51 protein-coding genes (1 of these 51 only partly in view) are annotated in these 56,366 nt (G+C 68.8%); 24 read left to right on the top strand and 27 right to left on the bottom strand.

The features are described from left to right. Positions 1-69 precede the first annotated feature (69 nt). From C7416_RS17255 to C7416_RS17265, 3 genes are all read left to right on the top strand, one after another. Positions 70-918, top strand: coding sequence for an EamA family transporter (locus tag C7416_RS17255; RefSeq protein ID WP_111520046.1), 849 nt, complete (start codon positions 70-72; stop codon positions 916-918). A gap of 172 nt (positions 919-1,090) precedes the next feature. Continuing rightward, positions 1,091-1,915, top strand: a complete 825-nt coding sequence (locus C7416_RS17260; protein ID WP_111520047.1) for a class I SAM-dependent methyltransferase — start codon at positions 1,091-1,093, stop codon at positions 1,913-1,915. Between the two features lie 206 nt (positions 1,916-2,121). Beyond that, a complete protein-coding gene (locus C7416_RS17265) occupies positions 2,122-2,496 on the top strand; it encodes a hypothetical protein (RefSeq protein WP_111520048.1) in 375 nt (124 codons plus the stop codon). 76 nt (positions 2,497-2,572) lie between these two features. Here C7416_RS17265 and C7416_RS17270 read toward each other — a convergent pair whose 3' ends face one another. After that, complete coding sequence (locus C7416_RS17270; protein WP_111520049.1) at positions 2,573-2,983, bottom strand: type II toxin-antitoxin system VapC family toxin; 411 nt, start codon at positions 2,981-2,983, stop codon at positions 2,573-2,575. Continuing rightward, positions 2,983-3,219 carry a type II toxin-antitoxin system VapB family antitoxin gene (gene vapB, locus C7416_RS17275; RefSeq protein ID WP_025583220.1) on the bottom strand — a complete coding sequence of 79 codons (237 nt, stop codon included), beginning with the start codon at positions 3,217-3,219 and terminating at the stop codon, positions 2,983-2,985. Before vapB ends, C7416_RS17270 begins: the two co-directional genes overlap by 1 nt. A 137-nt stretch (positions 3,220-3,356) precedes the next feature. Here vapB and C7416_RS17280 point away from each other — a divergent pair, with 137 nt between their 5' ends. Beyond that, on the top strand, positions 3,357-4,217 hold the full coding sequence (locus C7416_RS17280; RefSeq protein ID WP_111520050.1) for a LysR family transcriptional regulator: 861 nt from the start codon (positions 3,357-3,359) through the stop codon (positions 4,215-4,217). 24 nt (positions 4,218-4,241) lie between these two features. Here C7416_RS17280 and C7416_RS17285 read toward each other — a convergent pair whose 3' ends face one another. After that, complete coding sequence (locus tag C7416_RS17285; RefSeq protein ID WP_111520051.1) at positions 4,242-4,487, bottom strand: hypothetical protein; 246 nt, start codon at positions 4,485-4,487, stop codon at positions 4,242-4,244. A gap of 229 nt (positions 4,488-4,716) precedes the next feature. On the opposite strand from C7416_RS17285, the gene C7416_RS17290 reads away from it, so the two are divergent. The 8 genes from C7416_RS17290 (at position 4,717) to C7416_RS17325 (ending at position 15,863) form a co-directional block, all read left to right on the top strand. Continuing rightward, a complete protein-coding gene (locus C7416_RS17290; RefSeq protein ID WP_111520052.1) occupies positions 4,717-5,874 on the top strand; it encodes an acyl-CoA dehydrogenase family protein in 1,158 nt (385 codons plus the stop codon). Between the two features lie 328 nt (positions 5,875-6,202). After that, complete coding sequence (locus C7416_RS17295) at positions 6,203-7,606, top strand: TolC family protein (RefSeq protein WP_111520053.1); 1,404 nt, start codon at positions 6,203-6,205, stop codon at positions 7,604-7,606. A 54-nt stretch (positions 7,607-7,660) separates the two neighbouring features. Beyond that, positions 7,661-8,854: an efflux RND transporter periplasmic adaptor subunit gene (locus C7416_RS17300; RefSeq protein WP_111520054.1), complete on the top strand. Its 1,194-nt coding sequence runs from the start codon at positions 7,661-7,663 to the stop codon at positions 8,852-8,854. A 13-nt stretch (positions 8,855-8,867) separates the two neighbouring features. Next, positions 8,868-11,990: an efflux RND transporter permease subunit gene (locus tag C7416_RS17305; protein WP_111520055.1), complete on the top strand. Its 3,123-nt coding sequence runs from the start codon at positions 8,868-8,870 to the stop codon at positions 11,988-11,990. A gap of 327 nt (positions 11,991-12,317) precedes the next feature. Beyond that, positions 12,318-12,932: a hypothetical protein gene (locus tag C7416_RS17310; protein ID WP_111520056.1), complete on the top strand. Its 615-nt coding sequence runs from the start codon at positions 12,318-12,320 to the stop codon at positions 12,930-12,932. A 117-nt stretch (positions 12,933-13,049) separates the two neighbouring features. Further along, positions 13,050-13,253: a CsbD family protein gene (locus C7416_RS17315; RefSeq protein WP_111520057.1), complete on the top strand. Its 204-nt coding sequence runs from the start codon at positions 13,050-13,052 to the stop codon at positions 13,251-13,253. Between the two features lie 220 nt (positions 13,254-13,473). Further along, positions 13,474-14,259, top strand: coding sequence for a GntR family transcriptional regulator (locus C7416_RS17320; protein ID WP_111520058.1), 786 nt, complete (start codon positions 13,474-13,476; stop codon positions 14,257-14,259). 59 nt (positions 14,260-14,318) lie between these two features. After that, on the top strand, positions 14,319-15,863 hold the full coding sequence (locus tag C7416_RS17325; RefSeq protein ID WP_111520235.1) for an acetolactate synthase large subunit: 1,545 nt from the start codon (positions 14,319-14,321) through the stop codon (positions 15,861-15,863). 13 nt (positions 15,864-15,876) lie between these two features. Here C7416_RS17325 and C7416_RS17330 read toward each other — a convergent pair whose 3' ends face one another. Next, complete coding sequence (locus C7416_RS17330) at positions 15,877-16,287, bottom strand: hypothetical protein (RefSeq protein ID WP_111520059.1); 411 nt, start codon at positions 16,285-16,287, stop codon at positions 15,877-15,879. A gap of 122 nt (positions 16,288-16,409) precedes the next feature. On the opposite strand from C7416_RS17330, the gene yddG reads away from it, so the two are divergent. Then, on the top strand, positions 16,410-17,354 hold the full coding sequence (gene yddG, locus C7416_RS17335; protein WP_111520060.1) for an aromatic amino acid DMT transporter YddG: 945 nt from the start codon (positions 16,410-16,412) through the stop codon (positions 17,352-17,354). A 9-nt stretch (positions 17,355-17,363) separates the two neighbouring features. Here the strand turns inward: yddG and C7416_RS17340 are convergent, their stop codons facing one another. The 8 genes from C7416_RS17340 to C7416_RS17375 all read right to left on the bottom strand — a co-directional run bounded on the left by C7416_RS17340 (position 17,364) and on the right by C7416_RS17375 (position 24,860). Beyond that, positions 17,364-17,747, bottom strand: coding sequence for a response regulator transcription factor (locus tag C7416_RS17340; RefSeq protein WP_111520061.1), 384 nt, complete (start codon positions 17,745-17,747; stop codon positions 17,364-17,366). A gap of 69 nt (positions 17,748-17,816) precedes the next feature. Next, positions 17,817-18,923 (bottom strand): porin, encoded by a 1,107-nt coding sequence (locus C7416_RS17345; RefSeq protein ID WP_111520062.1) that lies wholly within the window; start codon positions 18,921-18,923, stop codon positions 17,817-17,819. After that, a complete protein-coding gene (locus C7416_RS17350) occupies positions 18,910-19,188 on the bottom strand; it encodes a XapX domain-containing protein (protein WP_111520063.1) in 279 nt (92 codons plus the stop codon). The genes C7416_RS17345 and C7416_RS17350 overlap by 14 nt, the downstream gene beginning before the upstream one ends. A 28-nt stretch (positions 19,189-19,216) precedes the next feature. Then, positions 19,217-20,848 (bottom strand): MFS transporter, encoded by a 1,632-nt coding sequence (locus tag C7416_RS17355; RefSeq protein WP_111520064.1) that lies wholly within the window; start codon positions 20,846-20,848, stop codon positions 19,217-19,219. A gap of 5 nt (positions 20,849-20,853) precedes the next feature. Further along, the gene (locus C7416_RS17360) at positions 20,854-21,315 is read right to left on the bottom strand and encodes a DoxX family protein (protein WP_111520065.1); all 462 of its coding nucleotides are present in this window, start codon (positions 21,313-21,315) and stop codon (positions 20,854-20,856) included. A gap of 40 nt (positions 21,316-21,355) precedes the next feature. Then, complete coding sequence (locus C7416_RS17365) at positions 21,356-23,218, bottom strand: amidohydrolase (RefSeq protein ID WP_198035622.1); 1,863 nt, start codon at positions 23,216-23,218, stop codon at positions 21,356-21,358. Positions 23,219-23,297: 79 nt separating this feature from the next. Further along, on the bottom strand, positions 23,298-24,119 hold the full coding sequence (locus C7416_RS17370; protein WP_111520067.1) for an alpha/beta fold hydrolase: 822 nt from the start codon (positions 24,117-24,119) through the stop codon (positions 23,298-23,300). Between the two features lie 54 nt (positions 24,120-24,173). Continuing rightward, positions 24,174-24,860, bottom strand: coding sequence for a hydrolase (locus C7416_RS17375; RefSeq protein ID WP_111520068.1), 687 nt, complete (start codon positions 24,858-24,860; stop codon positions 24,174-24,176). 357 nt (positions 24,861-25,217) lie between these two features. Here C7416_RS17375 and C7416_RS17380 point away from each other — a divergent pair, with 357 nt between their 5' ends. Continuing rightward, positions 25,218-25,877 (top strand): response regulator transcription factor, encoded by a 660-nt coding sequence (locus tag C7416_RS17380; protein WP_111520069.1) that lies wholly within the window; start codon positions 25,218-25,220, stop codon positions 25,875-25,877. A gap of 39 nt (positions 25,878-25,916) precedes the next feature. Then, positions 25,917-31,121, top strand: a complete 5,205-nt coding sequence (locus C7416_RS17385; RefSeq protein ID WP_111520236.1) for a trifunctional serine/threonine-protein kinase/ATP-binding protein/sensor histidine kinase — start codon at positions 25,917-25,919, stop codon at positions 31,119-31,121. A 58-nt stretch (positions 31,122-31,179) separates the two neighbouring features. Here C7416_RS17385 and C7416_RS17390 read toward each other — a convergent pair whose 3' ends face one another. From C7416_RS17390 to C7416_RS17420, 7 genes are all read right to left on the bottom strand, one after another. Further along, a complete protein-coding gene (locus C7416_RS17390) occupies positions 31,180-31,764 on the bottom strand; it encodes a hypothetical protein (RefSeq protein WP_258401115.1) in 585 nt (194 codons plus the stop codon). A 101-nt stretch (positions 31,765-31,865) separates the two neighbouring features. Continuing rightward, positions 31,866-32,852, bottom strand: coding sequence for a 5'/3'-nucleotidase SurE (gene surE, locus C7416_RS17395; protein ID WP_111520070.1), 987 nt, complete (start codon positions 32,850-32,852; stop codon positions 31,866-31,868). Positions 32,853-32,925: 73 nt separating this feature from the next. Beyond that, entirely contained in the window at positions 32,926-33,951 is a 1,026-nt protein-coding gene (gene dmpG, locus C7416_RS17400; RefSeq protein ID WP_111520071.1) for a 4-hydroxy-2-oxovalerate aldolase, read from the bottom strand. A gap of 11 nt (positions 33,952-33,962) precedes the next feature. Beyond that, complete coding sequence (locus C7416_RS17405) at positions 33,963-34,868, bottom strand: acetaldehyde dehydrogenase (acetylating) (protein WP_111520072.1); 906 nt, start codon at positions 34,866-34,868, stop codon at positions 33,963-33,965. A gap of 27 nt (positions 34,869-34,895) precedes the next feature. Beyond that, a complete protein-coding gene (gene dmpE, locus C7416_RS17410; RefSeq protein ID WP_111520238.1) occupies positions 34,896-35,678 on the bottom strand; it encodes a 2-oxopent-4-enoate hydratase in 783 nt (260 codons plus the stop codon). Positions 35,679-35,734: 56 nt separating this feature from the next. Further along, positions 35,735-37,306 (bottom strand): DUF1302 domain-containing protein, encoded by a 1,572-nt coding sequence (locus tag C7416_RS17415; protein WP_111520073.1) that lies wholly within the window; start codon positions 37,304-37,306, stop codon positions 35,735-35,737. 148 nt (positions 37,307-37,454) lie between these two features. Further along, positions 37,455-38,243, bottom strand: coding sequence for an SDR family oxidoreductase (locus C7416_RS17420; RefSeq protein WP_111520074.1), 789 nt, complete (start codon positions 38,241-38,243; stop codon positions 37,455-37,457). Positions 38,244-38,371: 128 nt separating this feature from the next. Between C7416_RS17420 and C7416_RS17425 the strand changes: the two genes are divergently transcribed. The 5 genes from C7416_RS17425 (at position 38,372) to C7416_RS17445 (ending at position 41,470) form a co-directional block, all read left to right on the top strand. Continuing rightward, on the top strand, positions 38,372-39,274 hold the full coding sequence (locus C7416_RS17425) for an alpha/beta fold hydrolase (protein ID WP_111520239.1): 903 nt from the start codon (positions 38,372-38,374) through the stop codon (positions 39,272-39,274). A gap of 37 nt (positions 39,275-39,311) precedes the next feature. After that, complete coding sequence (locus C7416_RS17430) at positions 39,312-40,097, top strand: SDR family NAD(P)-dependent oxidoreductase (protein WP_111520075.1); 786 nt, start codon at positions 39,312-39,314, stop codon at positions 40,095-40,097. Between the two features lie 22 nt (positions 40,098-40,119). Next, on the top strand, positions 40,120-40,518 hold the full coding sequence (locus C7416_RS17435; protein WP_111520076.1) for a nuclear transport factor 2 family protein: 399 nt from the start codon (positions 40,120-40,122) through the stop codon (positions 40,516-40,518). A gap of 13 nt (positions 40,519-40,531) precedes the next feature. Further along, positions 40,532-41,167, top strand: a complete 636-nt coding sequence (locus tag C7416_RS17440; protein ID WP_111520077.1) for a TetR/AcrR family transcriptional regulator — start codon at positions 40,532-40,534, stop codon at positions 41,165-41,167. A gap of 87 nt (positions 41,168-41,254) precedes the next feature. Continuing rightward, positions 41,255-41,470 (top strand): hypothetical protein, encoded by a 216-nt coding sequence (locus tag C7416_RS17445; protein WP_111520078.1) that lies wholly within the window; start codon positions 41,255-41,257, stop codon positions 41,468-41,470. A 51-nt stretch (positions 41,471-41,521) separates the two neighbouring features. On the opposite strand, the gene C7416_RS17450 is transcribed toward C7416_RS17445, so the two are convergent. From C7416_RS17450 to C7416_RS17485, 8 genes are all read right to left on the bottom strand, one after another. Continuing rightward, positions 41,522-42,001 carry an SRPBCC domain-containing protein gene (locus C7416_RS17450; RefSeq protein ID WP_111520079.1) on the bottom strand — a complete coding sequence of 160 codons (480 nt, stop codon included), beginning with the start codon at positions 41,999-42,001 and terminating at the stop codon, positions 41,522-41,524. Between the two features lie 277 nt (positions 42,002-42,278). Then, complete coding sequence (locus C7416_RS17455; protein ID WP_111520080.1) at positions 42,279-43,439, bottom strand: MFS transporter; 1,161 nt, start codon at positions 43,437-43,439, stop codon at positions 42,279-42,281. A 13-nt stretch (positions 43,440-43,452) separates the two neighbouring features. After that, entirely contained in the window at positions 43,453-44,562 is a 1,110-nt protein-coding gene (locus C7416_RS17460; RefSeq protein WP_111520081.1) for an alkene reductase, read from the bottom strand. Between the two features lie 241 nt (positions 44,563-44,803). Continuing rightward, positions 44,804-45,979 (bottom strand): alpha/beta hydrolase family protein, encoded by a 1,176-nt coding sequence (locus tag C7416_RS17465; RefSeq protein ID WP_111520082.1) that lies wholly within the window; start codon positions 45,977-45,979, stop codon positions 44,804-44,806. Positions 45,980-46,073: 94 nt separating this feature from the next. Then, positions 46,074-47,057, bottom strand: a complete 984-nt coding sequence (locus C7416_RS17470) for a Bug family tripartite tricarboxylate transporter substrate binding protein (RefSeq protein WP_111520083.1) — start codon at positions 47,055-47,057, stop codon at positions 46,074-46,076. A gap of 12 nt (positions 47,058-47,069) precedes the next feature. Further along, entirely contained in the window at positions 47,070-48,782 is a 1,713-nt protein-coding gene (locus C7416_RS17475) for a CocE/NonD family hydrolase (RefSeq protein ID WP_111520084.1), read from the bottom strand. Positions 48,783-48,870: 88 nt separating this feature from the next. Continuing rightward, positions 48,871-50,184 carry a fumarylacetoacetase gene (gene fahA, locus C7416_RS17480; RefSeq protein ID WP_111520085.1) on the bottom strand — a complete coding sequence of 438 codons (1,314 nt, stop codon included), beginning with the start codon at positions 50,182-50,184 and terminating at the stop codon, positions 48,871-48,873. Between the two features lie 7 nt (positions 50,185-50,191). Next, positions 50,192-50,995, bottom strand: coding sequence for a cyclase family protein (locus C7416_RS17485; protein WP_111520086.1), 804 nt, complete (start codon positions 50,993-50,995; stop codon positions 50,192-50,194). Positions 50,996-51,249: 254 nt separating this feature from the next. Between C7416_RS17485 and C7416_RS17490 the strand changes: the two genes are divergently transcribed. The 4 genes from C7416_RS17490 to C7416_RS17505 form a co-directional block, all read left to right on the top strand. Continuing rightward, a complete protein-coding gene (locus tag C7416_RS17490) occupies positions 51,250-51,966 on the top strand; it encodes a TetR/AcrR family transcriptional regulator (RefSeq protein ID WP_181461255.1) in 717 nt (238 codons plus the stop codon). Between the two features lie 468 nt (positions 51,967-52,434). Further along, positions 52,435-53,709 (top strand): hypothetical protein, encoded by a 1,275-nt coding sequence (locus tag C7416_RS17495; protein ID WP_111520088.1) that lies wholly within the window; start codon positions 52,435-52,437, stop codon positions 53,707-53,709. A gap of 346 nt (positions 53,710-54,055) precedes the next feature. Continuing rightward, complete coding sequence (locus C7416_RS17500) at positions 54,056-55,000, top strand: hypothetical protein (RefSeq protein WP_111520089.1); 945 nt, start codon at positions 54,056-54,058, stop codon at positions 54,998-55,000. A gap of 50 nt (positions 55,001-55,050) precedes the next feature. Further along, a protein-coding gene (locus C7416_RS17505; RefSeq protein WP_111520090.1) for a hypothetical protein crosses the window boundary here: on the top strand, positions 55,051-56,366 show its 5' portion. Its footprint extends 76 nt past the window's final position; the window shows 1,316 of its 1,392 coding nt (coding positions 1-1,316); it begins with the start codon at positions 55,051-55,053; its stop codon lies beyond the right edge, outside the window.

The following is a 56,366-nucleotide window of genomic DNA, read 5'->3' on the forward strand; positions in this document are numbered from 1 at the left end:
GCGGCATGCCGGCGCGGCTAGAATGGCGCGATCCCGCGCTGCCTGCCGGCGCCGACTTCGCTGCCGCCCATGTCGCTCACCGTCTTCGCCGTCGTCCTGCTTGCTGCCTTCCTGCATGCCGCGTGGAATGCCGTGGTCAAGGGCGGCGGCGACAAGCTGCTGTCCACTGTGATGGTGGCGGTGACGGCTGGCCTGATGGCCGCGCTGGCGCTGCCGGCGCTGCCGCAGCCGGCGGCCGCGAGCTGGCCCTTTATCGCCGCGTCGGTGGGCGTGCACGTGGTGTACTTCGCGCTGGTGGCGCGCATCTACCGCAGCGCCGACATGAGCCTGACCTACCCGCTGATGCGCGGCTGCGCGCCGTTGCTGGTGGCGCTGGCAAGCGTGGGCTGGCTGGGCGAGCAGCTGTCGGCGCTGGCATGGGGCGGCATCGCCGTGATCAGCCTCGGCATCCTCGCCATGGCCGGCGGCGCGCGCGGCCTCCGTGGCGTTCAGGGCAGCCGCGAGGGCGTGTGGCTGGCGCTGCTGAACGCGCTGGTGATCGCCACCTATACGCTGATCGATGGCACCGGCGTGCGCCGCTCCGGCGCGCCGGTGGCGTATGCCTTCTGGATCTTCGTGCTGACCGCGGTGCCGCTGGCGGCGTGGGCACTGGCGACCCGCCGCACGGAACTGGCCGGCTACGTGCGGCGCAACCTGGTGTTCGCGCTGGTGGGCGGGGGCGGCACGCTGGCGTCCTACGGGCTGTCGCTGTGGGCGATGACGCGCGCGCCGGTGGCGCCAGTAGCTGCCTTGCGCGAATCTTCGATCCTGTTCGGCGCGCTGATCTCCGCGCTGCTGCTCAAGGAACGCGTCGGCGCCGCGAGACTGGGCGCGGCCTGCCTGATCGCCGCCGGCGTGGCGACGCTGCGCTTCGCCTGAACGGGTGAAGTCCGGCGGCCGGGGTGCTCGCCCGAGCGCCTGGCCGCTGATTGTGCGCGGCGCTGTCTATACTTGGCTTGACCGGGTTCTCAGGACGCTTCAGCGCTGCGTCCGCACACCAACATCACCAATACACGCCCGCCCGTCTGGACATCGTCGCCGAGGAGTAGGCATGGACCACACCGCAGATTCGTTTCGCGCCTTTGAGCTGGCTGGCTGGGAAGACCCGGAAGTCGTCAGCCGGTACCAGGAGCACCTGTCGCACGTGACCCGGCAGTCGGTCGAGGCCCTGCTGGACGCCGCGCATGTGGCCGGCGGACAGCGCGTGCTCGACGTCGCGTCCGGCTCCGGCTACGTCGCGGCCGGGGCGGTGCAGCGCGGGGCCGAGTCGATCGGCATCGATTTCGCGCAGGCGCAGGTGCAGTTGGCGCGCAAGCTGCATCCCGAGGTTCAGTACCAGCAGGCTGACGCTCAGGCATTGCCGTTCGACGATGGCAGCTTCGACGCCGTGGTCAACGGCTTTGGCCTGTGCCATATGTCCGACCCGGACGCGGCGCTGGCCGAGGCCTTCCGCGTGTTGCGCCCGGGCGGGCGCATCGCCTTCACGGTATGGGATACGCCCGAGCGCGCGGTCGGCTTCGGCGCGGTCTATGCCGCAATCCGCGCCTATGGCTCGATGGACGTCGATATCCCGGTCGGGCCGAACTTCTTCCTGTTCAGCGATCCCGGCCACTGCCGCAGCGCCTTGCAGCAGGCCGGCTTTGTCATGCCGACCTGCCGCAGCGTGCCGCAGGTCTGGCGCTTTTCCACGCCCGACCAGCTGTTCGACGCGCTGGCCCAGGGCACTGTGCGGGCCGCCGCCACGCTGCGCGCGCAGACCCCCAAGGCCCGCGATGAAATCCGCGCCGTGCTGCGCGGCACCGTTGCCGGCTATATGCGCGGCAGCGGCTTCGAGGTGCCGATGCCGGCGGTGCTCGCGGCGGCGGTCAAGCCCTGAGTCCAGGATGTTGGACGCCGGCCGACACCTGCGGGACTAGCGTCGGCCTGGTTCCACCACTCCATTCCCGGAATGTGCCGTAAACCCGGCGCTGGCCGGCATTAGCCGGCCTTGGCCCGGTGGCACGGTCATTGCGCAATGGACCGCGAGCGCGGCGCGCCGCTCGTTGTGCCACCTGCCAGCAATGGCTTCCCGGAGAAATCCCGATGAATACCCGATCCCCATGCCAGAACGGGCAGGCCGCGTCGCGCCCGTCCGCCATCCGACACCGTTCGCGCCAGGCCATGGCGCTGCTGCGTGTGCTGGGCCTATGCCTCAACAGCGTCGCCTGCGCGCAGTCCGAGGCGCCGCAGGCCGCCGCGGCGCCCGCCGTGCAGGCGGTGACACCGGAGCGCAAGTTTGCGCCCGGATACCTCGAGGCGGCGGCCACCGGCTATGACAATGGCCTGGCCTGGCAAGAGCCGGAAGGCATCGCACCGTTGCGGCCGCCACGCGAGGCGCGCAGCGTGCCGGCAGCGGCGATGACCGGTGCGGTGCCGGTCGCCATGCCGGCGGCAGTCCGGCCGCAGCCGGTGCGCTGAAGCTGGACCGGGGGCCGTCAGCGATCAGGAAGTGATATGGGATATCGGTGCTGCGCGAGCGTCGCCGGTGTTCCTGTCAGACGCCCTGGCCCCCGGTCCAGTCTTCCACGCGCAGGCCGGGATACGCGGCAAAGTCGCGGACGTTGCGCGTGACCATGGTCAGCCCTTCGGCAATGGCATGCGCCGCAATCAGCTTGTCCAGCGCATCGGCCTTGCGTTCGCGCGTGGCGGCACGGACCGGACCATAAGCGCGCGCCGCCGCCGCATTCAGCGGCAGCACCGGCACGCGGCCGATCAGCGCCTGCAAGGCGCGCCGGGCTTGCTGCGGATCCCGCGACACGGTGACGCCGAATTCCAGTTCGGCCAGGCTGATGGCGGACAACACCACGTCCCCCTCGAAGCACCGGGCAAGGCGCTCGGCAACCTGGGGCGGCTGGTTCTTCATCAGGTAGATGCACATATTGGTGTCGAACATATACCTGGCCATCAGAACCCCTCGCGCTCGGACTGGGTCTGGTCTTCGCGGCCCGGCGCCATGAAGTCGTCCGGGAAGGCGGCGAACACGTCGAGCAGCCCGGTCAGGCGCCGTCGCGCGGGTCGGATGCGCAACTCATCGCCGATCCGCTCGATTTCAAACTGCATGTCGGTGTCTGGATAGGCCAGCTCCGCCGGAATGCGCACCGCCTGGGAGTTGCCGTTGCGGAAGATACGGGTGAAAGGCATTGAGATTTCCATGTACATCCCTGTGGGTACAAAGCATAGCACCATGACAGCAGAAGTACATCCTTGTGTGTATGGGGCGATTCTCAATCAGCCCCTCTGTCTACAATGCGCCACGTCGTCCCGTATCCTTTGTCACCATGGACATCGAACTCGCCCGCACCTTCCTGCAAGTCGTGCGCGACGGCAGCCTGCTGGCCGCCGCCGACAAGCTGCATGTCACCCAGACCGCCGTCACCGCGCGCATCAAGAGCCTGGAGGCGCAGCTGAACTGCCGCCTGTTCGAACGCAACAAGGCCGGGGCGCGGCTGACGCCGGACGGGCAGCGTTTCCTCGGCTATGCCAGCCAGCTGGTGCAGACCTGGGAGGCGGCGTGCCGCGAGCTGCCGTTGCCGACGGGGCTGGCCAGCCTGTTCCGCTATGGCACCGAGATCAGCCTCGGCAACCCGCTGGTGCTGCTATGGGCGACGCGTTTGCGCCAGCGCATGCCGGCGCAGGCGGTGCGCGCGGAGGTGGGCGAGGGGGCGGAGCTGCAGCGCAGGCTGCAGTCGGGCGCGCTCGATGCCGCGCTGGTGTACCAGCCGGAATACGCGCCGGGCATGCACGTGGAAGCGCTGATGGAAGAAAAGCTGGTGCTGATCCGCTCGACGCAGCGCGACGGCGGCTATGTTTATGTCGACTGGGGCCCGGAGTTCCGCCGCCAGCATGACAGCGCGCTGCCGGAGCATGCGCGCGCGTCGCTGTACTTCAACCTGGGGCCGCTGGCGTTGCAGTACATCTTGCAGTACGGCGGCAGCGGCTATTTTCGTACCCGTGTGGCGCAGAGCTACCTGGACAACGGGGCGCTGGCGCGTGTCGCCGGCGCGCCGGAGTTTTCGTATCCGGTGTTCCTGGTGTGCGCCGAGGCGCCCGCAGGACCGGCGCGTGAAGCTGTTGATATCCTGCGCGAGATCGTGCGGGAAGAATCCGACTGGTCGCAGCGCTGGGACTTCCCGCAATAGGGCTCAGGCGTTGGCGCCCGGCTGTCAGATCCGCACCGGCACCAGCCGGGCCGACGGCGCGGGCACGGCCACTAACCGCCATTGCCGCACGCGCCGCGTCCGGCCGCCGCCACCGCGGCGTGGCGGGCGCGGTTCCAGGCCGGCAAAGCGCCCGTGCAACTGCGCGCGCGCAAACAAGGGCTCCGGCACCCGCGTGCCGATCAGCCAGGTGACGCTGCCCCCCAATGCCATCAGTGCCAGCGCCAGTCCAATCCAGAGGATGGCTTCCATGTTCCCGCTCCATCGAATCGTTATCTGTGGTTCCAGTATTGGCACAAAGCGTGCCGGCGGGTAAATGAAAGTTATTTGAACTTCATATCAATGAAATTGCATTGAATCGGCTTTCCAGTGCTGCAGAAGGCTGTTCCGCAGGGTAAGAAAAATCATCCGTTCCGACGAATCTCATCGACGTCGCGCGACCGACACTGGCCTGGTCGATCAAAAACCCCTGGAGACCCTGATGCAACGCCTGATCTTCGAAGCCGAACACGACGCCTTCCGCGAATCCGCCCGCCGCTTCTACCAGCGCGAGGTCGGCCCGCACGGCGAGCGCTGGCGCGAACAGGGCTGCGTGGACCGCGAGGTGTTCCGCAAGGCCGGCGAGCAGGGCTACCTACTGATGTGGGCCGACGAGCAATACGGCGGCGCCGGCGTGCAGGACTTCCGCTACGAGCAGATCCTGATCGAGGAAAACGCGCGCCACGGCGACTCGGGCTTCTTCGGCACGCTGCACTCGCGCCTGGTAGCGCCCTACATCGGCCGCATCGGCAATGAAGAGCAGCGCCAGCGCCTGCTGCCGGCGGCGGCGCGCGGCGAGTCGATCTTCGCCGTGGCCATGACCGAGCCGCAGACCGGTTCCGACCTGGCCGGCATCCGCACCCGCGCCGAGGACCATGGCGACCACTGGGTGCTGAACGGCGCCAAGACCTATATCTCGAACGGCCAGCTGGCCGACGTGGTGGTCGTGGTGGCCCGCACCGACCCGGAGCGCAGCCATGGCCTGACGCTCTTCATCGTCGAACGCGGCATGCCCGGCTTCGAGCGCGGGCGCAAGCTGCGCAAGCTGGGCCTGCACTCGCAGGACACCTCGGAGCTGTTCTTCGACAACGTCAAGGTGCCCAAGGCCAACGTGCTGGGCGAACCCGGCCAGGCCTTCCGCTACCTGACGCGCCATCTGGCCGAAGAGCGCCTGATCGGCGCCTGCGGCTACATGGCGTCGGCGCAAGTGGCGTTCGACATCACGCTGGACTACGTGCGCGAGCGCAAGGCCTTCGGGCGCGCCATCGGCACGTTCCAGAACTCGCGCTTCAAGCTGGCCGAACTGCGCGCGCAGCTCGATGCGCTGCAGACCTTTGTCGACCAGTGCGTGCTGCAACACAATGCCGGCACGCTGACGGTGGAGACCGCGGCGTCGGCCAAGCTGCTGACCTCCGAGTTGCAGGGGCGCATGGTCGACGAGGGCGTGCAGCTGCACGGCGGCGCCGGCTATATGGAGGAATACCGCATCTGCCGCATGTATGCCGATGCGCGCATCTCGCGCATCTATGCCGGCAGCAGCGAGATCATGAAGGAGATCATCGGCCGCGGCCTGGGGCTGGATGACCGGGTGAAGGCATAAGCGCAGTCAGGAAAGTCTGACGGCACGGCCGGCAACGGCCTTGCCGTTTGTCGTTTTTGGCGAATGGTCAGGGTTTTCGCGTACATAAAGGCTTTTGTCAGGCGAATGAAAGCCGTTTGTAAAGCGGTTCGGTTTGAATGCGGGCGGGAGATCGTGTCCGGGTGGCGTAGACAGCATCAGGACAGCGGGCGAGGGCGCACCAAGACAGCCACGCCGCGCATCCGCATCGCGGACGGTGGCGCAGGATGATTTTTTGCGCTGCCGGTGAACCGTTTGGCGGGCACGGTCGTTTAACCGCAGACCGTTTTCGAACCGAGCCTGACTGACCGTGCCTTTTGCCTTATCCCGTATTGCCGCAGGTTCCCTGCTGGTATTGGCGGCCGTAGCGAGCCTGGCTGCCGAACGTCCCACCGATCCGCAATCTTCCGCAACCTCCGCGGAATCCACCCAAGCCGAACAGGCCGATGGCCCGTGCACGTCGCCACCCGCGGGCGCTGCGCTGACTTTAGCCCAGGTGCGCCTTGACGCGTTGCGTTGCAACCGCACCATCATCGCCGCGCGCCGCGGCGTGGAAGCGAGCCAGGCCGACATACAGATCGCGTCGCAGCGCCCCAACCCGGTGCTGAGCCTGGGCGTGGAAAACATCAACCCGCATGCCGGCGTCGGCGCGGGCAACCTGCGCAGCAAGACCGTGGATTCCACGGTGCGGGTGGATCAGCTGATCGAAACGGCCAACAAGGGCAACCTGCGCGTCGACGCCGCGCGCAAGGCCAGCGCCGCCGCCGGCGAAGTGGTGCAGGCCGTGGTGGCGCAACAGGCCGGCATGGTGGAGCAGGCCTACTTCGATGCCCTGGCCAGCCAGGAACGCGTGGCCGTGCTGCGCGAGACGCTGGCGCTGTACGAGCGCACCCGCCAGGCCAGCGAGACGCGCCTCCGGGCCGGCGACGTGGCGCGCGCCGACGTGACCAAGCTGCAGCTGGATGCGCTGCGCGCGCAGAACGACATGCGCCAGGCCATCACCGACCATTACCGCGACAAGGCCCTGCTGGCGCAGGCGATGGGCGTGCCCGGCACGCTTGCCGACAACCGGCTGGTGGCCGACTGGCCGGCGCTCGATGCCGCGGTGCCGCCGGCGGATCCCGACACGCTCCAGCGCCGCCCCGACGTGACCGCCGCCGAGGCGCGGCTGGCCGCCGCCGCGGCATCGCGCGATCTCGCCCGTGCCGGCCGCGTCCCCGACGTGACCATCGGCGCGCAGGCCGAGCACTATCCGACCTCGCCGTCCAACAGCTCCGGCTCCGGCAACAGCTTCGGCGTGTTCCTGTCGATCCCGCTGCCGGTGCGCCACAGCAACGGCGGCGAGGCGCGCCGCGCCGAGGTCGATTACTACGCGGCGCTCGACGACCGCAACCGCGTGATGCTGGAAGCCGGCAACGAGATCGACCGGCTGCGCAGCCAGCTCGAGACCGCCCGCCAGTCGCTGCGCCAGATGCGGGACGAAGTGCTGCCCGCCGCGGAAAGCGTCGCCGGCAACGCCGAGTTCGCCTATAGCAAGGGCGCAAGCGGTGTGCTCGATTTGCTGGATGCACGGCGCGCGCTGCGCCAGACCCGGCTCGATGCGGTGGCGGCGCAGGGCGAATACGCCAAGGCGCTGTCGGCGTACCGCGCCGCGCTGCAAACCTCGACCACCGCGGCGCCGGCCCGCACTGCCGCCACCCCCGCGCGTCCCTGAACCGCCGTACCCGCGATCCCGCCGATGTCTTTCCTGTCACGCATGTCCCGCCGCATGTCATTCCCCAGCGCCGCCTCGCCGGCCCGCATTTCCGCCCTGTTGGCGATGTCGTTGTGCGCGCTCGCGCTGGCCGCGTGCGGCAAGTCCGAAGCCCCCAGGGCCGATGACGATCCCAAGGTCAGCGGCAACACCATCCAGTTCCCGGCCAGCGTGAAGACGCTGCCCGGCATTGCCGGCGAGGCCGCCACCACCGGCGGCGAGCGCGTGCTGAGCCTGCCCGGCCGGCTGGTGTGGAACGAGGACAAGACCGTGCGCGTGGCGACGCCGTTTGCCGGGCGCGTGACCGAGGTGCTGGTGCAGCCTGGCGCCACCGTCAAGGCCGGCCAGCCGCTGGCGATGCTGACCTCGCCGGATTTCGGCGTGGCCCAGGCCGATGCGCGCAAGGCCGCCGCCGACAGCGCGGTCGCGGCCAAGGCGCTGGCGCGCCAGCGCGAACTGTATGGCGCCGGCATCATCGCGCAGAAGGAACTGGAGCAGGCCCAGGCCGATGCCGCGCGCGCCGCGGCGGACCTGCAGCGCACCCGGGCGGCGCTGAGCCAGTACGGCGCGGCCGCAGCAGGGCCGGATGGCATCAATCAGCGCTTCGCGCTGCGCAGCCCGATCGACGGCCTGGTGGTCGAGCGCAACATCAATCTCGGCATGGAACTGCGCCCCGACCAGCCGCCGGCCGCGCCGCTGTTCCTCGTCACCGACCCGACCACGCTGTGGGCGCAGGTCGATGCGGGCGAGGCCGACCTGAAGCTGTTCAAGCCGGGTGTCGATGTGCAGTTGGCCACCGCCGCCTGGCCCGGCGAAACCTTTGCCGGCACCGTGGTCAAGATTGCCGACTATGTCGATCCGACCGCGCGCAGCATCAAGGTGCGGCTGAGCGTGCCCAATCCCGAACGCCGCCTGAAGGCGGAGATGTTCGTCACCGCCAGGCTGCCGGCGGCGTCGTTCAAGGGCATCGCGGTGCCGTCCAAGGCGGTGTTCCTGGCCGACAACCGCAACTATGTGTTCGTGCGCACCGCGCCGAATACCTTCGAGCGCCGCCTGGTGCGCGTGGGCGTGACGCTGCCCGGCACCACCGAGCTGCTCGAAGGCGTGAAGGACGGGGAGACCGTGGTCAGCGAAGGCAATCTCTACCTGCAGGACATCCTGCGCGATGCCACCGCGGTGAACGCGGCGCGCGCGGCGGAAAAACGTTGAGGACGATCGCCCCATGATTTCGCGCATCGTCAGCTTTGCCCTGCACCAGAAGCTCTTTGTCTGGCTGGGCCTGATCCTCTTCGTCGGCGGCGGCATCGCCGCGTTCAAGAACTTGCCGATCGAGGCCTTCCCGGATGTGTCGGACATCCAGGTCAACGTCATCACGCTCTACCCGGGGCGCGCCGCCGAAGAAGTCGAGCGCCAGGTCACGATCCCGATCGAGACCGCGCTGGCGGGCACGCCCAACGCGGTGCGGGTGTTCTCGCATACGCAGTTCGGCCTGTCGTTCATGATGGTGACCTTCAATGACAAGGCCACCGACGTGGCCGCGCGCCAGCAGATCCTGGAGCGGCTGCGCAGCGTCGATCTGCCCGACGGCGTGCATCCGGACCTGGCGCCGCTGTCCACCGCGATCGGCGAGATCTACCGCTTCCGCCTGACCGGCAAGGGCTATACGCCGCAGGAGCTGCGCACGCTGCAGGACTGGGTGGTCGAGAAGAACCTGCGCCAGGTGCCGGGCGTGGCCGACCTGGTCACCATCGGCGGCACCATCAAGCAGTATGAGGTCAACCCCAACCTGGCGCGCATGCGCGACGCGCGGATCTCGCTGTCGCAGCTGTTCACCGCGCTGCAGCGCGCCAACGCGAATGCCGGCGGCGGCGCGGTGGCGCACGGGCGCCAGCAGTTCCTGCTGCGCTCGCTGGGCAGCTTCCGCACCTCGGCCGATATCGCCAACGTGGTGGTGGCGGAGAACAACGGCACCCCGATCCTGGTCAAGGACATCGCCGACGTGCGCGTCGGCAGCGCGCCGCCGCAGGGCCTGATGGGGCAGGACGACGAGGAGGATATCGTCTCGGGCATCGTGGTGATGCGCAAGGGCGAGAACCCGTCGCTGGTGCTGGAAGCGCTGAAGCAGAAGATCGCACTGCTCGACGACCAGATCCTGCCCAAGGGCGTGAAGATCGTGCCGTACTACGACCGCTCCACGCTGATCGACAAGACCCTGCACACGGTGTTCGGCAACCTGGTCGAGGGCGCGCTGCTGGTGATGGCGGTGCTGTACCTGTTCCTGGCCAACGTGCGCGCCGCGGCGATCGTGGCGCTGATCATCCCGCTGGCGTTGCTGTCCACCTTCATCGGCCTGACCTGGGTCGGGATTCCGGCCAACCTGCTGTCGCTTGGCGCGATGGACTTCGGCATCATCGTCGACGGCGCGGTGATCGTGGTCGAGAACATCTTCAAGCGCCTGGGCGAGCTCAAGGCGCAGCAGATCCAGGACAGCCGGGCGCGCCTGCACGCGATCCTGCAGGCCACCACCGAGGTGGGCCGCCCGACCGTGTTCTCGATGGTCATCATCATCGCGGCGCACATCCCGATCTTTACGCTGCAGCGGCACGAGGGCAAGATCTTCGCGCCGATGGCGTACACGGTGACGGGTGCGCTGATCGGTTCGCTGATCCTGTCGCTGACGCTGGTGCCGCTGCTGTGCCACCTGCTGCTGAAGAAGAATATCGCGCACGACGACAACTTCCTGGTGCGCCACTGCAAGCGGCTCTACGAACCGATGCTGGCCTGGGCGCTGGACCACAAGAAGCTGGTGGTGGGCGCGGCGCTGGGCCTGCTGGTGGTGACCATCGGCGCGGGCAAGTTCCTCGGCAGCGAATTCCTGCCCGAGCTGGACGAGGGCTCGATGTGGGTCAGCTTCGACCTGCCGGCCTCGGTCTCGATCGACGAGGCGCGCGACCAGGCGCGGCTGCTGCGCAGCGTGATCCGCCAGACGCCGGAGGTCAACACCACCATCTCCAAGGTGGGCCGGCCCGACGACGGCACGGATCCCAAGCTGATCAACACCGTCGAGATCCTGGTCGATCTCAAGCCCGAGAAACAATGGCGCGCCGGCCTGGACAAGCGCGCCATCATCGGCGAGATCGACCGCAACCTGCGCCGGCTACCCGGCATCGAGCCCAATTTCTCGCAGCCGGTGCGCGACAACATCCTCGAGAGCATCTCGCAGATCAAGGGCCAGATCGTGATCAAGGTACAGAGCGACAGCCTCGAGCAGAACAAGAAAGTCGCCGACCAGATCCTGGCCAACGTGCAGTCGGTCAAGGGTGTGATGCGCGCCTTTATCGACCGCGACGGCGAGCTGCCGCAGTACGTGCTGGAATTCGACCGCGCCCAGGCCGCGCGCTACGGCATCAACGTGGCCGACGTGCAGGAGCTGATGGAAACCGCGCTGGCCGGCAAGGCCGCCACCGAGCTGTGGGAAGGCGAGAAGCACTTCAGCGTGGCGGTGCGGCTGAAGCCGTCCGAGCGCGCGCTGCCCAACCTGCCCAACATCTTCATGCAGACCGCCGATGGCGCGCAGGTGCCGCTGTCGCAGCTGGTGAGCTTCCGCGCCGCCTCTGGTGCGATGAATATCAGCCGCGAGAATGGCCAGCGCACCACCTCGATCGGCATCTTCATCCATGACCGCGACATGGGCAGCGTGGTCAAGGACATGCAGAAGCTGGTGGCGAAGAACGTCCGGGCCGACGACGTCAAGATCAGCTGGTCGGGCGAGTTCGAGAACCAGGAGCGCGCCATGGCGCGGCTGTCGATCGTGGTGCCGCTGTCGGTGCTGGTGATCTTCCTGCTGCTGTTCAATGCGTTCAAGTCGTTCAAGAGCGCCACGCTGATCATCTCGAACATCCCGTTCGCGCTGATCGGCGGCGTGTTCGCGCTACTGCTGACCGGCATCCCGCTGTCGGTGTCGGCGGCGATCGGCTTTATCGCGCTGTTCGGCCAGGCGGTGCTCAACGGCGTGGTGATGGTGACCTACTTCAACCAGCTGCGCGAAGAGGGCATGCCGGTGCGCCAGGCCGTGCTGACCGGCTCGATGGACCGGCTGCGCACGGTGCTGATGACCGCGCTGCTGGCGATGCTGGGGCTGTTCCCGATGGCGGTCTCGCGTGCCATCGGCTCGGAGACGCAGCGGCCGCTGGCCATCGTCATCATCGGCGGGCTGATCACCGCGACCGTGCTGACGCTGATCGTGCTGCCGACGCTCTATGAATGGATGGTGGGACGCAACTGGCCGGACGAGGAGGGCGCAGCGCCTGACGAGAACCGGATCACGCCTTCGATTTCGGGGTAACGCCGGCCCCGCTTGAAAGGCCTTTGGTGCTTCGTCATACCGCTGGTTTGCTCCCCTCTCCCGCAAGCGGGAGAGGGAGTAGCCAAGCGGGATTTGGAAAGCCCGCGGTGTTTCATTTGGCGCCAACCCTGCCGCAACCAGGTGCATGTCCCGCCGTCGTGTGCCTCGCCCGATTCGCTATGTCGGAATAGTCTGACGCCCCTTTCGGAGCCCAACGCCTGCTGACCCCATCCCCCCGGGCCTACTCTGTACATACGGCGTGGCCAGCAGCATAGCCGCCGGCCTCTCATGCGTACCCTTACGCAATCACCCGGAAAGGAGCTCGACATGATGAAGAAATGGCTGACCGCAGCAGTGTGTTCGATGATGGTTGCCGCCCCGGCAGGCATGGCCCTGGCGCAGACGACGGCACCGGCACCGGCAACGACGGCCGGAACGGCTGCAACCGGCGCAAGGGCAGACTATGACGCCGCAGTGAAGCAGGCCGACGCGGACTACAAGGCTGCCTCTGCCAAGTGCGATGGCATGAAGGACAACGCCAAGGACGTCTGCAAGGCCGAGGCCAAGCGCGACCGCGACGTGGCCAAGGCGCAGGCCGAAGCGCGTCGTGACGGCACGCAAAAGTCGATGGCCAAGGCCGAGAAGACCAAGGCCGACCGCGACTATGACGTCGCCAAGGAAATGTGCGACGACAAGAAGGGCAACGACAAGGACGTCTGCAAGAAGGACGCCAAGGCCGCCCATGAAAAAGCCCTGACCGCCGCCAAGGTCGACAAGGCCGCGGCGACCGGTTCGCGCAGCGACGTGGCCGAAGCACGCGCCGATGCGAAGAAGGACACCACTGACGCCGCCTACAAGGCTGACAAGGAACGCTGCGACGCCCTGTCCGGCGATTCCAAGGACAAGTGCCAGGCCGACGTGAAGGCCAAGTACGGCAAGTAAAGCAGGGCAAGCAAGCCGCGTTAACACGGTCCTGCCCCGCCGGGGCGGGCCGTCCATCGCACCACACGCAAGGGGACGCCGCCGGCGCCCCCTTGCCATGACAGCAAGGAGCACGACATGAACTGGGATCAGATCGAAGGCAAGTGGGATCAGGCCAAGGGCAAGGTCAAGGAGAAGTGGGGCAAGCTCACCGACGACGACATCACGCAGATCAATGGCAAGCGCGACCAGCTCGCCGGCCGCATCCAGGAGCGCTACGGCTACACCAAGGAGCAGGCCGAGGAAGAGATGAAGGCGTGGGAACGGGATGTGCGGTGGTAAGACGCTGCACGACGGTTTTGCAGGGCGCCTTCGGGCGCTTTTTTTTGTGCCTGACTGCCGGGGCTGTTGCGCCGGCGTACCCGGCGAGTCACTTGCTGGCGTCTGCCGCGCCGACCAAGGTTAACCCTAGTAGTCTACTTTTATAGACTTTTTATACTGTCCCCCACCGCCCGCCGGCATCCGCCGGCGCCTCGACCTGCCCGGCACCGGGCACCTGCCCATGCCGGATCCTCTTTCCAGCGAACTGTTGTCCCGCAGCCGCCAGCCGGTCTACCTGCAGCTGGCCACCATCTTTCGCCGCCAGATCGAAAGCGGCGCCTGGCGCCAGGGGACGCGCATCCCGTCGCTGGAGCAGCTGTGCCGCCAGTACGGCGTGGCGCGCATGACCATGCATCACGCGCTGTCGATGCTCGACGAGGAAGGGCTGCTGGAGCGCTCGCGCGGCCGCGGCACCTTCGTCAAGGCGCCGTGCCGGGCGCGGCGGCAGGTGTCGCTGTCGACCAGCTGGGACGAGGCTGTCGCCGTCGGCGCGCAGCTCGATACCGAAGCCATGGTCGAATCCGCCGGCAATGTGCCGCTGCCGGACGACCTGGGCATGCCGTGCGCCGGCGAGCGGGCGCCCGCCTACCACTTCCTGCGCCGGCTGCACCGCCTCGACGGGCGCCCCTTCGCCGTTGGCGAGGTCTATATCGAGGCGGAGGTGTTTGCGCGCGATCCCGAGGCCTTCCGCCAGGGCGCGTCGGTGCCGGTGCTCGACCGCTTTCCCGGCCTGTCGGTCAGCACGGCGCGGCAGCGGCTGTCGATCGTCGCGGCCGGCGCGGGATCGGCGGCCGCGCTGGCGCTGGCGGTCGGTGCGCCGGTCGCGGAGCTGCGCCGCTTTGCCTGTGTGCCGTCGGCCACGGCAGCGGGCGCCGAACGCATCGTCTATTTCGCCCGCATCGAATTTCCCACCGAGTTCGTCTGCCTCGATTTCGACCTGCTGGCCGCGCGCCCGCATCCGGCATGACTGACCCGCATCCCAGCCAAACCACCAACCACCGGACCCCAATGGACAACGCACAACCGATGAATGGCGCCGAGAGCCTGGTCAAGACCCTGCTGGCCAATGGCGTGGACACCTGCTTTGCCAACCCCGGCACCAGCGAGATGCATTTCGTCGCGGCGCTGGACCGCATTCCGGGCATGCGCTGCGTGCTGGGGCTGTTCGAGGGCGTGGTCACCGGCGCCGCCGACGGCTACGCGCGCATGGCCGGCAAGCCCGCCGCCACGCTGCTGCATTGCGGCCCGGGGCTGGCCAACGGCCTGGCCAACCTGCACAACGCGCGCCGCGCGCAGACGCCGGTGGTCAATATCATCGGCGACCAGGCCACCTACCACCGGCCGCTGGACGCGCCGCTGACGGCCGACACCGAAGGCTGGGCGCGGCCGGTCTCGGTGTGGACGCGCACCGCCACGCAGGCGGCTTCGGTCGGGGCCGATGCGTCGGCCGCGGTGCAGGCCGCCTGCGCCGCGCCGGGCGGCGTCGCCAGCCTGATCCTGCCGTCCGACGTGTGCTGGGATGCGGGCGGCGTGGTGGCCGCGCCGCTGCCGGCGCTGGCGGTGCCCAAGGTCTCGCCCGATGCCGTGCAGCAGGCCGCGCGCGTGCTGCGCTCGGGCCAGCCGACGCTGATCGTGCTGGCCGGCAGTGCGCTGCGCGAGGCGCCGCTGGCCGACGCCCACCGCATCGCCGCGGCCACCGGTGCGCGGCTGATCTCGCCCATGTCCAATGCGCGCGTCACGCGCGGGCGCGGCCGCCTGGCGGTGGACCGCGTGCCGTATTCCGGCGATGCCGCGCGCGACAAGCTGGCCGGCATCCGCAACGTGATCCTGGTGGGCGCGCCGGCGCCGGTAACGTTCTTTGCCTACCCGGGCAAGTCGCCGCGCCCGTATCCGGAAGATGCCGCGGTGCATGTGCTGGCGCGCGCGGAAGAAGACCTGGCCGAAGCGCTGGCACGGCTGGCCGATGAACTCGGCGCGCGCCAGGCGCAGCTGCCCGCCGCGGCTGTCCCCGCGCCGGTGGAACCCGCGCGCGGCGCGGTCACCTCCGAGGCGGTGGCGCGCACGCTTACCGCGCTGCTGCCCGAGCAGGCCATCGTGGTGGAAGAGAGCGTCAGCTTCGGCCGCGCCTTCTATCCCGGCACCGTGCACGCCGCACCGCACGACTGGCTGCAGCTGACCGGCGGCGCCATCGGCGCGGGCCTGCCGCTGGCGCTCGGCGCGGCGGTGGCGGCGCCCGGCCGGCGCGTGGTGGCGCTGCAGGCCGACGGCTCGGCCATGTATACGCTGCAATCGCTATGGACCATGGCGCGCGAACAGCTCGACGTCACCGTGGTGCTGCTGGCCAACCGCAAGTACGCCATCCTGCTGGGCGAACTGGCCGGCGTCGGCGCCAACCCCGGCAAGACCGCGCTCGACATGCTCGACATCGGCAACCCCGACCTGGACTGGGTCAGGCTGGCCGGCGGCATGGGCGTGGAGGGGGCGCAGGCCACCGACATGGAAGGCTTCGCCGACCTGTTCCGCATGGCCAACGCGCGCAAGGGGCCGTTCCTGATCGAACTGGTGATCTAGTCGGCTGGGCGTTTCAGTCGGTAAGGTCCGGCCAACCCGGCGCCTCGCTGGCGCCGGGCAGTTGCTGCACCACGTGTTCATGCAAGCGCGACAGCTCCAGCGCGATGCCCTCCGGGAACCCCTGCCGCCCGCCGCGCTTGTCGATCAGCAGCTCGACCAGGAAGGCATGCAGCGCCGCTGGATTGGCGGCCAGCGCCGCCAGCTGGTTGCCGATGCGCGGATAGCGCCGGCACAGCACCAGCGGCCGCGCCTGGGCCGGCAGCGACACCAGCCAGCGCATGGCAACGTCCGACAGCGCTGCATCTTCCGGCGACGGCGCACGCCGCTGCTCGCTCCAGTCCGGCGCAGCCTGCACCGGCGGCGTGCCGTCCAGGATCTTCCTGGCTTCCTCGACGGTGACGAATTCAAAAGAGAGGGGTTCCATGCCGGCTCCGGGGATCGAACCGACGCGCGACGCGGCGTCGTTGCTGCATTCTAGCGGTGAGCGCATGCCTGCGCCGATCCAGTAAAGTAATGCCCCTTCCGTCCCATCGATCGCTTCATCCCATGGCAGTCATGCAGAAAAAACAGGCAACGCTGGTCGGGCTGGTCGCGGTGCTGCTCTGGAGTTGCATGATTGGCCTGATCCGCGGCGTCAGCGAGAGCTTCGGCGCCACCGGTGGCGCGGCGCTGATGTACACGGTGGCTTCCGCGCTGCTGTGGCTCACGGTGGGCAGTGTCCGGCTGCGGGCGCTGCCGCGCGCCTACCTGTTCTGGGGCAGAGTGCTGTTCGTGTCGTACGAGCTGTGCCTGTCGCTGTCGATCGGCTATGCCAGCAGCGGCAGGCAGGCGATCGAAGTGGGCATGGTCAACTACCTGTGGCCCAGCTTCACCATGCTGGCCGCCATCCTGTTCAACCGGCAGCGGGCCAGCTGGCTGATCGTGCCGGGTTTGCAGGTGGCCATGCTCGGCATCTGCCTGGTACTGGGCGGGGACCAGGGGCTCGATGTGGCGGGCATGGCGGCCAACGTGAGGGACAACCCGCTCAGCTACGGACTGGCCTTCGCGGGCGCGGTGATCTGGGCGGGCTACTGCACCGTGACCGCCCGCATCGCCCAGGGCAGGAACGCGGTCACGCTGTTCTTCATGCTGACGGCGCTGGCGTTGTGGATCAAGTACCTGTTCACCGGCGGCGAAGCGATGGTGTTCAGTGTTGCCGGCGTGGTCTACCTGGCGCTGGCTGCCGGTGCGATGGGCTTCGGCTATGCGGCGTGGAATGTCGGCATCCTGCACGGCAATGTGTCGGTGCTGGCGGGCGCATCGTATTGCATTCCGGTGCTGTCGGCCGCGCTGGCCGCCGCGCTGCTGCATGCGCCGCTGTCGTTCGCGTTCTGGAAGGGTGCTGCGATGGTGGGCGGCGGTTCCATCCTTTGCTGGCTCGCGACGCGCGGCAAAGGGCAACGCACCGCGCCAGCCGGCATAGTGAGTCGGGAGCCGGCGCACACGGAATGACTGCCCATGCTACGGCGTGTCGCGCGGCAGCCCCAGCGCCCGTTCGATGCACCGGATGATCTCGGTATCCTCGAACGGCTTGCCGATAAAGCACGCCGCACCCGCCGCCTGCGCGCGCGCTTCATATCCCTGCTTGTCGAAGGCGGTCATGAAGATCACCGGCATGCGCAGCCCGCGCGCGCGCAGCGCGGCGCTGAGCGCAAAGCCGTTCATGCCCGGCATCTGCACGTCCGCGACCACGCAGGCAATGCCGACGAGCGACGGCGATGCCAGCAGCTGTGCCGCCCCGGGGTAGAGCTCCACCGCCAGGTCGAAGGCGCGCAGCAGCCGCCCCATGGCGTGCCGCACGGCAGCGTCGTCGTCGACGATGGCAATCACGGGCGTGGCATTCACGCGAACTCCTCCAACAGGCGTGCGCGGTGGCAGGGGGTCACGCACGCCCCCTTTGCTGCGTGGGCGGCACTAGAAGGTATGCCGCAGCCCCAGCGCAAACGTCTGCGGGTCGGCGCCGGCGCGGATACCGAGGTCGTTGATGGCGAAGTCGTAGATCGCGTTGTCCGCATTGCTGATGCGGCTGTAGTAGGCGTACAGCGCGGTGCGCCGCGACAGCGGATAGTCGTAGCCGACCGTGAACTGCGTGGCGTGGGTCTGCGCGCCGCTGCGGAAGAAGCCGATGGTGTCCGTCGACGACCCGGTGCCGTTGGCCGCATAGGCCACGCCGATGCGCACGCTGCCCGTCCCCGCCTTTTGCACCAGCGAGGCATAGTAGGCGTTGCGCTGCAGGTCGCCGGTATCGGTGCGGTAGTGCAGGTGTTCGACCACCGCGGCCACGCGCGTGCCGGGCAGCAGCTGCCACGCCACGCCGGCCTTGAGCGCGTCGTCGTTGCGGCCGGCGGCCTGGTAGTGCTGGTGGCGCTCCCAGGCCAGGGTCGCGTTGAGCGGGCCGCGCTCATAGACCGCCGCCACCGAATACAGCGCGGGATTGCGCGCGACGGTGGCCTTCTCCTCGGGCAAGCCCCAGCCCAGCCAAAGGCTGAGGCCGGACCAGCGTGGCGTGCGGTACTGCACGATGTTCTTCTGGCGCCGGTCGAACGAGCTGGTGTTCTCGACATTGTCGGTGCTCGAGGCCGAGCCGTTGCCGATCAGCGCCATATAGCCCGCCGTGGTCGGGTAGTACGGGTCGTAGCCCATGGTGGCCTCGGTGTAGGGCGTGTGCCAGTGGCCCAGGAACAGCAGGCCAAGGCTGCCCTGCAGGCCGATGCGCGAATTGCGGCTGGCGATCTGGCCCTCGCCGGTATCCAGCGACAGCGCGCTTTCGATCTGCCACACGGCCTTGAGCGCGCCGCCCAGGTCTTCTTCGCCGCGCAGGCCGAAGACCGAGCGGTTGTTGTTCAGGCGCACGACACTGCCGAGAGCGGTGCCGTCGGTCGCGGTGCTGGCGCGGCTGTACTCGAGCGACGTGTTCAGGCGGCCGTAGACGGTGACGCTGCCGTCCGCCAGCGCAGGCGCGCACAGCACGGCGCAGCACGCGCCCAGCAGCGTGCAACAGGCCGGGCTAGTTCGCGGCATCGTCGGCGGGCGGCTTGCTGGCGGCGTTCAGGGTCGGCCCGGGGGTTCCGGTGATCTTGGGCATGCACTCGGCGTGGAACCACGCGGCCGTCACCGGTTCGCCGGCGAGCATGCGCTTGATCGGCGGCACCACCTGTTCGCCGATCAGCATGCCAAGCAGGCCGATCAGCGCCACCACCGGCGGCGCGGGTGAGCGGACCTGCATCAGTGCGTAAATGATGCCGACGAGGATGCCGGCGGCCAGGGAGACAAGGTAGAGCTTCATGGAATCGGTTCCTGACGAGGTTGACGAATCAGTGCGGCGCCGCCGGCGCAGGCGGCAGGCCCACGCCCAGCAGGTGCCGCACGCGTGGCGGCGTCTCGCGCGCATGGAAGCGCGTGATCTCGCGCTGCAGGTCGGCATCGGCGTGCGGCACGCGGCGGTGCTGGCGCAGGTGCTCGGCCCAGGATTCGACCAGGAACCACTCGGTCAGCAGTTCCGGATCGGCCGGATCTTCCATCACGCCCCAGTTGAAGGCGCCGTCGCGCAGCCGTTCTTCCGAGAGCTTGTGCACCGCGCGCAGGAAGGCATCGCGGTCTTCCGCGCGGACGCAGTACTCGATCAGGATCATCACCGGTCCGCGGTCATGCGCGATCTCTTCGGCGCCCTCCGGCTCCGGCCAGTGCTGGGCCGGCGCGAGGTCTTCCTCGCCACGCGGCAGGCGCAGCCGATGCAGCAGCAGCGCCGCGGCCAGCAGGCCGCCCGCGGCGACCAGCAGTCCGCCGGAGATGCCCAGCGCCTGCGCCACGAAGCCCCACACCAGGCTGCCCGCCGCCATCGCGCCGTTGAACACCATCTGGTAGACTGCCAGCGCGCGGCCGCGCACCCAGTTGGGCAGGATGGCCTGCGCCACGCCGCCCAGCGTCGTCAGTGCGGTGATCCAGGCGGCGCCGAGGAACAGCAACAGCGGCAGCGCCACCCACACCGGCGGCGCGATGCACAGCGCCGCCATCACCACGGCGGTGACGACGGCCGACAGTAGCACCATGCCGTCGGCGTCGAGCCTGCGCTGCAGCCGCGGCATCACCAGCGCGCCGAGGATCGCACCCAGGCCCACCGCGCCCAGCAATACGCCATAGAGGCTGGCGCCGCCCCGCAGCAGCTGCTTCGCCACCAGCGGCAACAAGGCCCAGATGCTGCTGCCGAAGGCGAAATGCACCGCCGCGCGCGCCAGCACGATATGCAGCTTGCTGTGCGCGCGGGTAAAGCGCAGCCCCGCGCGGAACGCGCCCAGGAAATGCTCGCGCAGCGGATCGGCGGCGCGCTGCGGGCGCTTCCACCACAGCAGCGCGGCGATCACGAAGACATAGCTGACCAGGTCCACGCCATACGTGGTGGCCGCGCCGAACGCCGCCAGCAGCAGGCCGCCGGCGGCCGGGCCGATCGCGCGCGCGATGTTGACGCCCAGCGCATTGAGCGCGACGGCGCGCTTGAGCTCCTGCTGCGGCACCAGTTCCGGCACGATCGATTGCCACGTGGGCCCCATCATCGCCGCGCCGATGCCGCCGAGGAAAGCCATGCCGATCAGGATCTCGATCGTCAGCGCCTGGCGCCAGGCCAGCACCATCAGCGTGCCGCTGACCATGGCCAGTCCCACCTGCACCGCGATCAGGAAGCGCCGGCGGTCGAGGATGTCGGACAGCACGCCGGCAGGGATCGCCAGCAGGAACACCGGCAGCGTGGCCGCGGCCTGGATCGTGGCGACCGCGGCGGGAGAGGTGGACAGGTCGGTGGCCAGCCACGCGCTGGCCACGTCGCGCATGAAGCTGCCGATATTGCCGAGGATGGTCGCGGCCCACAGTACCGCGAAGGTGGCCTGCGCCAGCGGCGCGAAGGTGCCGCCGTTGGCGGGCGTGGGCGCGGGGCGGAGTGCTTGTTCGGCCATGCGGGTCACCGCTCCGTCTGCGCGGGCGGCGTGCGCCGGGCGCGTTCGCGCAGGTCATGCCAGGCCACCAGCAGGAAGCCGCCCACCAGCCCCAGGTGTTCGAAGAAGGCGTTGGCCATCATGAACCTGGCGTCGGGCGGCGCCTGCCAGAAGCGGTTGGCGACGAAGGTCGCGGCCAGCGTGAACCCCGCCAGCGCCAGGGCGCCCAGCCAGCGGCGCCAGCCCAGCAGGATCATGGCGCACGCGCCCAGCTCCAGCACGATGGTCGCAATCGCCATCGGCACCGCCGGCGACAGGCCGAAATGCTGCATCTCGGCGACCGCGCCGCCAAAGTCGGCCAGCTTGACCAGGCCGCCCTGCAGGTAGGCCGCGCACAGCAGCAGCAGCGCCAGCCAGTGCAGCCAGCGCGGCATGCGCAGTGTGGCTGCGCCGGAGGAATCCGGCGTCAGCGTGGTGGGTTCAGGCATGGCCAGTCTCCGGGTGGGGGCGTTGGGAAAGTGGTTGAGATCAGAATGCCCAGCACGAGCAGCCGAGTGCACCCCAGAAGGTGCTTTCGTCGGCGGTCGGCACGCTCGCGGTCCAGGCCCTGGCATGCGCGTGGCCGTGTACGCCGCAGCTGCTGGCGCATCCGCACGCGGTGTTCATCGCCAGCTTGCGCGCCTGCGGCCGCGGCTGGTAGCCGCCCACATGCCGCACCGGCGACCAGTCCGGCATCGCCGGCGGGATCTGCGGCGACAGCTTGCTGAAGTCGCCGTCGCCATAGACCACCTTGCCGCCGAGGATGGTCAGCACCGAGGCGATGTCCTGGATCTCGTCGCCCGGCACGCTGAAGTAATCGGCCGACAGCACCGCCAGGTCGGCGAGCTGCCCCACCTTGATCTGGCCCTTCTTGCCGACTTCGGACGAGAACCAGGTATTGGCCTCGGTCCACAGCCGCAGTGCGGTCTCGCGGTCGAGCAGGTTGGCCTGCGGGTACATCGGCATGCCGCCCACGGTCTTGCCGGTGGTCAGCCAGTACAGCGACACCCACGGGTTGTACGAGGCCACGCGCGTGGCGTCGGTGCCGGCGCCGACCTTGACGCCTTTCTCCAGCATCTTCTTCACCGGCGGGGTGGCTTCGGCCGCGCGCGCGCCGTAGCGCTCGACGAAATACTCGCCCTGGTACGCCATGCGGTGCTGCACGGCGATGCCGCCGCCCAGCGCGGCAATGCGGTCGATATTGCGGTCGGAGATGGTCTCGGCGTGGTCGAAGAACCAGTTCAGGCCATCGAACGGGATCTCCTTGGCGACCTTCTCGTAGACGTCGAGCGCGCGCGAGATGGTCTGGTCATAGGTGGCATGCAGCCGCCACGGCCAGCGCTTTTCGGCCAGCAGGCGGATCACCGGCTCGAGGTCGGCTTCCATCGACGGCGCCATCTCCGGGCGCTCGACGCGGAAGTCCTCGAAGTCGGCCGCGGTGTAGACCAGCATTTCGCCGGCGCCGTTGTGGCGGTAGAGGTCGTCGCCCTGGCCGGGCCGGACCTGGGAGGTCCAGGTCTTGAAGTCCTTGAGTTCTTCCTTCGGCTTCTGTGTGAACAGGTTGTACGCGAGCCGCACCGTCAGCTGGCCTTCCTTGTGCAGTTCCTCGATGATGCTGTAGTCCTCGGGGTAGTTCTGGTAGCCGCCGCCCGCATCGATCACGCCGGTGACGCCAAGCCGGTTCACCTCGCGCATGAAATGGCGGGTCGAGTTCTTCTGGTACTCGGGCGGAAGCTTCGGGCCCTTGGCCAGCGTCGCGTACAGGATGGTTGCGTTGGGCTTGGCCAGCAGCAGGCCGGTGGGATTGCCGCGCGCATCGCGCACGATCTCGCCGCCCGGCGGGTTGGGCGTGTCCTTGTTGTAGCCGACCGCGCGCAGCGCGGCGCCGTTCAGGATGGCGCGGTCGTACAGGTGCAGGATGAACACCGGCGTATCGGGCGCCACTGCGTTCAGTTCCTCGATGGTGGGCAGGCGCTTCTCGGCGAACTGGTGCTCGGTGAAGCCGCCCACCACGCGCACCCATTGCGGCGCGGGCGTACGCGCGACCTGGTCCTTCAGCATCCGCATCGCATCGGCCAGCGAGCGCACGCCGTCCCAGCGCAGCTCCATGTTGTAGTTCAGGCCGCCGCGGATGATATGCATGTGGCTGTCGATCAGCCCGGGAATGGCCCGCCGGCCATTCAGGTCGATCACCTTCGTCTGCGGCCCGGCCAGCTTCATGATGTCCTGGCGCGTGCCGACGCCGACAAAGCGTCCGTCGCGCACGGCCACGGCGTCGGCTTGCGGGTTGGACTTGTCGAGCGTGGCGAACTTGCCGTTGACGAGGATGAGGTCAGGGGTTTCCGGTGACATGGCGAAGATCTCCGAGGAGGCGGCCGCGCCGAGCGCGGCGGCGGAGGCGATGAATTGCCGGCGGGTGACTGACATAAGCTCAGGCGTTCAGGAAGGCCAGCAGGTCGGCATTGACCTGGTCGGCGTTGATCACGCACATGCCGTGCGAGGCACCGGGGTAGACCTTCAGCGTGGCGTCCTTCACGATCTCGGCCGACAGCCGCGCCGAGTTGCCGATCGGCACTATCTGGTCGTCGTCGCCGTGGAGGATCAGCGTCGGCACGTCGATCTTCTTCAGGTCCTCGGTATAGTCCACTTCCGAGAACTCCCGGATGCAGGCGTACTGGCCGACGATGCCGCCGGCCATGCCCTGCGCCCAGAACGCGTCGATGGTGCCCTGCGAGGCCTTGGCGCCGTCGCGGTTGAAGCCGAAGAACGGCACCGCCAGGTCCCGGTAGAACTGCGAGCGGTTGTCGGCAACGCCCTTGCGGATGCCGTCGAACACCGCCATCGGCAGGCCGTTGGGGTAGGCCGTGGTCTTCAGCATCACCGGCGGCACCGCGCCGATCAGCACGGCCCTGGCCACGCGTTTGGTGCCGTGGCGGCCGATGTAGCGCGCCACCTCGCCGCCGCCGGTGGAGTGGCCCACCAGTGTCGCATCCTGCAGGTCCAGCGCGTCCAGCAGCGCCGCCAGGTCGTCGGCATAGGTGTCCATGTCGTTGCCCTGCGCGGGCTGGTCCGAGCGGCCGTGGCCGCGGCGGTCATGGGCGATCACGCGAAAGCCCTGCTGCACCAGGAACAGCATCTGCGCGTCCCAGGCGTCGGCATTGAGCGGCCAGCCGTGCGAAAACACGACCGGGCGGCCCGAGCCCCAGTCCTTGTAGAAGATCCGGGTACCGTCTTGGGTAGTAATGAAGCTCATGATTAACCTTTGCGATGGAGGAGGACGACAGCAGGCGGCGAGATCGCCTCAGGCTCAGCGCGCCGGCACCGGCGCGATCGACTCGTGCGGGGTGGCGGTGCGTTGCGGCGCCTTGTGGACCATGGTGTAAGCGTAGTCGACGCCCATGCCATAGGCACCGGAATGCTCCTTCACCAGCTTCATCACGGCGTCATACGTGTCGCGATGGGCCCAGTCGCGCTGCCATTCCAGCAGCACCTGCTGCCAGGTCACCGGCACGGCGCCGGCCTGCACCATGCGCTGCATGGCGTAGTCGTGCGCTTCCTTGCTGGTGCCGCCCGAGGCATCGGCCACCATGTAGATCTCGTAGTTGCCTTCGAGCATCGCGCACAGCGCGAAGGTGGTGTTGCAGACCTCGGTCCACAGGCCGGCGACGATGACCTTGTTGCGGCCGTTGGCCTTGAGCGCGTCGCGTACCTTCTGGTCGTCCCACGAGTTCATCGAGGTGCGCTCCAGGGTCTTCTGGTCCGGGAACACGTCGAGCAGTTCCGGATAGGTGAAGCCCGAGAACGACTCGCTCTCGACGGTGGTGATGGTGGTCGGGATATTGAAGATCTTGGCGGCCTTGGCCAGGCCGACCACGTTGTTCTTCATCGCCTGACGGTCCATCGACTGTACGCCGAAGGCCATCTGCGGCTGATGGTCGATGATGATCAGCTGGCTGTTCTGCGGGGTGAGGACTTCGAGCTTCGGGTTGGACATGGTGTCGTTCCTTGGGACCAGGGTTGAGCCGGGTGCGGTCCTTGCTTCAGCGCAAGGCCGCAACGCGGGAGGGGGCGGAGCAGGGCGGCGGGGTTGCATGACCGCAGCGCTGCCGCAGGGAAGACTAGTCGGTGTGGGCGCCAACGCAAATCGGATGTTCGTATTACCCTGCGGCCGCCGATGCCCAGGCGTGGTGCGCCGTGCATGGCGTACGCGCCGTCACCGCACCCGTGCGCGACTAACACCATGGTATGGGTGCCCGGTGCGTCACTGCCGTGACCCCATGCCGGTCCTTGCGATGACATGCCCGCTGGTTATAATCCGCAACACCTTTCCGAGCGCACTGGAGATCTGACCGTGACATCACCGAGCCTGGAGCCAGCCGACACCAGTGCGAACGATGACGCGACGGTGCTGGTGGTCGACGACGATGCCGCGCTGCGCCGTGCGCTGGGCAACCTGTGCCGCTCGGTCGGCCTGAACGTGGCGCTGTTCGCCTCCGCCGCCGAACTGCTGGCAGCGCCCTTGCCCGATACGCCATGCTGCCTGCTGCTCGATGTCAGGCTGCGCGGGCAGAGCGGGCTCGACCTGCAGGCGCGGCTGGGCCAGCTGGGTGTCCACATCCCCATCATCTTCATGACCGGCTACGGCGATATCGCCATGACGGTCGCGGCGATGAAGGCTGGCGCCGAAGACTTCATGCCCAAGCCGTTCCGCGACCAGGACCTGCTCGACGCGGTGGCCGCCGCGCTGGAGAAGGACCGGCTGCGGCGCGACGGTCTGCGCCGGCTCGAGGCGTTGCGCGCCAGCTACCAGTCGCTGACGCCGCGTGAAGGCGAGGTCATGGGCCTGGCGGTGGCGGGCCTGCTCAACAAGCAGATCGCCGCGCAGATCGGCATCAGCGAGGTGACGGTGAAGATCCACCGCGGCCAGGCCATGCGCAAGATGAAGGCGCGCACCTTTGCCGAGCTGGTGCTGATGGCGCAGCAGCTCGGCCTGTGCAAGGTCGGCGGCTGAGTGCGCCGCAGCGCCGAGCCTGCCATCATTCCCGCCCCCATGACGCCTGGCATCCCCGCGCAGCGAAGCCTCGCACCGGCCTTTGACGACGCCTGGCTGGCACGGGCCGCGCAGACCGTGCTGCACGTCTCGGACGGCATCGCTTACCTGCAACTGTCCGACCCCGACACCGGGCTGCGCTGCTTCGCCAGGAGTGCGCCGCTGGCCCACAGCGCGCCGCTGCAGGACGAAGCCCGGCTGGCCGCGCGCTTGCAGGCGGACTGGGCCGCGGTGCCGGCGGCCACGCTGCGCAACGCAGAACGCATGGTGGTGGTGTATGGCGGCGCGCCCGCATCGACCCTCGCCGCGACACTGGAGGACGCCCCCGTCCCGGTCGCGCGCTTCCTGGAGCTTGCCATCGGCAGCACGCGAGCGCTGGCGGGCGCGCATGCGCACGGCCTGCTGCATGGCGATATCCGGCCGCACAACCTGCTCATCGAAGATAGCGCCGACGACGGCGCCAACGACGGCGTCAACGGCGGCGCCGGCGTGCGCCTGACCGGCTTCGACCATGCCACCGCGCTGGACGCCATGCCGCCCGTGGTGCCGCGCCCCGGCCCCGCATCGTGGCCATACCAGTCGCCCGAAGTCGCCCGCGCCGACCAGACGCGCACCAGCGCCCGCTCTGACCTGTATTCGCTAGGCGTGACCTTCTACCGGATGCTGACCGGCACGCTGCCGTTCAGCGCCGATACGCCCGCGGCGTGGCAGCACGCCCATCTCGCCGTCGAACCCGTGCCGCCGCACGTGCGCGTGCCGGGCATCGCGCCGTTGCTGGGGGCGATCGTGCTCAGGCTGCTGGCCAAGGATCCCGCTGACCGCTATGCCGGCGCCATCTCGCTGCTCGTCGACCTGCTGCGCTGCCAGGCGGACTGGCGCGAACGCGGCGAGATCGCGCCGTTCCGGCTCGATGCCGCCGGCGCGAGCTCGACGCTGGACGTGTCCGGCGAGCTCTTCGGCCGCGCGCGCGAAACCGCGCAGCTTGCCGACGCGCTGGCGCGCGTGCGCCACAGCGGCCAGTCCGAGCTGGTGCTGATCGCCGGCGCCGCCGGCACCGGCAAGTCGGCGCTGGCGGCGTGGCTGTCGTGCCAGGCGGGGCAGCACGGCATGCCCTTTGCCAGCGGCAAGAGCGATCAGTTGCAGCTCGACATTCCGTACGCCCCGGTCGCACAGATGATCCGCGCGCTGACGCTGCCGCTGCTGGGCGAGCCGGAAGCCGCGCTGGCGCCGGTGCGCAAGCGCTGGCTGCGCGCGCTCGCGGGCCAGGGCCGGGCCATTGCCGTGCTGGTGCCCGAGGTCGAGCACGTGCTGGGGCGCACCGCGCCGCTGGCCGAGGTGCCGGCCCAGCAGGCGCTGGCGCGCGCGCAGCAGGCCATCCTTGCCACCTTCGCCACTTTTGCCGACCAGGGCGCGCCGCTGGTGCTGTGCTTCGATGACCTGCAGTGGGCCGATGCGTCGACCATTGCGCTGCTCGAAGCCTTTACCACGCAGCGCCCGGCCAACCTGCTGCTGATCGCCGCCTATCGCGACCACGGCAACGATGTCGAGCAGCGCTTCTCGTGGCTTATGCACGCAAGCCGCGCCGGCGCGCTGCCGGTCACGCGCATCGCCGTGCGGCCCCTGTCCGTGTGGGAACTGACCGAACTGGTGGCGGCCGCCCTCAACGAGCCGGCGCCGCGCGTGGAAGCGCTGGCGCAGCTGGTGCATGCGAAGACCGGCGGCAATCCCTTCTTCTCGTACCAGCTGTTGCGCGCGCTGGTCGACGATGGCGTGCTGGCCTACCGCGAGGCCTACCGCGACGAGCGCGCCGGCTGGCACTGGGACGAGGCTGATGCCGCGCAGCATCGCTACACCGACAGCGTGACCGACCTGATGACCCGCCGCTTCGCGCGGCTGCCGGAAGCAGGTACGGAGCTGCTCAGGCAGCTGGCCTGCGTGGGCATACGCTGCGAGCAGAGCCTGCTTGCGTGCGTGGCGCAACTCGATGCGGCGCAGCTCGACGAGCGGCTGCGCCCCTTCGTCGATGCCGGCCTGCTGGTATGGAGCGAGGACGGTTACGCGTTCCAGCACGACCGTGTGCTGGAGGCGGCGTACGCCATGATCGCGCCGCGCGAGCGTCCGGCCGCGCACGCCCGCATCGCGGCCATCATGATCGAGCACTGGCAGGCCGACCAGGCCGTGCATGCCTTCGAGATCGGCAACCAGATCGAACGCGCGGCCGGCCATCCGCTGCCCGAGCCGCAACGCGTGGCCTTCGTGCAGGTGCTGCTGGTCGCCGCCAGGCGCGCCCGGCGCAGCGCGGCGTTAGCGCAGGCGACGCGCTACACCGACGCCGCATTCGCGCTGATGCAGCCGTCATGGTGGACCACGCACTGTGCGCTGGCCTACGGTGCGAGCATGCTGCACTGCGAATGCCTGCTGGCGCAGGCGCGGCTGGAGCCGGCCTCGCAGGAGATCGACGCGCTGCTCGCGCGCGACCTGCCGCCGGTGGACAAGGCCGCCGTGCACCGGCTCAAGGCCAGCCTGCAGACCGTGCGTTCCGACTACGAGGGCGCGATCAACGCCGCGCTGTCGGGGCTGGCGCTGCTCGATATCCACCTGGAACGCGGGCCCGGCCCGGCGCGCATGCGCGAGGCCTATGACACGGTGAAGCGGGCGCTGGGCGGGCGCGCCATCGACAGCCTGGGCCGGTTGCCGGCGACCGAAGACAGCCGCATCCAGACCATCATGGGGCTGCTGTCGACGCTGATCTCGTCGCTGTTCGTGCGCGATGGCATCAGCTTCCTGCACGTGGCCAAGATGGTGGAGCTGACGCTGGAACACGGCGCCACCGCGGAATCGCCATACGGGCTGTCGTGGTTCGGCGTCTTCATCGCCAGCCTGTACGAGCAATACGAGGACGGACTGGCCTATGGGCTGGCGGCGATGGAGCTGGCCGACCGCCATGGCTACGAGGCCGAGCGCATCGCCACGCTGGTGGCGGTCGACCAGGTCAGCGCCTGGACCCGGCCGCTGTCCTACGCGCTGGCGCATGCGCAGCGCGCCGTCACGCTGGGCCGGGCCTCGGGCGATATCGGCATGGCGTGCTATGCCTGCAACCATATCGTGTCCGACCTGCTCGCGATGGGCGAGCACCTGCGCCTGGTGGAGGAAGAGATCGGCCGCGGGCTGGCCCTGACGCGGCTGGTGCAATACCGGGATATCGAGCTGATCCTGTATTCGCAGCACCATTTCCTGCGCCGGCTGCGCAGCGGTGACGAAGCGCCGCCGCAGGACGAGGCCGCCCACCAGATGAACGCGGCGCAGCGGCTGGCGCGCGCCAACTCGCTGCCGACCCGGTTCTGGATCTGGCTCTACGACGGCATGGCGGCGGTGTTCCGGCAGGAGTGGGACCACGCGGTGCGCAGCCTGCGCGAGGCGCAGACGCTGATCTGGTCGGCGCCTGCCCATATCAACGTCGCGGATTGCCGGCTGTATCTGGCCATTGCGCTGTCGCACGCGACGGCCGGCGCCGCGTCGGACGACGTGATGGCCGAACTTGCCGCGCACCGTGACTGCTTTGCCCGCTGGGCGGCGCTGAACTCCCAGACCTTCGGCGGCAAGCTGGCGCTGGTCGAGGCGGAGCTGGCGCGCCTGCGCGGCGATCCGCTGCAGGCGCTGGCCGGCTACGAGCAGGCGGCGGCGGCCGCCGCCGCGGCCGGCTTCGTTCATGAGGCGGCGCTGGCGCACGAGCTGGCCGGCATGCTGTGCGAAGCGCGCGGCCTGCCGACCGCGGCCGCGCAGCACTGGCGCCTGGCCCATGCCGGCTACCGCCGCTGGGGCGCCGACCACAAGGCGACGCTGCTGGAGACGCGCCATCCGCAGCGCGACGTGGCGGGGCACGAACACGGCAGCGCCGACGGCAGGCTCAGCGCGCAGCGCTGGGAGCTGGGCATGAAGGCGGCCAGGGCGTTGTCCAGCGAGATCGTGATGGACCGGCTGATTGAAACGCTGATGACCCATGTGGTGGTCCATGCCGGCGCGCAGTACGGCTTGCTGCTGCTGATGCGCGGCGAGCAGCCCATGATCGAGGCTTCGGCACGCGTGGCCGATGGCAAGGTGGCGGTGACGCTGGGCAGTGCGGTGCCGAGCGAGCAGGCGCTGCCGCTGGCGGTGCTCAACAGCGTGCTGCGCACCCGGCAGACGCTGGCGCTGGACGACGCCATGGTCGATGCGCCGTCGATCCGTACCCGGGGCGCCATTGCCGGCGGCCCGCGCTCGGTGCTGTGCCTGCCGCTGCTGCGCGGCGGCAGCCTGGTCGGCGTGTTCTACCTGGAAAACAGCTTGGCGCCGGCGGTATTCGACGCGACCCGGATCGCGGAGCTTGAGGTGCTGGCGCCGCAGGTGGCGATCTCGCTCGAGACCGCGCGCCTGTACCAGCAGCTGATCGACGAAAGCAACCGCCGCGTCGCCGCCGAAATGCGGCTGCGCAGCGCCAGCTCGGCACTGGCGCGCACCTCGCACCTGACGGTGATGGGCGGCCTGGCCGCCTCGATCGCGCATGAAGTCAACCAGCCGCTCACCGCCATCGTCGCCACCGTCGACGCCAGCCTGCGCTGGCTGAACCGGCCCAGGCCGGAGGTGGCCGAGGCGCTCGACGGCTTTACCGACATCAAGCAGTACGCGCTGCGCGCCGCCGACATCATCCGTGCGCTGCGCGCGCTGGCCAGGCAGGTGCCGGCGGTGCTGGCGCCGCTGCATCCCGACGACGTCCTGCGCGAAGTGCTGGAGATGGCGCGCCTGGACATCGACGCGCACGAGGTCCGGGTCGTCGCACGGCTGGCGGCGGGGTCCGCCGTGGTCGAAGCCGATCGCGTCCAGCTGCAGCAGGTGGTGCTGAACCTGATCACCAACGCGCTCGACGCCATGGTGCAGACTCCGCCCCCGCAGCGCGAACTGATCGTGACCTCGTACCGCGAGCAGGACAATGTCGTCGTCAGCGTGCAGGACCACGGCGCGGGCATCCCCGAGGACGTGCTGGGCCAGGTGTTCGAGCCGTTCTTCACCACCAAGGACGATGGCATGGGCATGGGTCTCGCCATTTGCCGCTCCATCATCGAGGCGCACGGCGGCACGCTGGAAGTGCGCAACCGGCGCAGCGGCGGCAGCGAGTTCATGTTCCGGCTGCCGGTATGCGAGATGTTGCCGGCGGCGGCGGGACCCTGACAGAGCCACCGCGGCGGCGTTGCGGGGCGATGGTTCTCACGCGCCCCGCAAGCTTGCTTCACCCGCAGTTCCCGTCGGCCACGCACAGCCCGTGCACCACCATCTCGCCCATGAAATCCATCGAGGCCTGGTCGGAGATGGCTTCGCGCAGCGCGTCCAGCGCGGCATCGTGGGCATCGCCGGCATTGCCGGCCTGCAGCGGGGTGTCGTGCCAGCGCCGCGGGATCGCGGCAGGATCGACATCGACTCCGGCACCCGCGGCCAGCGCTGCCAGTACGGCGCTTTCCGCTTCGGTCAGCGCTTCGGCCGACAGCCCCTTGGCGGTCGCGGTGCCGAAGCTGTCGAAGGCCTGGCCCGGCGGGCCGCCCGTCAGTTTCCACAGCGCCAGCTCGGTCAGCGGCGTGCAGTTGACGGTGCGTCCGCCCAGCACCAGGCCGTGCAGCCGCTGGCGGTTCGGTTCGCCCTGAGTGGGTCCGCTTACGAGCCCGCCTTCGCAGCGGACCATCAGCGCGCCGTCCGGTACGCCGGACAGGCGGAAGGCGCCGCTGGCATCGGCCGTGGCGTGGCGCACCTGCCCTTGCGTGTCGCGCACCTGCACGGTGGCGCCGGCCAGCGCCGCGCCCACGGCGGCGGTGCCGCTCACATCCTGCGCCGGCTCATCCCCGCATGCCGCGACGGCCGCGACCCCGCATGCGAGCACGAGGTGGCGCCAGTGTCGAAGTTGCTTGCCCATGGTATCGGTGCTCACGGAGCCAGGTTGGCCAGCTCGCGACGCGAGCGGTTGAACAGGCCGCGCGCCAGCGGCGTCGGGCGGAAGTCGACATCGAGCGGCGAGATGGTGATGTACCTCGCCAGGAAGGCCGGCGTCTCGGCGGTCTTTGCCAGCGCGGCCAGTTCGGTCTCCGCCGCGCCCACGTCGATCGAGACGGTGTTGTCGGCATTGCGCTTGTAGGCCGTGGTAAAGGAATCCACGGTGCCGGGCACGGTCAGGCGCACGCCGGCCGGGGCCCCGCCAACCGGATAGTTGATGCTGAGCGGGTTGGCCACGGGCAGCAGCGGCTGGCCGGCGGCGCGGGTGGACTCCAGGGTGGCGATCACGCGCGCCAGGAAGGCGCCGGCCTTCGGGAACGCGGCGATGGTGGCGGGAAAGCCCGAGCGTGCCTCGGCAAAGTCCACCCCCACGCTCAGCGCGATGCCGGGCACGCCGCGGCGCGCGGCGTACAGCACGTTCATCACCGTGCCCGAATGGGGGATCGAATCGGACAGGTTCTCGCCGAAGTTGGCGCCCGAGACCACCAGGTCCGGGGTCAGGCCGCTTTCCGGCGCGACGATCTTCAGGCCGATGGCGGTGGCATCGACCGGCGAGCCGGTGCCGATATAGTCCGGGTTGGTGCTGTTGAGCGCGCTGCCCGCGACAAAGGTGGACCTGACCCGATGCACGCAGAAGGTATCGGCGCTGCCGGCGAGCGGGTCCACCACCAGCCGGGTGCGGCCGTCGGGCACGGCATAAGCCGCGCCCGAGCCGCTCTGGTTGGTGGCGGGGCCGACCGTGACGACGCGGTGGCCGGCATCCTGCAAGGCCTTGCGCACCGCGGCGATGCCGGGCGCGGCGCAGCCATCGTCATTGGTCAGCAGGATATTGAGGGCGTGGGCCGGGCTGGACGCGACGGCCAGTGCCATGGCGGCAAAGGCGAAGCCGGCAAGCCGCGGGCGGGCACGAAGTCTGAGCATGGGTACCTGTCTCCTCTTTCTTTGTTGGTGATGAAAGCAGTGCCCGGCGTACCGGGCCGGATCGAAAGCGTCCTTACGCTACGGGCAGGCCGCGCGCACGCGCCAGCGTGATCGCGGTGTCCTCGATCATGTCTTCCTGGCCGCCCACCAGCCGCTGGCGGCCGAGCTCCACCAGGATCTCGCGCGCGGGGATGCGGTACTTGGCCTCGGCGCGCTTGGCAAACAGCAGGAACGACGAATACACGCCGGCATAGCCCAGCGTGAGCGCGTCGCGGTCGATGCGGATGGGGTGGTCCATGATCGGTACCACCAGGTCCTCGGCGACGTCGGCAATGCGGAATACGTCGACGCCGGTCTCGATGCCCATGCGCTCGCACACGGCCACCAGCACTTCCATCGGGGTATTGCCGGCGCCCGCGCCCAGGCCCGCGGCGGCCGCGTCGATGCGGGTCGCGCCGCACGCGATCGCGGCGAGCGAATTGGCCACGCCCATGGCCAGGTTGTGATGGCCGTGGAAGCCCAGTTCGGTCTCGGGGCGCAGCGCCTGCCGCACCGCGGTGAGCTTCTCGGTGACATCGTGCGGCAGCATGTGGCCGGCGGAGTCGGTGATGTACAGGCAGTTGGCGCCGTAGCTTTCCATCAGCAGCGCCTGCTGCACCAGCGTCTGCACCGGCGCCATGTGCGCCATCATCAGGAAGCCGACGGTATCCATGCCGAGCTTGCGCGCCATGCCGATATGCTGCTCCGAGACATCGGCCTCGGTGCAGTGCGTGGCCACGCGAATGGTCTGCACGCCGATCTCGTGCGCCATGCGCAGGTGGTCGACGGTGCCGATGCCGGGCAGCAGCAGCGCCGACACGCGCGCCTGCTTCAGCTCGCCCAGCACCGCGCGCAGGTATTCCTCGTCGCTGTGCGCGGGGAAGCCGTAGTTGACCGAGGCGCCGCCGAGACCATCGCCGTGGGTGACTTCGATCAGCGGCACGCCGGCGGCATCGAGCCCGCGGGCAATGCTCTTCATCTGCTCCAGCGAGATCTGGTGGCGCTTCGGGTGCATGCCGTCGCGCAGGGTCATGTCGTGCAGGGTGATGCGTTGGGCCATGGCCTGGCTCCTTATACGGTAGCGGTTGCAGGGCTGCCGGCGCGCATGGCGGCGGCGATGCATTCGGCGGTCCTGGCGGCCGAGGCGGTCATGATGTCGAGGTTGCCGGCGTACTTCGGCAGGTAGTCCCCCAGGCCTTCGACCTCGAGGAAGATCGAGACGCGCTTGCCGTCGAATACCGGGCCGTTCTTCAGCGTGTAGCCGGGCACGTACTTGCGGACCTCGGCGATCATGTCGTGCACCGACGCGGTGATCGCGGCGACGTCGGGCGCGTCCTCGGTCAGGCAGTGGATGGTGTCGCGCATGATCAGCGGCGGCTCGGCCGGGTTGATCACGATGATGGCCTTGCCCTGGCGCGCGCCGCCCACGGCCTCGATCGCGCCCGCCGTGGTGCGCGTGAACTCGTCGATATTGCGGCGCGTGCCGGGGCCGACCGAGCGCGACGACACCGTCGCCACGATCTCGCCATACGCCACCGGCTGCACGCGCGATACCGCATACACCATCGGGATGGTGGCCTGGCCGCCGCAGGTGACCATGTTGACGTTCATCTCGTTGCTGCCGATATGGGCCTCGAGGTTGACCGGCGGCACGCAGAACGGCCCGATCGCCGCCGGCGTCAGGTCGATCACGCGCACGCCGCGCGCGGTCAGCCTGGCCGAGTGCTCGGCGTGGACGTAGGCCGAGGTGGCATCGAAGGCGATGCGGATATCGTCGGCCTCCAGGTGCGGCAGCAGGCCGTCGAGGCCGTCGCTGGTGGTCTTCAGCCCCAGCTCGCGCGCGCGCGCCAGGCCTTCGGAGCTCGGCTCCACGCCGACCATCCAGACCGGTTCCAGGATGTCGCTGCGGCGCAGCTTGTAGAGCAGGTCGGTGCCGATATTGCCGGGACCGATCAGGGCGCATCGGATCTTGTTCATGGTGTTTGGGATCGCAGGGTCAGACAGTCAGGAGAACACGGCGGCGCAGCCGCCGATGCCGGTGATATGCATGGACAGGCGGTCGCCCGCCTGCACGGGAATCAGCGCCGCCAGCGAGCCCGACAGGATGGTCTCGCCGGCGAGCAGGGGAATGCCGTAGCTGCCGAGCGTGTTGGCCAGCCACGCCACCGCGTCGGCGGGGTGGCCCAGCGCGGCGCTGCCCAGGCCGGTGGCGACGCATTCGCCGTTCTTGTCGAGCGTCATCGCGCACGCGGCCAGGTCCAGCGCATGCGGGCTCACGCGCTCGTCGCCAAGCACATAGACGCCGCACGAGGCGTTGTCGGCAACGGTGTCCTCGATGCGGATGCGCCAGTCGCGGATGCGCGAGTCGACGATCTCGAAGCAGGCCGCCACCGCCTCGGTGGCGTCGAGCACGTCGTCGCGCGTCACGCCCGGGCCGCGCAGGTCGCGCCGCAGGAAGAAGGCGATCTCGCCCTCGGCGCGCGGCTGGATCAGCGACGCCGTGGGAATGGGCTGGCCGGCGGCGTAGTGCATGCTCTGCAGCAGGATGCCGAAGTCGGGCTGGTGCACGTCCAGCATCTGCTGCACGGCGGCGCTGGTCACGCCGATCTTCTTGCCGGTGACGCGGTCGCCGGCGGCCAGCCGGTGGGCGACAAAGCCCTGCTGGATGCGGTAGGCGGCGCCGACATCCAGCGCCAGGCCGCGGCCGCTGAGCGGCGGCACCGGCGTGCGCGTGACCAGCGCCTGGTGGAGTTCGTTGCTGAGCGTGGTGATCAGGTCGGCATTCATGGCGGAAAAGAGGGCGGTCCGCGCGGCCATGCAGGCGGCGCGGACCGGGACGAGGGTCAGAACGAATACTTGGCGTTGAAGGCCACGTAGTCGCGGTCGGCCAGCGGGCGGTTGACGATGTTGGCGCCGCCGATGAACGCGGCGTAGGTCAGGTTGAGTTCCAGGTTGTTCAGGTACTTGAAGGTCAGCCCGACGCTGGCGCGCTTGTCGCTATAGCCCATCAGCGTGCCGAAGGCGCCGGCCACCGCCGACCTGCCGCTGAACTGCTGCGCATAGGTCAGCGGCACGGTGACGTCCCAGCCGTCGAACACGTTGTTGTAGGTCAGCGACCAGCCCACCTGGAACGCCGCCGAGTTGCGCGTGTTCGACAGCTTGCTGAAGCCCATGACCGGATCCACGTCCAGCACATGCAGGTACGAGACTTCGCCCAGCAGCGACTGCGAATCGGCGAGGAAGGTCGGCCCCACCGAATAGATCGCGGACAGGTTGCCCTGCAGCGCCTTGCCGCGCGAGGCGGTGGGCGAGCCGGCCACGTCCACCAGCATCGGCACGCCGTCCTTGTAGCTGACTTCGCCGGCGACGTTGGCGCCCAGCAGCTGCGTCGAGAAGCTGGCGCCGGTCAGGTTGATGCCGCCGTAGAACTTCTGCTGGTACTGCAGCGTGGGGAACAGCGAGGTGACCACGCTCGGGTTCTTGTCGTGGTAGCGCAGCTGGTAGAGCCCGATCTCGGTATCCTCGAACACGCGGAAGCGGGCGCCGACACCCCACTGGCCCCAGTCGGACGGGCGGATATCCGGACCGCGCGGGATGGTGAAGCCGGGCCCGATGATGAACTCGGCGCCGGGCCCGACCACGTCGGTGGTGCTGAAATAGCTGCCCGGGGCGAACATCTGGTTCGGCTTGTAGGTGAACTGGTAATAGCCCATCAGGCTGAACGTCGGCGTCACTTGCAACTGCAGCGAGGCCTGTGGCACCGGCAGCAGGATGTCCTTGACCTCGGCGCCGGGCACGAAGGCCTTGGTCGCATCGGCGGGCCCCTGCGCGCCGGCGATGTTGGCGAAGAACAGGCTTTCGCCCCACGCCACCACCTGGTTGCCGAGCTTGAAGCTCAGCTTCGTGCCGCCGATCGGCGTGGCGCCGTAGACATAGGCGTCGAGCAGCTGTGCGCGGTGCTCGTGGTAGTCCTTCGCCGACTCGGTGAACTGGTTGAACGGCCCGCTGTGGTTGACCGTGAACGGCGCGTTGTTGGAGTTGGTGCCGCTGTAGGCCCAGTCGTAGAACACGCTGCCGCGCAGCAGCGCGCCGAATTCGCCGCGCTTCAGGTGCGCCTCGCCCAGCAGCGAGACGCGGTTCGCGGTCATGTCGCCGCGCTTGAAGTTGCGGTCGCCGTCGTCGCCGTTGATATTGGCGGGGCTCAGCAGCGCGTCGCTCTGGCGGCCGGTGCGCAGCGCCGCGCCGTAGGACGCGGTGACGCTGTAGTCGAGCGTGGTGTCGTTGCCGAAGTCGATGGTGTCGCCGGCTTGCGCGGGCTGCGCAAGCAGCGCCGCCAGCGCCGTCAGGGCCGCTGCCGCGGCGATGGGCCGCAGCCGGTTGCGGCGCTGCTGTGGCCCGCGTGGTGGTTGGTGCATGGTGGTCTCCCCGTGAAATCGGTGTTGGTTCATTGCCTGGCACTTCGATCGGCCCTCGCCTGGACGAGAAGCGTAGAGAGGGGGAGCCATGCACAAATCGGCAGAACGGACTAGGCGGTTTCCCTACGGGCAGCGGCTCGGGTGCGGCTCAGGTGCGATTGATCGAGGCCGCGTCGAGAAAGGCCGGCCGCTCGCCGCCGCCATCGATCACGAGATTGGCACCGCTCACGTACGAGGCCTGCGGCGAGGCCAGGAACAGGCAGGCGGCGGCGATGTCGTCCGGCAGCGCCAGCCGGCCCAGCGGCACCGTCGCCGCCATGCTGCGCAAGGCCGCCGGATCGCCGTAGTGCTGCTGCTGCGAGGTGTCGGTCAACACCATGCCCGGGCTGACCGCGGCCACGCGCACGCGCGGCGCCCATTCCACCGCGAGCGTGCGCACCGCATTGAGGATGCCCGCCTTGGCGGCGCCGTATGCTGCAGTGCCGGGCGACGGGCGCAGCGCACTGACGCTGCCGACGAACAGCTGGGTGCCGCCGCCGGCCTGCTGCTGCATGCGCGCATTGCAGCGCTGGGCCAGCTGCAGCGGCGCCACCAGGTTGAGCCGGATCACCGACTCGAGCAGCCGCGGCGAGGCGTCGGCAACCAGCGCGAACGGCGCGCCGCCGGCGTTGTGAACCACCACGTCCAGCGTCGGGCTGGCCTGTGCGATCTGCGCCAGCATGGCGTCGGCCTGTTCCAGGTCGCGGATGTCCGCGGCAATGAAGCGGGCGCTGCGGCCATCCGCGGCCGGCAGCTCGCTGTCGTCGGCGGGCGCGGTGCGGCCGCATACGAACACCTGCGCGCCGGCGCGCAGGAAGGCCTCGCTGATGGCGCGGCCGATGCCGCGCATGCCGCCGGTGACCAGCACGGTCTGGCCGGTGTAATCGAATCCTGTCATGGGCTTGCCCCGTTTTGCATGGAGCGCCCATCGTAGGAGAAGTGGCGCGGCGGCTCGTAGTCCGAATGAACGATGCCCGCGGCGGTGGCGCTGCGCAAGATGCTGGGCAAACCAAGGGAGACGCCCTCATGTCCGCTACCTCGCAGCACACGTCCTCGACACCCTCGGCCACGTCCGCCGGGCCAGCTTCGCTCCACCCCAACCTGCCGGTGGGACGCTTCATCACCACCGCCACGGGCCTGCGCCTGCACTGCCTGGACGCCGGCGCCGGCGAGCCGGTGGTCTTTATCCACGGCAGCGGGCCGGGCGCGAGCGGGCACAGCAACTTCCGCCACAACGTGCCGGCGTTCGCCGCGGCGGGTTTCCGCACCGTGGTGGTGGACCTGCCTGGCTACGGGCTGTCGTCCAAGCCGGACGATGTCGAGTACACGCTGGACTTCTTCGTCGCCGCGCTGCGCGAGCAGCTGCTGGCGCTGGAACTGCCGCGCTGCGTGCTGGTGGGCAATTCGCTGGGCGGCGCGATCGCGCTGCAGTACGCGCTGGATTACCCGGAGCATGTCAGCCGCCTGGTGATGATGGCGCCCGGCGGCGTGGAGGAGCGCGAAACCTATTTCCAGATGGCGGGGATCCAGCGCATGGTGTCGCTGTTCACCGGCGGCCACATGAACCCTGACACCATGCGCCAGCTGCTGCAATTGCTGGTGCACGACGCCAGCCTGGTCACCGACGCGCTGGTCGACGAGCGCATGGCGGTATGCCGCGAGCAGCCGCGCGAGGTGCTGGCCACCATGAAGGTGCCCAACCTGACCGCGCGGCTGGGCGAGATCCGCTGCCCGGTGCTGGGCTTCTGGGGCACCGAGGACCAGTTCAATCCCGCCTCGGGCGCGGCGAAGTTCCTGAGCGGCTGCGCCGATGCGCGCTTTGTCATGATCAATCGTTGCGGCCATTGGGTGATGGTCGAGCATGCGGCGTATTTCAACCGCGAATGCCTGGGCTTCCTGGCCGATACCGCCCCGGGCGGCGCGGCATAATTGCCTCCGCCCACACGATAAATACCAAGGAGACATCATGGAATACCCGTATGACCTGTTCGGCCTGCGCGGCAAGGTGGCGGCCATCACCGGTGCCGCGCGCGGCATCGGCGCCGAGACCGCGCGCATGCTCGCGGCCGCCGGTGCCAGGGTGGCCGTGCTCGACGTGCTGGAAGCAGACGGCAAGGCCACGGCCGAAGCGATCTGCGCGGCCGGCGGCGAGGCCGCGTTCTGGAAGCTCGACGTCACCCGCGAAGACGAGGTGGCGCGCGTGTTCACCGAGATCGCCGGGCGCTTCGGCGGCCTCAGCATCCTGGTGAACAACGCCGGCATCGAAGGACCCAATGCGCCCACCCATGAACTGGCGCTGGAGCAATGGCAGCAGGTGATGGCGGTGAACGTGACCGGCACCTTCCTGTGCACCAAGCACGCCATCGCGCATATGGAACGCGCCGGCGGCGGCGCCATCGTCAATGTGTCGTCGATGTACGGCATCGCCGGCGGGCCGGACGTGCCGCCTTACCACGCGTCGAAGGCGGCGGTGCGGATGATGGCCAAGACCGACGCGCTGCTGTACGCCGGCAAGAACATTCGGGCCAATTCGATCCATCCGGGCTTTATCCGCACGCCGATGCTGGAACACGTGGCCCAGGTCTCGGGGCAGGGGGAGGGGCTGTTCGACTACCTGGGCGGCCTTACGCCCGCGGGCAAGGTGGGGCAGCCGCGCGACATCGCGTCAGGCATCCTGTACCTCGTGTCCGACGCGGGACGCTACGTCACCGGCGCCGAGCTGGTGATCGACGGCGGCTACACCGCACGCTGAAACCCACGACCAGGAGCATCCCATGTCCCAGGACCCCGATTCCCCTCCCGACAGCGCCGCGATGAAGGCGACGCTGCTCGCCTATGTCGAGCACTTCAATGCCGGCGACGCGCAGGGCGTTGCCGCGCTCTATGCCGACGACGCCACCGTGGAAGATCCCGTCGGCGCGCAGCCCATCGCCGGCAAGCCCGCCATCCTCGCGTTCTACCAGCACGCCACCGCGCTCGGCGCGCGGCTGGAGGTGGTGGCGCCGCCGCGCGGTTCGCACGGCAACGCCGCCGCGCTGACCTTCGCCGTGCATGCGCGGCTGGAAGGGCGGCCGGCGCGCATCGACGTGACCGACATCATGAGCTTCGGCGACGACGGCCGCATCCGCAGCATGCGCGCCCACTGGGGCCCGGACGACGTCCATTTCGTCTAAGCGCCCCGCGCCGATGGCCCGCCACACCCGCGAGGATGCCGCCGTCACGCGCGCGCGCATCCTCGCCAGCGCGCAGCAGCTGATCCGCCACCGCGGCCTGCACTGCGTCACCGTCGACGACGTGGCGCGTGCCATCGGCATGACGCGCGGCGCCGTCTACGGGCATTTCCGTTCCCGCGCCGAACTGCTGGGCGCGCTGCTGTCCTGCGCCGAAGCCGACTTCGCCGCGCGGCTCGCGCCGCTGGCGCAGGGTGGCGCCGGCCCGGACGCATTGACGCAGGCATTGCAGGCCTTCCTGCACGGCGACGAGCTCGCGCGCCATGTCAGCCTGATTGCCGCGCTGCTGCAGCACAAGTGCGGCGAGGCCTGCGAGCTGTGTCCGCTGCGCGAGCGCGTGCTGCGCGGTGTCGAATCGCTGCGCGTCACGTTCGCGATGCTGTTGCCCACCCCGGATCTGGCCGGCCTGCTGGTGGCGCACCTGTGGGGCCTGCTGGGCGCGCATGCCATGCACCTGGCGCCGGCCGGGCTATCCGGCAGCGCCGCGGCGCTGGCCCGGTTGTACCAGGGCCGTGCGACGCCGTCCGCCGCGCGCGCTTCCTGTCGATCCGACGCCACTTCCGGCCCCGCGCTGATGCGGGATACCCCTTAGTCTGCTCGGACGAAGAGCTCCGGCGTGGCGCTGACTACGATGCTCTCAATAGCCCGGAAAAATGCAGGGCAAGCGGAGGAGACAGCGATGAAGCGGCTCGGATTTCGTTGGGCGGCAGGCCTGGTCGGGGCTGGCGCCGTCATGGGCGTGGCCTGGGGGCTGGCGATGGATGCCGGCCAGGACGATCGGCCGACGGTGACACTGCACTCCGCCGAAGCCGTGCTGGAGCGCTGCGACGACGCCTGCGTGCGCAGCCGCGGCGCCGCGGCGCTGGTGGTGCTGAGCCAGCGCCCGCCGCAGTAACGCTGTAAGTATCGGCCGGCCCTGGCTCCGGGCCGGCCACGCGCCGCTTGCTCAGTTGCGGCTGGCCTGCCGCTGCGCTTGCAGCGCTTCGGCGCGCGCCTTGACGTCGCGTGCCACCTGGTCGAAGCCCTGCTTCACCCAGGCACCGTGCTCGCGCATGATGGTCTCGGCGTTCAGGCCCAGGAACAGGTCGGTAGTGAAGTAGCGGCTGCGTCCGGGGCCGATCGCTTCCAGGTACTGGTCGCGCCGCGCGGCGTCCTTGTTGTCGTCGGTCGGGCGCTGCTCCCACGACAGCAGCCGCTCCGGTTCCCACGCCACCAGGTACTCGTTGACCGGGATCACCTGGTCGGTGCCGGGAATGCGCACCTGCATGTGCACCATGTCGCCGAGCCGCCCGGTGGTCTCAAGCCCGGGACAGAACGTGTTCCATTCGCCGTAGCGCGCAAAGTCGGTCAGCACTTCCCACACCAGCGCTGCCGGCGCCTCGATTTCTACCTGGATCGACGTCACCAGATTCTCGGCCTTGGCCATGTCTCCTCCTTCATCAAAGTCATTGGGAAGGGAAACACTAGAGCCACCCGCCGGCGCCCCGCATACCCCGAACGGACGAGTCCGGCTGGACGAAGGCGACGCCATCGCGCTGATGCAAATTGAGGCTGGCCCCGCGCTCGCGCTGTCCGGCGGCGGCGATGCGCGGCGGGGCCGCATTTCTCCATCTGCTGTGAGCTTGGTGCCGGCCATCGGGGATGGCCGGCGTTTTTTCTGGGCGTTGTCTTTTCTGTGTGTTTTCTCTTGTGAGCAGCGGCCTTTACGAAGCAGCAAGCGCACGCCGGCTGGCCCTGCCGCGCCAGACCAGCAGCAATCCCGCCGCGGCCAGCAGGCCGCCAGCGATGGGCACGGCGCGATAGCCGAGCCCCAGGCTGATGACCCCGCCGCCCAGCGCGGCGCCGAGGGCATTGCCGAGGTTGAAGGCGCCGACGTTGATCGACGAGGCCAGTCCCGGCGCTTCCGCCGCGGCTTCCATCACCCGCATCTGCACCGGCGGCACCACGGCGAAGGTCGCTGCGCCCCACAGCAACAGCCCAAGCGCCGCGGTGACGTGGTGGGCGAAGGCGAAAGGCAGCACCAGCATGATGACGGCCAGCGCCGACAGCACGATCCTGGTCGCGCCATCGAGCGACCAGTCCGCAAGCCGGCCGCCCACATGGTTGCCGATGGTGAAGCCCACGCCGATCAGCACCAGCGCGAAGGTGACAAAGCTGCCGGAAGCGCCAGTGAGCTCGGCCAGCACCGGCGCGATGTAGGTGTAGAGCGTGAACATCGCTCCGGCGCCCAGCACCGTTGTCGCCAGCGCCAGCAACACATTGGGACGGGTGAGCACGGCCAGTTCCCGGCGCACATCCGGCGGCGTGCCACGCTCGCCTTGCGGCAGCGCCAGCCAGAGCGCGACGATGGCGACCAGTCCCAGCACAGCGGTGCCGGCGAACGCCAGGCGCCAGCCGACCTGCTGCCCGATCCAGGTTGCCGCCGGCACGCCGCCAATGTTGGCGATGGTCAGCCCCATGAACATGGTGGCCACGGCGCTGGCCTGCTTGTCCTTTGGCACCACGCTTGCCGCCACCACGGCACCGAGCCCGAAGAAGGCGCCGTGGTTCAGGCTGGTGACCAGGCGCGACGCAAGCAGCGTTGCGTATCCCGGCGCGAGCGCCGACAGCAGGTTGCCGATGGTGAAGATCGCCATCAGCGCCATCAGTGCGGCGCGCTTGCCGAAGCGGCTGAACAGCAAGGTCATCACCGGCGCGCCGACCATCACGCCAATCGCATACGCGGTAATCAGCATCCCCGCCGTGGGGATGCTGACGTCGACGCCTTCGGCGATCACGGGAAGCAAGCCCATCGGCGCGAACTCGGTGGTGCCGATGCCGAAGGCACCGATGGCCAGCGCAAGCAGAGCGGTATTGGATTTCATCGTGGCAACCCGCTCAGGCCGCGGCCCGGCCGTCGTAGGCGGGATAGTCGGTGTAGCCCTCGGCACCGCCACCGTAGTGGAGCGCGCGGTTCGACGCGGCCAGCGGCCAGTCGTTCTGCAGCCGTGCGACGAGGTCGGGGTTGGCAATGAACGGCTCGCCGAATGCCGCCATGTCGATGACGCCGGCGGCGATCAGGTCCTCGGCGCGCGCGCGCGTCATGCCACCCGCAAGGATCAGCACGCCCTGGAAGCGGCGGCGGAATTTGGCCAGGAAATCATCCGGCATGGCCGAGCTGCCGCGCGTGCTCTGGTCCATCAGGTGCACGTACGCAATATTGCGCCGCGACAACTCATCGGCGAGATGGAGGTAGGTCTCCTCGAGATCGGCGTAGTGGCCCATGTCGCCGAGGCCGCCATAGGGCGACAGCCGGATGGCGGTGCGATGCGCACCGATGCGCGCCGCTACCGCGTCGATGGCGGCCAGTGCGAAGCGGGTGCGGCTTGCCAGCGTGTCGCCGCGGAATTCATCGGTGCGGTCGTTCACGGTCGGGTTCAGGAACTGCTCGATCAGGTAGCCATTGGCGCCGTGCAGCTCGACCCCGTCGAAGCCGGCCTCGACCGCATTGGCGGCCGCCTCGGCAAAATCGGCGATCACGCCATAGACCTCGCCGGTCGTCAGTGCGCGCGGCGCGGAGGCATCGACCGCACCCGGCGTGCCGTCGGCGGTATAGCCCCACGCCTTGGTGTCTTGCGCGACCTGGCTGGTGGCGCTGACCGGCTGGATGCCGCCGGGCTGGATCGACACATGGCTCACGCGGCCGACATGCCAGAGCTGCGTGAAGATGGTGCCGCCCTTGGCATGGACGGCGTCCGTGACCTTGCGCCAGCCTTGCACCTGCTGCGGCGTGTAAAGGCCAGGGTTGAACAGGAAGCCCTGCGCGCTGGGAGAGATCACCGTGCCTTCGGTCACGATCAGGCCGGCGTCGGCGCGCTGGCTGTAATAGAGCGCGTTGAGGTCGTTGGGCACCCCGTCCGGATTCCGGGAACGGGTCAGCGGGGCCATGGCGATCCGGTTGGCGAGCTGGCGCTCGCCCAGGGTGAAGGGCTTGAACAGTAGACTCATTGGAGAACCTCGATCAGGAAGGGCACGGCCCGCCGGCTACGTGGCCGCAGGTCCCGGGCGTTCATCAACAGACCGAAGTTTGCGCGCTTTATATTTGTTGAGTAAGCCTCGTATCGGTCAAATACTTTTGAATTCACCGCAAAAGTGGACCCCTTCCTCCGGCCGCGCGGCCAGGCGCTCCTTCAGGGCAGACATGCCCCTCGGAGCGGCACAACGAAAGGCAAGTGGCTGGAGCGCCGCCTCATGTGCGCGTTGCCGGCGCACCGAGCTGCGCGAAGGTTTCGGCGACCCAGTCGGCGATGTAGTCCGTGGCATTGGCCTGGTTGTCCGCGCTGCAGTGCTCGACGCCGCCCTCGCGCGAAGTGAGGATCTTCAGTTCCCGCTTCGGGCTGTTGATGGCGCCTTCATACTGGCGGCGTGCGTCCGCGATCGGAATCTGGCGGTCGTTGGCGCCGTGCACAATCAAGAATGGCACCGTGATCTGCGCGATCACCGGCTCCAGCGTGACCCGCGCGGCCAGCGCCATGAACTCGTCGATCGAACTCTTGCCCCAGACCCACTGAACGTGATCCCAGTAGTGCGGAACGGGCCGGTCGCCTTCGCGGGCCAGCCGGCGGCGCTGCAGTTCACCCCAGTCGTAGATGGCGCCCCAGGCGACGCATAGCTTGTAGCGCTTCTCCAGCGCCGCCGCACGCGGCGCATAGTAGCCGCCCAGCGACCAGGCGGCGATGCCGGTCGAGCCGGCGTCGACGTCATCGCGCGTTTCGAGATAGTCCATCACGGCACCGGCCCAGGTCTCGGCCTCGACCACGGCTGTCAGCCCGTGCAGGCGCAGCGCTTCGCCGACGCCAGGCTGGTCGACGGCGATGCTGGAAATGCCGCGCCTTGCCAGCGCCTGCTGGATGCCGCAGCCATAGATCATCTCCTTGGTGCTGTCGAGGCCATTGAACAGCGCCAGGCAAGGCGACGGGCCGCCGTGCGGGCGCCATGCCCGGACGAACAGCCCGGCGAGCGCCTTGCCCTGGCAGGCGATCTCGACCCGCTCGCAGTTCTCGTCATGCAGGTCGACGAACTTCGCAAAGCTGTCGAGCATCTTGCGGTATGCAAGCTTGCGTGGGGCATGGTCGCGGTGCTGCATGCGCTCGGCGGTCAGGTAGTAGACGGCGGCCCGGCGGTGCTTGGCGCCAGCGCTCAGGCGGCGGTTGGCGGCGAGTTCCTCGCTTGCCAGGTCGACCAGCCGGTCCGCCTGTTCGCACCAGGCCCGGAAGAAGGCCTCCGTGCCCTCGTCGTCGCCGCGCCTGGAAGCTTCTACGAGCTGGCGGCAAATGGCATCGACCTCGCCGATGTGCGCGCCCATGGAGAGAGCCAGGTTCGCGGACAGGTTCCAGACGTAGTTGCCGGGAAAGTACTCAAGCACGATGGCTCCTTTCGAAGAATTTGGATATGACGTGAGATGGCGGCCTCGCCGTTGTGCTGATGCCGGCGGTCTCGTGCTCGAGCATGTCCATCACTCAGTCCAGCGAGATGCCCTTTGCGCGGATCAGGGCGCTCCATTTCCTTGCCTCGGCCCGCAGCATGGCCTGCATCCCTTCCGTGGTGGCGGAGAGTGGTTCGCTACCCAGCTCGCGGATCTTCGTCGCGACCTCGGGAGAACCCGTGATACGCGTCAGTTCCGCGTTGAGGCGCTGGACGATTTCTGCGGGTACGCCTGCAGGCGCCCACACGCCATGCCAGCCAAAGCTGGCGACATCGGGGTAGGTTTCGGCGACAGTCGGCAATGCAGGGAACTGGGCGTGGCGCCTCGGTCCGGTGAAAGCGATGGCCCGCACCTTGCGCGCCCGGATCATCGGAATTGCGGAAGCTGCCGGCTCGACCATCAACTGGACTTGTCCGGCGATGAGGTCGGTCATGGCTCCCGCCTTGTAGGGCACGTGCAGCATCTGGACCTGCGCCGCCTGCGACAGCAGTTCCATGATCAGGTGGGCGAATCCGCCGATGCCATAGGATGCGTAGGCGAGTTGGCCGGGATGGGCTTTGGCATAGGCGACGAGTTCGTGGAGCGACTTCACCGGAAGATCGTTGTTCACCACCATGAAGGAGCCCTGGGCCAGCAGCGGCGACACGGGCCTGAGGTCCTTGTCCGGATCGAATGGCAGTTTTCGATAGAGGAACGGATTGATCGTGAACGCGCTCGATACGGTGTACAGCAGCGTGTAGCCGTCCGGAGCCGCCTTGGCGACGGCATCCGACGCGAGGTTCGCGCCTGCCCCGGGCCGGTTGTCGACGACGACCGGAACCCCAAGGGTTTGCGCAAGCCTGGCAGCGTAGATCCGCGCGTACGTATCCGGCGGGGAGCCCGGAGGCCCCATGTTGATCAGTTTGACGGGCTTGGCAGGCCACGCCGGTTGCGCGACGGCGGCGCGCCATGGCAGCAGACCGGCCGCGGCCACCGCGCCGGCGGCGCGGGCGAGAAAATTTCTACGCGTGGTGCTCATGTCGGGTCTCCCTCAGCATGCCGGCGGAATGACGGGCAGCAGCAGGAATGACGCGTACTTGCCGCCGGTATGAACCGTGGTCTGGCCGGCGAATCGTTCGGCCGTCCGATCCTCGGGGTGATCGTGCAGCAGCACCGATGAGCCGCGCATCGATTTGCCATAGATCTGGGGATAGGGCCCGGGCAGGTCGTGCTCGAAGTCCGAACCGCCGACGGTCAGCACCAGCCGGTAGCCCTTGGGGAAGACGAAGCACATGGGCCAGATCTCGACCTCCAGCGCGTAGACCTGGTTCGGCTCGAGCAACTGCACCTCCTGGTGCGAATGCACGGGCTGGTACGGCGTGGACGCTTGCGGGTCCAGCTTCCGGTGCGATGCCCTGAGCCAGCCTTGCGCCAGCGGTGCGTTGGGTTCGACCGCCCCGACGATCAGATGCTCGCTGCCGTCCGGTGCGAAAGCCCGTACCGTCAGGAACAAGTCGGCGTCCGCGGCTGTACTGGAAATCCACAGCGTGGCAGCCAGCGGGCCGGTCACCTCGGTGTCTTGCTCGAAGGGCGCGGTGCTGAAGCTGGCCTTGCCCGCTAGGCCGTCAAAAGCGAGCTGCGAAGCCGTCGCGGCCGGCTGCGGCCGCAGCCCGTGGTCGGCGGCATCGAGATACATGGGTGTCCATGCGGTGCGCGCCAGTGGCCACTCATGCTCATGGCGCTCCTGGAAGCGGTCCACGTGGCGCACCTGCATCGTGATCGGCGGCTGCCGATCCCAGCCGTTGTCCTCGCCCTTCAGGAAATGGTCGAAGAACCGCTTCTGCAGCGCCACGCCATAGTCCGTATAGAACTCCGTCCAATGCTCGCGGCCGTGCAACTCGAGCCACTTCTGTTTCGACCCGGCCTGCAGGAAGCCCTGGACGTTGCCCCGCAGGTGCAGGCCATGGCCGCCCCAGTTGCCGCAGGACAGCACCGGTACCTCGATTGCAGCCAGGTCTGCGCGGCGGCCCTCGAAGTAGCGATCGGTGATGAGTTCGGCGTTGAGCTGCGCGGTGCTGATATCCACGCGATTGGCGCGCAGCGCTTCGTCACTGAGCTCTGCCGGCCCGGAGATCGGCACGCCGGTGTTGGCGTTCACCCGTCCGCGGCTTCCCAGGCCGTTCTGCACGTTTTCCACCTGCTTCGGATACCAGCTCAGCATGAAGGTGTTAAGGATGCCGCCATGCCGGCAGGCGTCGCGATAGTAGTCGGAGAAGCCCTCGAACGGGCAGATCGCGGCCAGGTGTGGCGGACGTCTGGCCGCCGCCAGCCACTGGGTGGCGCCGTAGTAGGAAACACCGGCCAGGCCGATCTTGCCGTTGCTCCACGCTTGCTGTGCTGCCCATTCGATGCAATCGTGGAAGTCCTGCGCCTCGCGCGGGGAAAAGCAATCGATCACGCCCGGCGAGCGGCCGGCGCCGCGCGAGTCCACGCGGATGCAGACGTAGCCAAATGGCACCCATCGCTCCGGGTCCGCGGTTTCCCAGTTCGCATACTTGCCGCTGCTGCCCCTCAGGATTTCCGGATGCTCGGTCGTCAGCGACTGCCACTGGGCGGGGTAGCCCTCGGCGAACGACAGGCCCTTGCCATAGGGTCCGTACGACATCAAGGCAGGGTAGCGTCCGGCCTCGTCCGGGCGATAGACGTCGGCGCGAAGCACCACGCCATCGTCCATCGTGATCTCGACATCCCAATCGATCTGCATGTCTGTCTCCTCGTCGGTCCAGCGCTGCCAGCGCCGATGCTGGTGCTGCGACCCGTTCCATTAACCTGGTCCAACGCTGCGGATACTGTCAGTCGGGCACCGGGGCCGGCAGCACGGTGCCGTGGTTGACGCCGAAGCCGATCCGCACGAAGCCCTCCCGCTCGCACCAGCCACGGAACACGACGGTATCGCCATCCTCGAGGAAGCCCCGTTGTTCGCCGTGGCCGATGTCTGCGGGTTGCGTCCCGGATGCGGTCAGCTCGATCAGCGCGCCCGCCTCGCCACGCGTCGGCCCGGAGATCGTGCCGCTGCCCAGCAGGTCGCCTGGCTGCAGGTTGCAGCCGCCGCTGGTATGGTGGGCAATCATCTGGCCGAGCGTCCAGTACTGGTGCCGGAAGCTGGTCTGGCTCAGCGTGCGCGGCTGCAGCCCCTGTGCCAGCTGGCGCGCGCTGAGCAGGGAGACCTCCAGCCGGATATCGAAGGCGCCGGTGGCGGCGTTGTCTTCGGCACGCAGGTAGTCGAGCGGCTGTGGCCGCCCGGGCGCGCGCGTCCAGGTCGTACGGTAAGGCAGCAGGGCTTCCAGCGTGACCAGCCAGGGCGACAACGTGGTGGCGAAGTTCTTGGCAAGGAAGGGCCCAAGCGGTTGCATTTCCCAGGCCTGGATGTCGCGCGCCGACCAGTCATTGAGCAGGCACAGGCCGAAGATGTGCTGCTGCGCGTTGGCCAGCGGGATGGGCCTGCCACGTTCGTTGCCGGTGCCGATCACGGCGCCCACTTCCAGTTCGTAGTCGAGCCGCTGGCAGGGACCATACGCGGGCACGCCATCCGCATCCAGGCGGTATTGCCCGCTCGGGCGAAAGACCTGCTGGCCGCTGACGCCGATGGACGATACCCTGCCGTGATAGGCCACCGGCAGCCAGTCGAAGTTGGGGGTCACCTCGAGGCCGAGCTGGCGGCTGCAGTTCACCGCATGGTCGAGCGAAGTATAGAAGTCCGTGTAGTCGCCGATCCGTACCGGTACCGCGAATTCGGCCGCGGCCTGCGGCACCAGCGTCCGGCGTGCGTGCGGTGCATCCGGACTGGTCGCCGCCAGCAGCGCGAAAAGTCCGTGGCGCAAGGCTTGCCACGCGCCCGGGCCGAGCTCCATCAGTGCATTCAGGGTCGGCGCCACGGCGGCGTGCGCCGCCTGCGCGGCAAGGTCCCGCAGGCAGCCGGATCCGTGCAAGGCAGCCAGGTCGACGATCTGGTCGCCGATCGCCACGCCGCCACGCCAGGCTTCGGCGCTGCCTTGTCGCCGGAATATGCAGAGCGGCAGGTTCTGCAGCGGAAAATCGCAGCCGGCGGCGTTGGCGGAATCCAGCCAGCTTCTGCGCGAAGCATCATGGGTGTGGTTCAGTTCCATCGTGGTATCAGCCCGCATGCAGCGCATCGTCGAAAATGGCGACAGCGCGGGTCCACCCGGCCGAAGCGCCCCGGATCTTGTGGGGGAAGCAGGAGATGTAGAAGCCATCGGGCGGCAGGCTCTCCAGGTTGTGCAGCTTTTCCAGGTGGCAATAGCCGATGTTGCGCCCCGCCTTGTGTCCTTCCCAGATCAGCGACGCGTCCCTGGTGGCGGCATACCGGCCGGCCGTGTGCACGAACGGCGCATCCCAGCTCCATGCGTCGGTGCCGGTCAGGCGCACGCCGCGCTCGAGCAGGTACATGGTCGCATCCAGGCCCATGCCACAGCCGCTCGAGACATAGTCGGAGTGGCCGTAGCGGCTGCCCGCGCGGGTATTGACCACCACGATTTCCAGTGGCCTGAGCGCGTGCCCGATGCGGGCAAGTTCGGCCTCGACGTCGCCGGCGGTGACCACATAGCCGTCGTCGAACCCGGTGAAGTCCATCTTCACGCCGGGCTGGAAGCACCACTCCAGCGGCACCTCGTCGATGGTGATGGCGCGCTCGCGCTGCCCCAATGACTCGTTCATGGTGCTGTGGAAGTGATAGGGCGCATCCAGGTGCGTGCCATTGTGGGTATTGAGCCGGACGCGCTCGATCGCCCATCCCTCGCCATCCGGCAAATCGGCAGCCTTCAGCCCGGGGAAGAACGCCGTGACCTGCTCGGCGGTGGAACGATGCGACAGGTACTCGATCTGGGGGCCATAGCCGGGCGGGTCGGAGACGACATCGTTTTCGAGGTAGATCGAGAGGTCGACGAAGCGGCGTGTCATGGTGGCAGATCCTTTGCGGAGAAACAGCAAACAAGGGGGGCGGGGAGCTCGGCGGCCATCGAGGGTCGGTCCGGATATCTCCCGGCCGCTGCCGGCGAGGCGCTTGCTACGCACACTGACTGTACGAGCGTTCAGTGTATCGACAGAGCGGACTGTACGCTCGTACAGTCCAGCGCTGTACTAGGGTAAACGCGGACCGGCAAGGGGCCACAGCAAGGTTGGCTACAATGGCGCGTCTTTATCGCGGAGGCAGTATGGAAGGCAGGGCAGCGCGGAAATCGACAGCGCCGACGCAGGGCCGGGCACGCAAGGCAGTGCAGGCGCCGCCCATCGCGGAAGCGAGCAAGCGCGAACGCGTGCTGGATGCAGCCGAGCGCCTCTTTGCCGAAGGCGGCTTCGACGGCGTGTCGATGCGGGATATCGCCGCGGCGGCGGAAGTGGGCTTGCCGTTGATCGTTTACCACTTCGAGACCAAGCGCAACCTGTACCGCGCGCTCTTTGAACGGCGCAAGACCCTGTTCGAGGCAAGGCTGGCGGCGCTGCGCGAGCCTTGCCGAAGCGGCGAGGATCCGGTCGAGCATCTTGTGCGCGCCTTCGTGCAGCCGGTCATGCGGATACAGGACACCGAGGCCGGTATCGCCTACGCCAAGCTGGTCGCGCGAGAGGCGTCCGATCCGAAGGCAGCGGAGCGTGGCATTGTTGCCGACTACTTCGACCCCTTTGCCATGGAATTCGTCGAGGCGATCCGCAAGGCCCTGCCCGGCAACACTTCCGGCTATGCGTACTGGGCCTATCTGTTTGCCGTTGGGTCTCTTGTGATGAGCGTGTTCGACAGCCGTATCGAACGCATTTCCGGCGGCAAGGCCAAGGCCGGCGATGTGTCGCGCAAGTCGGAATACCTGGTGACCTTCATCGCGGCGGGCATTCGTGCCGGAGCCGGTCGGAAGCCGTCCAGGCGTTCCGGAGCCTGATCCTGGATTCACCAGTCTGGCCCTGTTCACGGGTAGCCGGCTTCGCGTTTCAACCCGGATACATACTTTTTTCCTGCTGTTCTCAAGGGGCTGGCTTGCCGCTGGTAGGGCGGGATTTTCCGGAGAACCTGAACTTTTTTCCAACGTCAGCCTTGCATGCCTGGCTAGCGACCGCAGCGCGCCGCCAGCGGCATGTGGATGGCCGACGCGCCTTGCCACGCAAGGTCTTGCGGGTTTCCCGCGCGAACGTGGCGCCGCTCATTCCTCGCTTCGCGCGGTGGCGGCGAACACCTGGCGCAAGCGCTGACGCAGTGCAAGGCCACCCGCACGCAAAGGCATTGCATCGTTCTGGTGGGTCATCCTTCGAGCCGATTTTCCATTCCATTCCCGCCAACTAGATTGGGTTCATCGATGGCGCCTTCGCAGCCGTCGACCTTTACGACCGCAGAGTCCGAGGAAGGGGAGCCCATGAAAAACGCCCACATCAAGCTGGCCGCCGTGCCATTCGCCTGCCTTGTCATCACGCTCGCCGGCTGCGGCGGTGGCGGAGGGGGCGACTCCCCGTCTACCAGCGCCGCCGCGAGCCCGGGCACTTCGACAGGCACGTCGCCCGGCACTTCGACTGGCACGTCGCCAGGCACGACCACCACGCCGACTACGCCCGCTCCGGCCGCGGCGTCCACCAGTGCCATGCTGTCCGGCACCACCGATCCCGGGCCCGAGATCGGCAAGGACGGGGACTATTACCTGAACACCGTGACGTGGATGATGTTCGGGCCCAAGGCCAATGGCGTGTGGCCGGCAGGGGTTTCGCTGGCGGGTCCCGGCGGCAATACCGGTGCGGCGGGGAGCACCATCCTGTCCGGCTCGGTCGATCCGACCGACAGCGTCGGCAACAACGGCGATTACTACATCAACACCTCGACCTCGACGCTGTTCGGCCCCAAGGCCAACGGCACGTGGCCGGCGGGTGTGCCGCTCGGCAGCGCCACCGGCACGCCGCCACCCAGCGGCGGCACGGTGCTGTCGGGAACCGGCGCGCCGGCGAACAGCCTCGGCAACAACGGCGACTACTACCTCGACACCAGCACCTGGACGCTGTACGGGCCAAAGGCTGACGGTGTCTGGCCGGCCGGCGTCTCGCTGGTCAGCCAGCCAGGCGGCAGCGGTGGCACGGGCGGTACCGGTGGCACCACGGTCGGCAATGGCGGCCATGTCCTGTACGGCAGCGGCGCACCGACCGACGACATCGGCGTGGACGGCGACTTCTATTTCGATACCACCACGTGGACGATGTACGGGCCGAAGCAGGGCGGCAAGTGGCCGACGACGGGTGTGACCATGGCAAACGGCACCGTCTACAACGGCAACTTCAACGTGCCGGATACGCTCAGCCGCGGCCGCTATGCCATGACCGGCGCGGGCGGGGCGGTAGCGTTGCCGTCGGACTTCGGGGTCGTGATCCCCTACGATTGCACGCGCGTCACGCTTACGGCGAGCACGCTGGGCAAGGTGCAGGGCACGCTGGACATTTCGGTGCACAAGGTGACCGGTTCCGGGGCTTCGGTGGTGCTCGCACAGGTCAGCAACCTGAGCTGCAAGATCACCAATGGCCTGCAGAACTGCAGCAAGGAGGCGCTGGCCGGGACGGTTACGCATGGCGACAAGCTGCAGGTACAGGTCGACAACAACCAGGCTACCGACTGGGGTGGCCTTGCCGTGAACCTCGCCTGCATCAAGTAGGCGGGACCGGCGGCGGGGGGCATGGTCTCCCGCCGCCATCTTCTGCGCAGACAGCAGACGGCGTGAAGCTGGCGAAGGCGTGGGGCAGGTCACGCCGCGCCGGACGGGAGGTTCGCGCCGATCCTGCATTCCGGGCTGCGCCCGGGCAGCGAAGCATGCTTCGCACGATCCCGCACCCCAGGCCGGCCCCGCGCGAAGCGCGGTTCGCCGCCGGCCGCCGGGGACTTTCCCAATATCTCGCCTTTTCAGGGACTTAGACGTTCTGTGCGCGCTGGCACGCCGCCTGCACAAGGAGGGCACGCGAGTTCCGCTGCGGCTCGCCAACCTAACCTGAAAGGAGCTGCAAATGCACGATATCGGGACTTCCAGGCCGGGCGGTTGGGGCACCGGCTACAACGAGCTCGAACAGGAGCTGGCCTCGGAGCTGATGGAGGCGGGCGAGCTGGGCCAGGAACTCGGCGGCATGGCGACCGAGTTCGAAGGCGAATTCGAGGGCGAGGGGGAATTCGAGAACGAGTTCGAGCAAGAGGTCTCCGGCGAGATGCAGGAGATGGAGCTGGCGGCCGAGCTGCTGGCCGTCAACAGCGAACAGGAAATGGAGCAGTTCCTGGGCGGCCTGGTGCGTTCGGTGGGACGTGCCGCGAGCAGCTTTGCCCGGTCGTCGGCGGGCAAGGCGCTGGGCGGCATCCTGCGCTCGGCCGCCAAGGCGGCGCTGCCGGTGGTGGGCAGCGCGCTCGGCAACCTGGTGGTGCCCGGCGCGGGCGGCGCGATCGGCGGCAAGCTGGCGAGCATGGCCGGCAGCGCGCTCGGCCTCGAGCTCGAGGGCCTGAGCAACGAGGACCGCGAGTTCGAGGTGGCGCGCCGCGTGGTGCGCATCGGCCAGCAGGCGACCCGCAACCTGCTGACCATGCCGCGCAACGTGCCGCCGTCGCGCGCCGCACGCGCGGCGTTCCTGCAGGCAGCGCGCCAGGTGGCGCCGGGGCTGCTGCCTGCCATGCGGACGATCTCGCAGAACGGCGTGGCGGCGGCGCGGCAAATGGGCACGCCGCCGATCTTCGGGCCCGCGGCCAATGGCGCCGCGGCGCAGCCGGTGGCCAGCCTGGCCGCGGCGGTGCGTGCTCCATATTCAGGCTACGCCAACGGCGGCGCGGGGTCGTGCCCGTCGTGCGGCAACGGGGCCGCGCAAGGCGGCCTGGGCGCGGCGGCGTTGCCGATGGGCGGTCAGTGGCGGCGCTCGCGCAACGGACGCGCGCTGATCCTGTACCTGGCACCGCCGCGGCCGCTGTTCTGAACCGCCCCGTCTGCTTTCGACATTCGCGATTCCACTCCGAGGCCGCCGTCATGAACGCTTGCGCCAACGCCCTGCGGTTGCTGGAACAGGAGGTGCTCGGCATCCGCGCCCGCCTGGACGCGCAGCTGCCCTACGCGCTGCAGATGCCGATGGTCCCCGCCGCCAATATCAGCGACGAAGCCATGGGCGCCATCGAGCGCCATATGCAGGCGGCGCGGCACCAGCTGCGCCGGCGCATCGGGCGCTTTCTCGGCGCGCTGCGCGCCGCGCGGCCCGAGCCCGCCGCGGTGGCGCGCGCACAGCGGCGCTACGCCATGCTCAAGCTGTATTTCCATGCCGCACTGACGCATTTCGAGATCTTTGCCGAAGTGCTGACGCAACGCAGCCAGCATGGCACCGGCGTCTGGCTGGCGGGGCTGGACGTGGCCGCGCGCGACGGGCTGCGGCAGCCCGGCGTGGCCATCGACCTGCCGCAGGTAATCTGCTATGTCGAGCGCGGCCATGGCGGCGCGATCCGGCGGGCGCGCACGCGCTTGCCCGGCGGCGGCGCCAATCCGGTGGCAGTGATCCGCATGCCGCGCGAGCGCATGGTCGGCACCGGCCTTGCGGCGTCACTGTTCCATGAGGTGGGGCACCAGGCGGCGGCGTTGCTGGACCTGGCCAATGCGTACCGCCGTGCCGCCGCAAGCGACGGCCAGCGGCGGCTGCGGCTGGTGTCCGGCGGCGGGGCAACACCTGGCGCGACAACTGCGGCGACCGCGCCGCCTGAAGTCTGGCGCGCCTGGGAGCGCTGGATCAGCGAGATCGTCGCCGACCTGTGGGCGGTGTCGCGGGTGGGCATCACCGCCACCTGCGGGCTGATGAGCGTGGTCAGCCTGCCGCGCGCATTCGTGTTGCGCATCAACCTCGACGACCCGCATCCGGCGCCGTGGATCCGCGTCAAGCTGTCGGTGGCGATGGGGCGGGCGCTATATCCACATCCGCAATGGGATGCGCTCGAGCAGGTGTGGGAACGGCTCTACCCACGCTGGCAGATGAGCGCCGCGCAACGGCGCGCGTTCGCGCTGCTGGACCAGTCGATCCCGGCGTTCGTGGCCAGGCTGCTGGCGTTGCGCGCGCCGCGGCTGGGCGGGCGCACGCTGGGCCAGGCGCTGCGGCTGCCCGGCCGCGATCCCGCCAACCTGTTGCGGCTCTGGCGCCTGGTGCGGTCGCGCCCGCACCAGTACCTGGCCGATACCCCGACGCTGGCGTTCGCGGTGCTGGGGCAGGCCCGCTACAGCGGCCTGCTCGCGCCAGACGTCGAATTGCGCACCATCTCGGCCTTGCTGCAGCGCTGGGCACTGGCCGGCTATCTGCCCTGGAGCGC

It is taken from the genome of Cupriavidus phytorum (assembly GCF_003254285.1).
In the GTDB taxonomy this organism is placed as follows: Bacteria; Pseudomonadota; Gammaproteobacteria; order Burkholderiales; family Burkholderiaceae; genus Cupriavidus; species Cupriavidus phytorum.

What these genes read in the sequence shown, in the direction of transcription:
- C7416_RS17435 (WP_111520076.1), top strand. Translation starts at nt 40,120, where the DNA reads ATGTCCCAGGACCCCGATTCCCCTCCCGACAGCGCCGCGATGAAGGCG.
- C7416_RS17440 (WP_111520077.1), top strand. Translation starts at nt 40,532, where the DNA reads ATGGCCCGCCACACCCGCGAGGATGCCGCCGTCACGCGCGCGCGCATC.
- dmpG (WP_111520071.1), bottom strand. Translation starts at nt 33,951, where the DNA reads ATGGCCCAACGCATCACCCTGCACGACATGACCCTGCGCGACGGCATG.
- C7416_RS17310 (WP_111520056.1), top strand. Translation starts at nt 12,318, where the DNA reads ATGATGAAGAAATGGCTGACCGCAGCAGTGTGTTCGATGATGGTTGCC.
- C7416_RS17490 (WP_181461255.1), top strand. Translation starts at nt 51,250, where the DNA reads ATGGAAGGCAGGGCAGCGCGGAAATCGACAGCGCCGACGCAGGGCCGG.
- C7416_RS17300 (WP_111520054.1), top strand. Translation starts at nt 7,661, where the DNA reads ATGTCATTCCCCAGCGCCGCCTCGCCGGCCCGCATTTCCGCCCTGTTG.
- C7416_RS17350 (WP_111520063.1), bottom strand. Translation starts at nt 19,188, where the DNA reads ATGAAGCTCTACCTTGTCTCCCTGGCCGCCGGCATCCTCGTCGGCATC.
- yddG (WP_111520060.1), top strand. Translation starts at nt 16,410, where the DNA reads ATGGCAGTCATGCAGAAAAAACAGGCAACGCTGGTCGGGCTGGTCGCG.
- C7416_RS17495 (WP_111520088.1), top strand. Translation starts at nt 52,435, where the DNA reads ATGAAAAACGCCCACATCAAGCTGGCCGCCGTGCCATTCGCCTGCCTT.
- C7416_RS17485 (WP_111520086.1), bottom strand. Translation starts at nt 50,995, where the DNA reads ATGACACGCCGCTTCGTCGACCTCTCGATCTACCTCGAAAACGATGTC.
- C7416_RS17425 (WP_111520239.1), top strand. Translation starts at nt 38,372, where the DNA reads ATGTCCGCTACCTCGCAGCACACGTCCTCGACACCCTCGGCCACGTCC.
- C7416_RS17270 (WP_111520049.1), bottom strand. Translation starts at nt 2,983, where the DNA reads ATGGCCAGGTATATGTTCGACACCAATATGTGCATCTACCTGATGAAG.
- C7416_RS17305 (WP_111520055.1), top strand. Translation starts at nt 8,868, where the DNA reads ATGATTTCGCGCATCGTCAGCTTTGCCCTGCACCAGAAGCTCTTTGTC.
- C7416_RS17375 (WP_111520068.1), bottom strand. Translation starts at nt 24,860, where the DNA reads ATGTCCAACCCGAAGCTCGAAGTCCTCACCCCGCAGAACAGCCAGCTG.
- C7416_RS17330 (WP_111520059.1), bottom strand. Translation starts at nt 16,287, where the DNA reads ATGGAACCCCTCTCTTTTGAATTCGTCACCGTCGAGGAAGCCAGGAAG.
- dmpE (WP_111520238.1), bottom strand. Translation starts at nt 35,678, where the DNA reads ATGAATGCCGACCTGATCACCACGCTCAGCAACGAACTCCACCAGGCG.
- C7416_RS17320 (WP_111520058.1), top strand. Translation starts at nt 13,474, where the DNA reads ATGCCGGATCCTCTTTCCAGCGAACTGTTGTCCCGCAGCCGCCAGCCG.
- C7416_RS17415 (WP_111520073.1), bottom strand. Translation starts at nt 37,306, where the DNA reads ATGCACCAACCACCACGCGGGCCACAGCAGCGCCGCAACCGGCTGCGG.
- C7416_RS17445 (WP_111520078.1), top strand. Translation starts at nt 41,255, where the DNA reads ATGAAGCGGCTCGGATTTCGTTGGGCGGCAGGCCTGGTCGGGGCTGGC.
- C7416_RS17385 (WP_111520236.1), top strand. Translation starts at nt 25,917, where the DNA reads ATGACGCCTGGCATCCCCGCGCAGCGAAGCCTCGCACCGGCCTTTGAC.
- C7416_RS17315 (WP_111520057.1), top strand. Translation starts at nt 13,050, where the DNA reads ATGAACTGGGATCAGATCGAAGGCAAGTGGGATCAGGCCAAGGGCAAG.
- C7416_RS17355 (WP_111520064.1), bottom strand. Translation starts at nt 20,848, where the DNA reads ATGGCCGAACAAGCACTCCGCCCCGCGCCCACGCCCGCCAACGGCGGC.
- C7416_RS17290 (WP_111520052.1), top strand. Translation starts at nt 4,717, where the DNA reads ATGCAACGCCTGATCTTCGAAGCCGAACACGACGCCTTCCGCGAATCC.
- C7416_RS17265 (WP_111520048.1), top strand. Translation starts at nt 2,122, where the DNA reads ATGAATACCCGATCCCCATGCCAGAACGGGCAGGCCGCGTCGCGCCCG.
- C7416_RS17420 (WP_111520074.1), bottom strand. Translation starts at nt 38,243, where the DNA reads ATGACAGGATTCGATTACACCGGCCAGACCGTGCTGGTCACCGGCGGC.
- C7416_RS17370 (WP_111520067.1), bottom strand. Translation starts at nt 24,119, where the DNA reads ATGAGCTTCATTACTACCCAAGACGGTACCCGGATCTTCTACAAGGAC.
- C7416_RS17280 (WP_111520050.1), top strand. Translation starts at nt 3,357, where the DNA reads ATGGACATCGAACTCGCCCGCACCTTCCTGCAAGTCGTGCGCGACGGC.
- C7416_RS17365 (WP_198035622.1), bottom strand. Translation starts at nt 23,218, where the DNA reads ATGTCACCGGAAACCCCTGACCTCATCCTCGTCAACGGCAAGTTCGCC.
- C7416_RS17500 (WP_111520089.1), top strand. Translation starts at nt 54,056, where the DNA reads ATGCACGATATCGGGACTTCCAGGCCGGGCGGTTGGGGCACCGGCTAC.
- C7416_RS17475 (WP_111520084.1), bottom strand. Translation starts at nt 48,782, where the DNA reads ATGCAGATCGATTGGGATGTCGAGATCACGATGGACGATGGCGTGGTG.
- C7416_RS17405 (WP_111520072.1), bottom strand. Translation starts at nt 34,868, where the DNA reads ATGAACAAGATCCGATGCGCCCTGATCGGTCCCGGCAATATCGGCACC.
- C7416_RS17360 (WP_111520065.1), bottom strand. Translation starts at nt 21,315, where the DNA reads ATGCCTGAACCCACCACGCTGACGCCGGATTCCTCCGGCGCAGCCACA.
- vapB (WP_025583220.1), bottom strand. Translation starts at nt 3,219, where the DNA reads ATGCCTTTCACCCGTATCTTCCGCAACGGCAACTCCCAGGCGGTGCGC.
- C7416_RS17285 (WP_111520051.1), bottom strand. Translation starts at nt 4,487, where the DNA reads ATGGAAGCCATCCTCTGGATTGGACTGGCGCTGGCACTGATGGCATTG.
- C7416_RS17460 (WP_111520081.1), bottom strand. Translation starts at nt 44,562, where the DNA reads ATGAGTCTACTGTTCAAGCCCTTCACCCTGGGCGAGCGCCAGCTCGCC.
- C7416_RS17260 (WP_111520047.1), top strand. Translation starts at nt 1,091, where the DNA reads ATGGACCACACCGCAGATTCGTTTCGCGCCTTTGAGCTGGCTGGCTGG.
- C7416_RS17455 (WP_111520080.1), bottom strand. Translation starts at nt 43,439, where the DNA reads ATGAAATCCAATACCGCTCTGCTTGCGCTGGCCATCGGTGCCTTCGGC.
- C7416_RS17430 (WP_111520075.1), top strand. Translation starts at nt 39,312, where the DNA reads ATGGAATACCCGTATGACCTGTTCGGCCTGCGCGGCAAGGTGGCGGCC.
- C7416_RS17470 (WP_111520083.1), bottom strand. Translation starts at nt 47,057, where the DNA reads ATGAGCACCACGCGTAGAAATTTTCTCGCCCGCGCCGCCGGCGCGGTG.
- surE (WP_111520070.1), bottom strand. Translation starts at nt 32,852, where the DNA reads ATGCTCAGACTTCGTGCCCGCCCGCGGCTTGCCGGCTTCGCCTTTGCC.
- C7416_RS17450 (WP_111520079.1), bottom strand. Translation starts at nt 42,001, where the DNA reads ATGGCCAAGGCCGAGAATCTGGTGACGTCGATCCAGGTAGAAATCGAG.
- fahA (WP_111520085.1), bottom strand. Translation starts at nt 50,184, where the DNA reads ATGGAACTGAACCACACCCATGATGCTTCGCGCAGAAGCTGGCTGGAT.
- C7416_RS17345 (WP_111520062.1), bottom strand. Translation starts at nt 18,923, where the DNA reads ATGCCGCGAACTAGCCCGGCCTGTTGCACGCTGCTGGGCGCGTGCTGC.
- C7416_RS17255 (WP_111520046.1), top strand. Translation starts at nt 70, where the DNA reads ATGTCGCTCACCGTCTTCGCCGTCGTCCTGCTTGCTGCCTTCCTGCAT.
- C7416_RS17325 (WP_111520235.1), top strand. Translation starts at nt 14,319, where the DNA reads ATGAATGGCGCCGAGAGCCTGGTCAAGACCCTGCTGGCCAATGGCGTG.